59 protein-coding genes and 1 pseudogene (1 of these 60 cut by a window edge) are annotated in these 57,671 nt (G+C 43.5%); 22 read left to right on the forward strand and 38 right to left on the reverse strand.

The window, feature by feature from the left end; translation table 11 throughout:
• Positions 1 to 226: 226 nt before the first annotated feature.
• On the reverse strand, positions 227 to 1,051 hold the full coding sequence (locus MKX30_RS24815; protein WP_068938738.1) for a MerR family transcriptional regulator: 825 nt from the start codon (positions 1,049 to 1,051) through the stop codon (positions 227 to 229).
• Positions 1,052 to 1,182: 131 nt separating this feature from the next.
• On the opposite strand from MKX30_RS24815, the gene MKX30_RS24820 reads away from it, so the two are divergent.
• Positions 1,183 to 2,004 carry an NAD(P)H-binding protein gene (locus tag MKX30_RS24820; protein ID WP_068938737.1) on the forward strand — a complete coding sequence of 274 codons (822 nt, stop codon included), beginning with the start codon at positions 1,183 to 1,185 and terminating at the stop codon, positions 2,002 to 2,004.
• A gap of 160 nt (positions 2,005 to 2,164) precedes the next feature.
• Here MKX30_RS24820 and MKX30_RS24825 read toward each other — a convergent pair.
• From MKX30_RS24825 to MKX30_RS24840, 4 genes and pseudogenes are all read right to left on the reverse strand, one after another.
• Positions 2,165 to 2,254: pseudogene (locus MKX30_RS24825) on the reverse strand (alpha/beta hydrolase); the annotation flags it as partial.
• Positions 2,235 to 3,086, reverse strand: a complete 852-nt coding sequence (gene panB / locus MKX30_RS24830; protein WP_023988508.1) for a 3-methyl-2-oxobutanoate hydroxymethyltransferase — start codon at positions 3,084 to 3,086, stop codon at positions 2,235 to 2,237. The gene panB and the pseudogene MKX30_RS24825, both read right to left, overlap by 20 nt.
• 15 nt (positions 3,087 to 3,101) lie before the next feature.
• Positions 3,102 to 3,878 carry an AraC family transcriptional regulator gene (locus tag MKX30_RS24835; protein ID WP_023988507.1) on the reverse strand — a complete coding sequence of 259 codons (777 nt, stop codon included), beginning with the start codon at positions 3,876 to 3,878 and terminating at the stop codon, positions 3,102 to 3,104.
• A gap of 24 nt (positions 3,879 to 3,902) precedes the next feature.
• A complete protein-coding gene (locus tag MKX30_RS24840; RefSeq protein ID WP_264453807.1) occupies positions 3,903 to 4,478 on the reverse strand; it encodes a LysE family translocator in 576 nt (191 codons plus the stop codon).
• Between the two features lie 309 nt (positions 4,479 to 4,787).
• Here MKX30_RS24840 and MKX30_RS24845 point away from each other — a divergent pair, with 309 nt between their 5' ends.
• The 4 genes from MKX30_RS24845 to MKX30_RS24860 are packed head-to-tail and all read left to right on the forward strand — an operon-like array spanning position 4,788 to position 8,788.
• Complete coding sequence (locus tag MKX30_RS24845) at positions 4,788 to 6,218, forward strand: spore germination protein (RefSeq protein WP_341063778.1); 1,431 nt, start codon at positions 4,788 to 4,790, stop codon at positions 6,216 to 6,218.
• A gap of 14 nt (positions 6,219 to 6,232) precedes the next feature.
• Positions 6,233 to 7,441 carry a Ger(x)C family spore germination protein gene (locus MKX30_RS24850; RefSeq protein WP_341063780.1) on the forward strand — a complete coding sequence of 403 codons (1,209 nt, stop codon included), beginning with the start codon at positions 6,233 to 6,235 and terminating at the stop codon, positions 7,439 to 7,441.
• 6 nt (positions 7,442 to 7,447) lie between these two features.
• Positions 7,448 to 7,675 (forward strand): hypothetical protein, encoded by a 228-nt coding sequence (locus MKX30_RS24855; RefSeq protein ID WP_023988503.1) that lies wholly within the window; start codon positions 7,448 to 7,450, stop codon positions 7,673 to 7,675.
• A 12-nt stretch (positions 7,676 to 7,687) separates the two neighbouring features.
• Positions 7,688 to 8,788, forward strand: coding sequence for a GerAB/ArcD/ProY family transporter (locus MKX30_RS24860; RefSeq protein ID WP_023988502.1), 1,101 nt, complete (start codon positions 7,688 to 7,690; stop codon positions 8,786 to 8,788).
• 107 nt (positions 8,789 to 8,895) lie between these two features.
• Here MKX30_RS24860 and MKX30_RS24865 read toward each other — a convergent pair whose 3' ends face one another.
• Together MKX30_RS24865 and MKX30_RS24870 are read right to left on the reverse strand one after the other, a co-directional pair.
• Positions 8,896 to 9,588 (reverse strand): pseudouridine synthase, encoded by a 693-nt coding sequence (locus MKX30_RS24865; protein ID WP_023988501.1) that lies wholly within the window; start codon positions 9,586 to 9,588, stop codon positions 8,896 to 8,898.
• A 115-nt stretch (positions 9,589 to 9,703) separates the two neighbouring features.
• Entirely contained in the window at positions 9,704 to 9,901 is a 198-nt protein-coding gene (locus MKX30_RS24870; RefSeq protein ID WP_023988500.1) for a DUF3934 family protein, read from the reverse strand.
• Positions 9,902 to 10,119: 218 nt separating this feature from the next.
• On the opposite strand from MKX30_RS24870, the gene MKX30_RS24875 reads away from it, so the two are divergent.
• From MKX30_RS24875 to MKX30_RS24885, 3 genes are all read left to right on the forward strand, one after another.
• Positions 10,120 to 10,620, forward strand: coding sequence for a histidine phosphatase family protein (locus tag MKX30_RS24875; protein WP_028541362.1), 501 nt, complete (start codon positions 10,120 to 10,122; stop codon positions 10,618 to 10,620).
• A 44-nt stretch (positions 10,621 to 10,664) separates the two neighbouring features.
• Positions 10,665 to 12,077, forward strand: coding sequence for a hypothetical protein (locus MKX30_RS24880; RefSeq protein ID WP_053325381.1), 1,413 nt, complete (start codon positions 10,665 to 10,667; stop codon positions 12,075 to 12,077).
• Between the two features lie 217 nt (positions 12,078 to 12,294).
• Entirely contained in the window at positions 12,295 to 12,729 is a 435-nt protein-coding gene (locus MKX30_RS24885) for a VOC family protein (protein ID WP_053325380.1), read from the forward strand.
• 61 nt (positions 12,730 to 12,790) lie between these two features.
• Here MKX30_RS24885 and MKX30_RS24890 read toward each other — a convergent pair whose 3' ends face one another.
• The 4 genes from MKX30_RS24890 to MKX30_RS24905 all read right to left on the reverse strand — a co-directional run bounded on the left by MKX30_RS24890 (position 12,791) and on the right by MKX30_RS24905 (position 16,419).
• Complete coding sequence (locus MKX30_RS24890; protein WP_023988496.1) at positions 12,791 to 13,798, reverse strand: FecCD family ABC transporter permease; 1,008 nt, start codon at positions 13,796 to 13,798, stop codon at positions 12,791 to 12,793.
• Positions 13,795 to 14,820 carry a FecCD family ABC transporter permease gene (locus tag MKX30_RS24895; RefSeq protein WP_025721067.1) on the reverse strand — a complete coding sequence of 342 codons (1,026 nt, stop codon included), beginning with the start codon at positions 14,818 to 14,820 and terminating at the stop codon, positions 13,795 to 13,797. Before MKX30_RS24895 ends, MKX30_RS24890 begins: the two co-directional genes overlap by 4 nt.
• A 33-nt stretch (positions 14,821 to 14,853) precedes the next feature.
• Positions 14,854 to 15,837, reverse strand: coding sequence for an ABC transporter substrate-binding protein (locus MKX30_RS24900; protein ID WP_341063783.1), 984 nt, complete (start codon positions 15,835 to 15,837; stop codon positions 14,854 to 14,856).
• Between the two features lie 132 nt (positions 15,838 to 15,969).
• Positions 15,970 to 16,419, reverse strand: coding sequence for an Imm63 family immunity protein (locus tag MKX30_RS24905; protein ID WP_028541366.1), 450 nt, complete (start codon positions 16,417 to 16,419; stop codon positions 15,970 to 15,972).
• Between the two features lie 178 nt (positions 16,420 to 16,597).
• On the opposite strand from MKX30_RS24905, the gene MKX30_RS24910 reads away from it, so the two are divergent.
• On the forward strand, positions 16,598 to 17,023 hold the full coding sequence (locus MKX30_RS24910) for a hypothetical protein (RefSeq protein ID WP_053325378.1): 426 nt from the start codon (positions 16,598 to 16,600) through the stop codon (positions 17,021 to 17,023).
• Positions 17,024 to 17,072: 49 nt separating this feature from the next.
• Here the strand turns inward: MKX30_RS24910 and MKX30_RS24915 are convergent, their stop codons facing one another.
• The 10 genes from MKX30_RS24915 to MKX30_RS24960 all read right to left on the reverse strand — a co-directional run bounded on the left by MKX30_RS24915 (position 17,073) and on the right by MKX30_RS24960 (position 28,119).
• Positions 17,073 to 17,993: an aminoglycoside phosphotransferase family protein gene (locus MKX30_RS24915; RefSeq protein ID WP_053325377.1), complete on the reverse strand. Its 921-nt coding sequence runs from the start codon at positions 17,991 to 17,993 to the stop codon at positions 17,073 to 17,075.
• Positions 17,994 to 18,183: 190 nt separating this feature from the next.
• Positions 18,184 to 20,205 (reverse strand): NAD(P)/FAD-dependent oxidoreductase, encoded by a 2,022-nt coding sequence (locus tag MKX30_RS24920; RefSeq protein ID WP_023988491.1) that lies wholly within the window; start codon positions 20,203 to 20,205, stop codon positions 18,184 to 18,186.
• A gap of 600 nt (positions 20,206 to 20,805) precedes the next feature.
• On the reverse strand, positions 20,806 to 21,681 hold the full coding sequence (gene aguB, locus MKX30_RS24925; RefSeq protein ID WP_025721082.1) for an N-carbamoylputrescine amidase: 876 nt from the start codon (positions 21,679 to 21,681) through the stop codon (positions 20,806 to 20,808).
• A gap of 29 nt (positions 21,682 to 21,710) precedes the next feature.
• On the reverse strand, positions 21,711 to 22,742 hold the full coding sequence (locus MKX30_RS24930; protein WP_053325376.1) for an agmatine deiminase family protein: 1,032 nt from the start codon (positions 22,740 to 22,742) through the stop codon (positions 21,711 to 21,713).
• Between the two features lie 118 nt (positions 22,743 to 22,860).
• Positions 22,861 to 23,412: a phosphodiesterase gene (yfcE, locus tag MKX30_RS24935; protein ID WP_023988488.1), complete on the reverse strand. Its 552-nt coding sequence runs from the start codon at positions 23,410 to 23,412 to the stop codon at positions 22,861 to 22,863.
• A gap of 154 nt (positions 23,413 to 23,566) precedes the next feature.
• A complete protein-coding gene (locus MKX30_RS24940) occupies positions 23,567 to 24,154 on the reverse strand; it encodes a sugar O-acetyltransferase (protein ID WP_023988487.1) in 588 nt (195 codons plus the stop codon).
• A 99-nt stretch (positions 24,155 to 24,253) separates the two neighbouring features.
• Positions 24,254 to 24,634: a VOC family protein gene (locus tag MKX30_RS24945; protein ID WP_023988486.1), complete on the reverse strand. Its 381-nt coding sequence runs from the start codon at positions 24,632 to 24,634 to the stop codon at positions 24,254 to 24,256.
• A gap of 305 nt (positions 24,635 to 24,939) precedes the next feature.
• Positions 24,940 to 26,355, reverse strand: a complete 1,416-nt coding sequence (locus MKX30_RS24950; protein WP_023988485.1) for a glycoside hydrolase family 1 protein — start codon at positions 26,353 to 26,355, stop codon at positions 24,940 to 24,942.
• Positions 26,356 to 26,566: 211 nt separating this feature from the next.
• Complete coding sequence (locus tag MKX30_RS24955) at positions 26,567 to 27,175, reverse strand: DUF1349 domain-containing protein (protein WP_013310225.1); 609 nt, start codon at positions 27,173 to 27,175, stop codon at positions 26,567 to 26,569.
• Between the two features lie 35 nt (positions 27,176 to 27,210).
• A complete protein-coding gene (locus MKX30_RS24960) occupies positions 27,211 to 28,119 on the reverse strand; it encodes an ROK family protein (protein WP_081327443.1) in 909 nt (302 codons plus the stop codon).
• A 283-nt stretch (positions 28,120 to 28,402) separates the two neighbouring features.
• Here MKX30_RS24960 and MKX30_RS24965 point away from each other — a divergent pair, with 283 nt between their 5' ends.
• The 3 genes from MKX30_RS24965 (at position 28,403) to MKX30_RS24975 (ending at position 30,544) form a co-directional block, all read left to right on the forward strand.
• Positions 28,403 to 28,768 (forward strand): ribosomal protein L7/L12, encoded by a 366-nt coding sequence (locus MKX30_RS24965; RefSeq protein WP_068938727.1) that lies wholly within the window; start codon positions 28,403 to 28,405, stop codon positions 28,766 to 28,768.
• 17 nt (positions 28,769 to 28,785) lie between these two features.
• Complete coding sequence (gene ybaK / locus MKX30_RS24970) at positions 28,786 to 29,265, forward strand: Cys-tRNA(Pro) deacylase (protein WP_069080119.1); 480 nt, start codon at positions 28,786 to 28,788, stop codon at positions 29,263 to 29,265.
• A gap of 88 nt (positions 29,266 to 29,353) precedes the next feature.
• A complete protein-coding gene (locus MKX30_RS24975; protein WP_341063799.1) occupies positions 29,354 to 30,544 on the forward strand; it encodes an oxalate decarboxylase family bicupin in 1,191 nt (396 codons plus the stop codon).
• A gap of 64 nt (positions 30,545 to 30,608) precedes the next feature.
• Here the strand turns inward: MKX30_RS24975 and MKX30_RS24980 are convergent, their stop codons facing one another.
• Both MKX30_RS24980 and MKX30_RS24985 read right to left on the reverse strand, forming a co-directional pair.
• On the reverse strand, positions 30,609 to 30,785 hold the full coding sequence (locus MKX30_RS24980; RefSeq protein ID WP_226887860.1) for a hypothetical protein: 177 nt from the start codon (positions 30,783 to 30,785) through the stop codon (positions 30,609 to 30,611).
• A 93-nt stretch (positions 30,786 to 30,878) separates the two neighbouring features.
• Positions 30,879 to 31,598 carry a YebC/PmpR family DNA-binding transcriptional regulator gene (locus MKX30_RS24985; protein ID WP_013310214.1) on the reverse strand — a complete coding sequence of 240 codons (720 nt, stop codon included), beginning with the start codon at positions 31,596 to 31,598 and terminating at the stop codon, positions 30,879 to 30,881.
• A 218-nt stretch (positions 31,599 to 31,816) separates the two neighbouring features.
• On the opposite strand from MKX30_RS24985, the gene MKX30_RS24990 reads away from it, so the two are divergent.
• Positions 31,817 to 32,581, forward strand: coding sequence for a spermidine synthase (locus MKX30_RS24990; protein WP_028541373.1), 765 nt, complete (start codon positions 31,817 to 31,819; stop codon positions 32,579 to 32,581).
• On the opposite strand, the gene MKX30_RS24995 is transcribed toward MKX30_RS24990, so the two are convergent.
• The 4 genes from MKX30_RS24995 to MKX30_RS25010 form a co-directional block, all read right to left on the reverse strand.
• Positions 32,578 to 34,317 carry a proline--tRNA ligase gene (locus tag MKX30_RS24995; RefSeq protein ID WP_341063784.1) on the reverse strand — a complete coding sequence of 580 codons (1,740 nt, stop codon included), beginning with the start codon at positions 34,315 to 34,317 and terminating at the stop codon, positions 32,578 to 32,580. The two genes, MKX30_RS24990 and MKX30_RS24995, sit on opposite strands and share 4 nt — an antisense overlap.
• A 321-nt stretch (positions 34,318 to 34,638) precedes the next feature.
• Positions 34,639 to 35,334, reverse strand: a complete 696-nt coding sequence (locus tag MKX30_RS25000) for an adenylate kinase (protein WP_028541375.1) — start codon at positions 35,332 to 35,334, stop codon at positions 34,639 to 34,641.
• Between the two features lie 97 nt (positions 35,335 to 35,431).
• Positions 35,432 to 36,475: a carbohydrate kinase family protein gene (locus MKX30_RS25005; protein ID WP_023988477.1), complete on the reverse strand. Its 1,044-nt coding sequence runs from the start codon at positions 36,473 to 36,475 to the stop codon at positions 35,432 to 35,434.
• A gap of 225 nt (positions 36,476 to 36,700) precedes the next feature.
• Entirely contained in the window at positions 36,701 to 37,990 is a 1,290-nt protein-coding gene (locus tag MKX30_RS25010) for a glycoside hydrolase family 27 protein (RefSeq protein WP_209942072.1), read from the reverse strand.
• Positions 37,991 to 38,200: 210 nt separating this feature from the next.
• Here MKX30_RS25010 and trhO point away from each other — a divergent pair, with 210 nt between their 5' ends.
• Both trhO and MKX30_RS25020 read left to right on the forward strand, forming a co-directional pair.
• On the forward strand, positions 38,201 to 39,094 hold the full coding sequence (trhO, locus tag MKX30_RS25015) for an oxygen-dependent tRNA uridine(34) hydroxylase TrhO (protein WP_023988475.1): 894 nt from the start codon (positions 38,201 to 38,203) through the stop codon (positions 39,092 to 39,094).
• Between the two features lie 209 nt (positions 39,095 to 39,303).
• A complete protein-coding gene (locus tag MKX30_RS25020) occupies positions 39,304 to 40,230 on the forward strand; it encodes an AEC family transporter (protein WP_028541378.1) in 927 nt (308 codons plus the stop codon).
• Between the two features lie 17 nt (positions 40,231 to 40,247).
• Here MKX30_RS25020 and MKX30_RS25025 read toward each other — a convergent pair whose 3' ends face one another.
• Positions 40,248 to 41,027, reverse strand: a complete 780-nt coding sequence (locus tag MKX30_RS25025) for an ABC transporter ATP-binding protein (RefSeq protein ID WP_023988473.1) — start codon at positions 41,025 to 41,027, stop codon at positions 40,248 to 40,250.
• Positions 41,028 to 41,221: 194 nt separating this feature from the next.
• Positions 41,222 to 41,770, reverse strand: coding sequence for a CGNR zinc finger domain-containing protein (locus tag MKX30_RS25030; protein WP_023988471.1), 549 nt, complete (start codon positions 41,768 to 41,770; stop codon positions 41,222 to 41,224).
• Positions 41,771 to 41,908: 138 nt separating this feature from the next.
• On the opposite strand from MKX30_RS25030, the gene MKX30_RS25035 reads away from it, so the two are divergent.
• Positions 41,909 to 42,391 (forward strand): DinB family protein, encoded by a 483-nt coding sequence (locus MKX30_RS25035; protein WP_069080112.1) that lies wholly within the window; start codon positions 41,909 to 41,911, stop codon positions 42,389 to 42,391.
• 87 nt (positions 42,392 to 42,478) lie between these two features.
• On the opposite strand, the gene MKX30_RS25040 is transcribed toward MKX30_RS25035, so the two are convergent.
• Positions 42,479 to 43,342 carry a YheC/YheD family protein gene (locus tag MKX30_RS25040; RefSeq protein ID WP_340960024.1) on the reverse strand — a complete coding sequence of 288 codons (864 nt, stop codon included), beginning with the start codon at positions 43,340 to 43,342 and terminating at the stop codon, positions 42,479 to 42,481.
• 208 nt (positions 43,343 to 43,550) lie between these two features.
• On the opposite strand from MKX30_RS25040, the gene MKX30_RS25045 reads away from it, so the two are divergent.
• Positions 43,551 to 44,387, forward strand: a complete 837-nt coding sequence (locus MKX30_RS25045) for a DUF6492 family protein (RefSeq protein ID WP_071558791.1) — start codon at positions 43,551 to 43,553, stop codon at positions 44,385 to 44,387.
• 60 nt (positions 44,388 to 44,447) lie between these two features.
• Complete coding sequence (locus tag MKX30_RS25050; protein ID WP_023988467.1) at positions 44,448 to 45,791, forward strand: sugar phosphate nucleotidyltransferase; 1,344 nt, start codon at positions 44,448 to 44,450, stop codon at positions 45,789 to 45,791.
• A gap of 226 nt (positions 45,792 to 46,017) precedes the next feature.
• Here the strand turns inward: MKX30_RS25050 and MKX30_RS25055 are convergent, their stop codons facing one another.
• Together MKX30_RS25055 and MKX30_RS25060 are read right to left on the reverse strand one after the other, a co-directional pair.
• On the reverse strand, positions 46,018 to 46,761 hold the full coding sequence (locus tag MKX30_RS25055; protein ID WP_068938722.1) for a succinylglutamate desuccinylase/aspartoacylase family protein: 744 nt from the start codon (positions 46,759 to 46,761) through the stop codon (positions 46,018 to 46,020).
• A 5-nt stretch (positions 46,762 to 46,766) separates the two neighbouring features.
• The gene (locus MKX30_RS25060; RefSeq protein WP_023988465.1) at positions 46,767 to 47,801 is read right to left on the reverse strand and encodes a glycosyltransferase family 4 protein; all 1,035 of its coding nucleotides are present in this window, start codon (positions 47,799 to 47,801) and stop codon (positions 46,767 to 46,769) included.
• A 352-nt stretch (positions 47,802 to 48,153) separates the two neighbouring features.
• Here MKX30_RS25060 and MKX30_RS25065 point away from each other — a divergent pair, with 352 nt between their 5' ends.
• Positions 48,154 to 48,627 (forward strand): C40 family peptidase, encoded by a 474-nt coding sequence (locus MKX30_RS25065; protein WP_028541384.1) that lies wholly within the window; start codon positions 48,154 to 48,156, stop codon positions 48,625 to 48,627.
• A gap of 49 nt (positions 48,628 to 48,676) precedes the next feature.
• On the opposite strand, the gene MKX30_RS25070 is transcribed toward MKX30_RS25065, so the two are convergent.
• Both MKX30_RS25070 and MKX30_RS25075 read right to left on the reverse strand, forming a co-directional pair.
• Positions 48,677 to 50,050 (reverse strand): sensor histidine kinase, encoded by a 1,374-nt coding sequence (locus MKX30_RS25070; protein ID WP_069080109.1) that lies wholly within the window; start codon positions 50,048 to 50,050, stop codon positions 48,677 to 48,679.
• Positions 50,050 to 50,760: a response regulator transcription factor gene (locus tag MKX30_RS25075; RefSeq protein WP_075154156.1), complete on the reverse strand. Its 711-nt coding sequence runs from the start codon at positions 50,758 to 50,760 to the stop codon at positions 50,050 to 50,052. Before MKX30_RS25075 ends, MKX30_RS25070 begins: the two co-directional genes overlap by 1 nt.
• A 147-nt stretch (positions 50,761 to 50,907) precedes the next feature.
• On the opposite strand from MKX30_RS25075, the gene MKX30_RS25080 reads away from it, so the two are divergent.
• Positions 50,908 to 51,558: an undecaprenyl-diphosphatase gene (locus MKX30_RS25080; protein WP_341063785.1), complete on the forward strand. Its 651-nt coding sequence runs from the start codon at positions 50,908 to 50,910 to the stop codon at positions 51,556 to 51,558.
• A gap of 42 nt (positions 51,559 to 51,600) precedes the next feature.
• On the opposite strand, the gene MKX30_RS25085 is transcribed toward MKX30_RS25080, so the two are convergent.
• The 3 genes from MKX30_RS25085 to MKX30_RS25095 all read right to left on the reverse strand — a co-directional run bounded on the left by MKX30_RS25085 (position 51,601) and on the right by MKX30_RS25095 (position 53,881).
• The gene (locus MKX30_RS25085; protein ID WP_339202028.1) at positions 51,601 to 52,275 is read right to left on the reverse strand and encodes a phosphatase PAP2 family protein; all 675 of its coding nucleotides are present in this window, start codon (positions 52,273 to 52,275) and stop codon (positions 51,601 to 51,603) included.
• Positions 52,276 to 52,761: 486 nt separating this feature from the next.
• Positions 52,762 to 53,595 carry a membrane protein insertase YidC gene (yidC, locus tag MKX30_RS25090; protein ID WP_023988458.1) on the reverse strand — a complete coding sequence of 278 codons (834 nt, stop codon included), beginning with the start codon at positions 53,593 to 53,595 and terminating at the stop codon, positions 52,762 to 52,764.
• On the reverse strand, positions 53,561 to 53,881 hold the full coding sequence (locus MKX30_RS25095) for a hypothetical protein (protein ID WP_023988457.1): 321 nt from the start codon (positions 53,879 to 53,881) through the stop codon (positions 53,561 to 53,563). The genes yidC and MKX30_RS25095 overlap by 35 nt, the downstream gene beginning before the upstream one ends.
• Positions 53,882 to 54,113: 232 nt before the next feature.
• On the opposite strand from MKX30_RS25095, the gene MKX30_RS25100 reads away from it, so the two are divergent.
• On the forward strand, positions 54,114 to 55,469 hold the full coding sequence (locus tag MKX30_RS25100) for an outer membrane protein assembly factor BamB family protein (protein ID WP_053325366.1): 1,356 nt from the start codon (positions 54,114 to 54,116) through the stop codon (positions 55,467 to 55,469).
• Between the two features lie 43 nt (positions 55,470 to 55,512).
• Here MKX30_RS25100 and nadA read toward each other — a convergent pair whose 3' ends face one another.
• A complete protein-coding gene (gene nadA / locus MKX30_RS25105) occupies positions 55,513 to 56,619 on the reverse strand; it encodes a quinolinate synthase NadA (protein ID WP_053325365.1) in 1,107 nt (368 codons plus the stop codon).
• A gap of 166 nt (positions 56,620 to 56,785) precedes the next feature.
• Between nadA and MKX30_RS25110 the strand changes: the two genes are divergently transcribed.
• Positions 56,786 to 57,671: the 5' portion of an IscS subfamily cysteine desulfurase gene (locus MKX30_RS25110; RefSeq protein ID WP_053325364.1), read on the forward strand. The gene runs 269 nt beyond the window's last position; 886 of the gene's 1,155 nt are visible here — the first part of the coding sequence; it begins with the start codon at positions 56,786 to 56,788; its stop codon lies off the right edge, out of view.

Below are 57,671 nucleotides of genomic sequence, written 5' to 3' on the forward strand. Positions count from 1 at the left end.
TACTAATATTATAGTTCGATATGGTACTATTTTCAACCTGTATTTTTTGAATGTTTGCATTCATTATCTCTTGCGATCTGTAGATCACCCCAATTAATAGTAGTAAGTACGGCTCAACAGACATTAGGCATTCACTACAGCGAGGAAAATGTTTTATTGGGATGCATGGATGTTTAACCAGCAGGAAAGTTTGATTTACCTTGATGGGTCTTCTTTGTTTTCTAATCTACATCTTTAAAATTTGAACAGAGATCTCAATTAAATACTCTTCATAACCTCTAACTGAAAGATCATCTAACAAAACATCCTCATAAAAAAATCCCTGTAATTCTATGCTCTTATCTTTAGCATAACTTATTATTCGATCATAAGTGTCACATACGCTTGAGTATCCCTCTGTATGGTACGCGATTAAATATGTTCCTTTTTCTCGCTTGAAATTTGAATAATTTGATTTTTTACTAACTCTAGTAAAAAGATAATCATAATTGAATGTTTCATTTGTTAAGACTCTTTTAGTATCTCTCATCCAGCCTACTGTATGGGAAGCATCAATACTATAAATGTTCAAGTACTTTTCGTGTTTTATCATAGAATCGTAAATGCTTTTATCATTTGTGTAAGGATCAGCCTCTGTTACTACCAAAAACTCCTCCTTTTTTTCCTCAATAATAATATCAGTTGTAACGATCTCAGTTGCTGCTTGGGTAATTCGTTTCTTCTCTGATATTATATTTTTCATTTTTTGCAGTTGTTTAATTTTAGAATTCAGCATTGCCTCTTCTTTCTCAAGTAGGACAATGAGCTCCTGAGGTGACCTTTTATTTAAATACTCTTTTATCTCTTTTAATGGCATTTCTAATTCTTTAAGTATTGAGATCACTTTAAAAACATCCATTTGATTAATTGAATAATATCTATACCCATTTTCAGCTTTAAATTCAGGAGAAAGAATTCCAAGTCGATCATAGTGAAATAAAGTATCCTTGCTAATACCCATCACTTTTGCAAATTGTCCTGACGTTAAATGAGTGTGAACATTATTCTCCATGAATTCCCTCCTTGACTATGGTGTTACACCACACTTTATTATAACCAAGTAACCTTCAAATAGCAGTAGACCATGAGGAGTATCTAATCGAAAGTAATACCTAAATAATTAATCTTGGGAGGATATAAGGAATGAAAGTTCTAGTTACAGGAGCAACAGGAAGTGTGGGGAGTCATATTGTTGAACAACTAGTTGCAAAAGATATAGAAGTAAAGGCATTGTCAAGGAAGGAAAGCAACTTACCTAAAGGAGCACAAGTAGTTCTAGGGGATCTTGATATTCCCGAAACTATAAAAGCACATCTCCATACTATAGATAGCTTGTTTCTGATCACTCAGAGTGAACAAACGGACGAAAAATTTATAAAAAACAAAAGAATTATTCAGATGGCAAAACAAGCTAATGTTGCAAGAATTGTAGCCCTGTTAGATTTTGAAGGGAACCCAATTGAGGACGTTATTAAAAATAGCGGAATGGAATGGACTTTACTAAAGCCAGTGGAATTTATGAAAAATGCACTTTACAGTGGTTGGACAGAATCAATCCAAAAAGAAGGACTTATTCGTACGGCTTTCCCCGATAGTTTAAGCGCTAGAATTCATGAAGCTGATATCGCTGATGTCGCAGTAAAGGCACTAACAGAAGAAGGCCATGATAAGCGGACATATGATTTGACAGGACCAGAAGCATTGTCTCCAAAAAGTATGATTAAACAAATTTCTGTAGTTATAGATAAATACATTGATCTTGTTGAAATTACAGAAGAACAAGTAAAACAAGATTGGAAAAGCAAAGGCTATGACAATGAATTTATTGAATACTTTATTATAGGGATTGGGAAAAACCCTCCTAAAGGAGCCTATACCGTTCTACCGACAGTAGAACAAGTTACAGGCAAGCCAGCCAGAACATTTACTCAATGGGTTAATGAAAACAAGCATTATTTTGTATAACCCCTTATTTTCTTTTACTAATTACCTAACGGAAAACGTTAGCTGAACGAGGAATGGCAAAGAGTAAAACGATACTACATTAGACTGATGATCCAAGTAATAGAAACAGCGGCAGCCATGGACGGAAAAATAAAGTCCTAGACTGCCGCTGTTTTATTGAACTCAGTAAAACCGCACCTGTAATTTCGTTAGCCAAATTTTTTCCATGTTCATAAGGGATAATCGCATCTTCAGTACCGTGAATCACCAGCCTTACCTCCATAAAGTACTTTCAGTTCCTCTTCCTTCATCGTAAAAGTATGTTTTTCTTCAGGAAACCGTTTATTCTTCACATCAGCAGTATAAGCTTGAATGGACTCCAATATAAACGGATTCAGCGAATGGTATTGTTTTACAAACTTAGGAACACGTTCAACACCATAGCCTAAAATATCATGATATACGAGAACCTGGGCATCCACATCCAATCCAGCACCAATTCCAATCACCGGAATCGAAAGGGCTTTGGTTACTTCTTCTGCAAGTTGTCTTGGAACACATTCCAAAAGAAGAGCAAATGCTCCAGCCGCTTCACATTTCTTAGCATCTTCCAGCAATTTTTTAGCGGCTAATGCATCTTTTCCCTGCACCTTATATCCGCCTAAAACTCCAACAGTTTGCGGAGTCAGTCCCAGGTGGGAGCAGACAGGAATTCCTGCTCTTGTCAGGGCGGCGATATGTTCGACGACTTCATCGGCACCTTCCAGCTTCACCGCATGGGCACCGGCATCTTGAACTAATTCCCCAGCATTGATTAATGTATCTCTAACAGACAAATGATAGGTTAAAAACGGCATATCCGTAATGATAAATGTATCCTTCGCTCCTCGTTTAACAGCTTTCGTGTGGTGAATCATGTCTTCGATTGTAACTGGAATTGTTGAATCGTAACCCAGAACCACCATTCCAAGCGAATCACCAACCAATATGACGTCAACGCCCCCTTGTTCTGCAAGCTTTGCAGAAGGATAGTCATAGGCTGTTAACATGACAATCTTTTCATTGTTTTGCTTCATCTTCAACAAATCTGTAGTTTGTTTCAACGTATTCCCTCCTCCTCAATTTAAATGTGACATATATTCAAATGCTGTTGTTCCATATACACTTTTAAAGTGTTTATTTAAATGGGTTAAATCAACAAAACCACATTCTGCTACTGCTGAATAAATATCTCTATTTTTTTCTATTAACTGCTTTGCACGTTCGATCTTGCAGTTAAGAAAGTATTGGTATGGTGAAATTCCAGTATGAGCATTGAATAATCGGATAAACTGAAATTTCGATAAATTAAGCTCTTTACATATCTCGTCAAGTTTAAGTACATGTTCTAAGTTGGTATGAATCATATCCTTCGCTATTCGAATTAACACGTTCTCTTTCTTATTGTCTGTAGAAAGATTGGTTTGAAAAAGGCTATCCGTCAAGGATAAAAGTAATTCGCTACACAAAGCCTCATCTTTTTCGCTTAAGATAGCCTTAGAAAGACTTAATATTTTTTGTTCAAGGCTATAGTCATACACAATTGGCGTTGAAAACCGTACGATATCCTTGTGCTCAATAATCTCTAAAAGCAATTGTGGCTCAATATATAGCATGACATAATCAAGCCCCACCTTATTATGTGCCATTCCGTCATGCGCCTGTTCTGGATTAAAAAGCATCACACCATTTTGATAGGATAACTGTAAGCTGCCATCCAAGGTATACTCTTGAATTCCACGCAATGTTACGCCTATTGCATACTCCATGTGAGAGTGCTTCTTATACTTAAATTCAGAAAGACTTGCTGATAATGCAGTAATACCTGCTGATTTCTTATAGATAAATTTGTCCATTTCAATCACCCCTAACAAGCTTACCTACATCCATATCATTATGGCCGCATAGGCTAAAAATAAGGCCATCATTATATTAACAGTCTTTTTATGCTTCTGTAAAAACTCCTTGAAGATTGCACCGAAAAGAACCCATGTCACAAATGCTAAAAAACCAATAAGCGTTATAGCGACAATACTTATCGTCACCGCAGGTATTGCGATATAGTGGGGCATAATAAAACTAGGAATTACAGTCATTGTAAATAGTACTACCTTTGGATTTAGAAACTGCATAAAGAAGCCTGACATAAAGGTAGCTGATTGGTTTACGGTTGGATTGGATGTATCCATTTTGTAAACTTGATAGGCGAGATAGAACATATAACAGCTTCCGATTATCTGCATAACAATTAAAATTTTCGGTATGATCGTTATAAGCATTGTATTCAATATAGCAGAAATAACAAGTAATAAACCAAAAGCTAGAGTTGCTCCATACGTATATTTCATTGCTTTTTTTGCCCCAAAATTATGGACTGTAGATAGTATAACGATATTAGTTGGACCTGGTGTAAAAGTGGCAATAAAGCAGTAAATTAAAACAGATGTAATATTCATGAGGAAAACTCCTTTAACGTATTCTCATGAAATAATACATCTTAAGATAAATGGCATATAGTATATTATTGCAGGTATTGTACCCTTCGTAGTCACCCTTCTGCTACGCTGTTTGCTATATCAAAATTTCCTTTATCCAAGAGTTGCATCGTCAGTTCCTTGTTGTCCGTAGCTGTCTTCAAAAATTACTTAGCCCGAATCCTCTACCGTTAAAGATGTTTTTAACCTTACCGACAACAAACATAATCATGGATTATTGTGGTATTATTTCGGATTATTGTTAATACTACGTATCTGAGGAGGGTGAAAATGAAGTTACATACCAAATTTTCAAGACAATTATGCCAGAATATCGATCTCATTTGTGACTTCATGGGAAACAGTTCGGATTTTATTGTTCGTGAGATCACGACTGGCCATAAACACGCCGCTCTTTTTTATTTGGATGGAATGACTGACATGCAAAAGGTACAGGACAACGTGATCCGTCCGTTGCATGATCGTGTTTCCTCTGACGAGATCACTTTACCGTTATTGAAAAACGCAATTTTGGACATTGGTGAAGCAAGCTTTACTCAAAACTTTGAAGATGCCTTGGAACAGATCCTCTCAGGTGGTCTTCTCCTACTACTGAACGATACGGATGAAGGATTGGTCATTTCTTTGCCTGGATGGGAAGAACGCAGCATTACGGACTCGAAGACGCAGCCTGTGGTCAGAGGTCCGCAAGAGTCGTTTACAGAAACTTTACGTACGAATACGACTATGGTTCGTCGAAGGGTGAAGGATACAAGAGTACGTCTAACTACCATAAAAGTTGGCGAAAAAACCAAGACCGATATATCGGTCATGTATTTACATGAGGTGGCTGACCTAAAAAAGGTGCAGGACATGATATCCAAGTTAAAGAACATGCATGTAGAAGGCGTGCTTGAAAGCGAATATTTGGAAGAATGTCTCCATGAAGATAAGCAACTCACGATATTTCCGCTCTTTTATAATTCTGATCGCCCAGACTCTATTGCAGCAGGAATTATGGAGGGGAAAATTGCGATATTTGTGGATGGATCTCCCTTCGCCATCCTTGCACCTGCGGTGTTTGCAGATTTCCTTCAATCCGCAGAAGATTATTATCAATCCTTTATTTACAGTAGTATCATTCGAATATTAAGGTACATCTGTCTAGCAATCTGTATGTTGGCTCCGGCCATTTATGTCGCATTAACGACATTCCATCAGGATATGATTCCAACAGTTTTGTTATTAAGCTTATCCGCGCAACGTGAAGGAGTACCGTTTCCAGCATTTATTGAGGCGATGATCATGGAAGTGGTTTTTGAAATTCTGAGGGAGGCAGGTCTTCGTATGCCACGGACGGTCGGTCAAGCCGTTTCTATTGTTGGGTCAATAGTGATCGGCCAGGCAGCTGTAGAAGCAAACATCGTTTCGGCTGTTATGGTCATTGTTGTTGCAATAACTGCCATTTCGAGCTTTGTCATTCCCTCGTACACCTTTGCTATTCCAATCCGGATATTACGTTTCGCTTTCATAGGCATAGCCGCTATGTTTGGTGTGTACGGATTGACTGTTGGTATCCTCATGCTCTTTGTGCATCTGAATGGGCTTCATTCGTTCGGTGTACCGTATTTGAGCCCCTTTGCCAATTACAAATCGTCGGAGCAGAGGGACGCCATATTACGTTTTCCATATAGAACTAAAAAAAAACATCGCAAAAACTAAAGGAGTAGACCATCATGAACTCGTATCGATCCACCATTTTATTACTGTTAATGTGCACCTGGCTAATGGTGTTTCTTACGGGTTGCTGGAACAATAAGGAATTGAGTGCAATTTCCGTCGTGATGGCTATGGGTATTGATGCAGTGGATGACCAATATGAAGTCAGTCTACAAGTGGTTGACCCATCGCAAATGTCTCGGAATTCCCCCATGGAACGGACGCCAACGATCGTTTTTTCCAAACGCGCCGATACCATATTTGAAGCTATTCGAAAATTAACAACGGAATCCTCCCGAAAATTGTATATGTCCCACTTAAAATTTGTAATTTTCGATGAAAAAACAGCAAAAAAAGGAATCAAGGAGCCGCTGGACTTTCTATTCCGTGATCATGAAGTTCGGCCTGATTTCTATTTAGCGGTTGTCAGAGAAAACTCGGCAAAGGAGGCCGTTACTTTTGTAGCTCCAACCGAGATCTTGCCTGCAATGGATATGTATAAGGCATTAAGGCTTTCTGAAAAAGCATGGGCTCCAACTTCCGCCGTCAATGTAAAAGATCTTTTGCAGAAATTTACGGAGGATGGCATTGAACCGGTTCTCACCGGTATTCGACTGACAAACCTAGAAAAAGGTCTAACTATTGATAATGTGACAAAGTCGCCCCAACATGTTAAATATTTTTTCACTGGAATTGGTGTTTTCAAGGGCGACCGACTTATCGATTGGATGGATGATTCACAAAGTAAAGCCTTTACCTATATATCCAACCGTGTTTCCAGCACCGTAGCTTCCATCGATTGTCCGTATTCCAATGGAAAATTTGTTGTTGAAGTAATCCGTTCCAAAGTAAAAATGCGTCCAGAAATAATAGACCATGAGCCGCACATTTCTCTTATTGTGGATACAGAATCCAATGTCGGAACGGTCTCGTGCAAGGCCAACCTTAAGAATGAAGAGACATTTAGAGATCTTCAAAAATCAGCTAAAGAGCATCTGGAACAGTCTTTGAAGGAAGGCATTCGAAATGCACAACACATCGGTTCCGATATATTCGGGTTTGGAGAAGCTTTTCACCGCAAGTTCCCGCGTGAATGGCATAGCTGGAAAGAGGATTGGTCACAAAAATTCCAAACGCTTAAAGTGGATATTCAGCTCAATTATCGTTTGATCCGGTTCGGAGAAATCACCAGTCCAATCGATATGGGACTACACAATCAGGAGTGAATACATATGCTTTATGTGATTCTCGTAAGTTCCATTTTAACATCGCTGTATGAGTTTAAAAAATTCAAGAAGAAACAATATGTGCGTGAAATTGTATTCAGCTCGGTATTGTTGACTATAGGCGTTATATTGATTATCCTACGGATCGCCAACATTGAATTGCCGACTCCACTGACGGGCATTCGAATCCTATTCCAACCAGTAAGCCGGTTACTTATAGAAATGTTATCTTAAGGGGGCATTGGAATGAATTCCAACTTGACCGTTAGACAAGCTATTATGTGGTTTACATTATATCAAATAGGAAGCGCATATCTGGTGCTCCCAGCGGCAATTACTGCTGCCGCTAAACAAGATGCCTGGCTCTCCATCCCAGTCTCCTTAGGTTTCCATCTGTTATTGATACCTTTATATGCCTCCATCGCTAGGCAAATACAGGGGAAATCTTTCGTAGAGCATCTCCGTTGCCTCTTCGGTCCCTTGGGCGGGACGATTAGCATCGTTTTCATTTTTTTCTTTCCCTTTCTTGTGTTCATCATGACGCTTCGAAATCTAGGCGACTTTATCACAATAGATATTATGCCGGAAACTCCCTCCGACGCGATATATTTCATCATGCTTATAGTCATTTATTTCGCCGTTCGATCAGGCCCTGCTGTAATTGGCCGTTGTGCGGAAATCCTGTTTTTTTTCCTTCTGGTTCTATATCTTTTGGTCAGGATTACCCTTCTTCCTGAGACCAACATAAATAATGTGCTCCCTATTTTTGAGTATGGTTTGAACCCTATCGTTCTCGCTTCGTTCAATTTGTTTGCCTTTCCCTACCTTGAAGCAATTCTGTATCTTTTTTTTGCACAGTACATTCCCGATCCAAAGAAGTGGAGAAAGACAGTGATTACATGTGCTTTGATTAGCGGCGGCATGTATTTTTTCATGGTTCTACAAATAATCGCCGTGATGAGTGAAGGTGTTGTATCTAATTTGACGTTTCCTACTTATTTTATTAGCCGAACAATCAGTAACGGGGAGTTTCTTCAACGGTTTGAAATTGTCGTTGCAGTGTTCTGGTTTGTTACCATTTTTTTCCGACTCGCACTGCTTTTATATGTTTCAGCGCAAGGGCTTGCAGATGCTTTTCGTCTTCGAAGTGCTAACTCTCTCTTAGTTCCTCTGATCCTAATCGCAATGGCAATGGTTCATTCTATTTGGCCAAATATGCAATTTTTAATCAAGTTTTTTTCAGTATGGCCTTTTTACGCCATGATTTTCGGTATCGTGTTTCCTATTGTGCTATGGCTGGTGGGTAAGGTAGGCGGCTCGTTGAAATTCCGTAAAAAGTATCACTAAAGTTGCATTGACCGTATGAACATACTGTCCAATTCCAGCCTCTCCACCACGTCCAAAGGACATGGAAAACGCCTATTGGGCTAGGGGACTTGCTCTTGTTGTAATCATTATTGCAATTTAGCAAGAAGTAACTCCAGTTCCTCCCTCTCCAGATGTCTCCATTGCCCACGTTCCAGATGATCCAAGGTAATATTCATAATTCGAATACGTTCCAACTTTAGCACCCTGTAGCCCAAGGCCTTGCACATTCTGCGAATTTGCAAGTTCAGACCCTGCGTCAAAATAATGCGGAACTCGTATTCGCTCGTACGATCAACCTTGCACGGTTTAGTAATGACGTTCAATATTTCAACGCCACGAGACATGGCCTGCGTAAACTCGTTTGTAACAGGTTTGTCTACAGTCACTATATATTCCTTCTCATGACCATGCTCGGAACGCATCATTTGATTGACAATGCTTCCATCGTTGGTTAATAGAATGAGTCCCTCTGACGCTTTATCCAGCCTGCCAATGGCAAAGATACGTGAAGGATAATTGACATAACTAATAATATTGCCAGCCACTTGCTCCGCTGCGGTACAAACAATGCCTATAGGCTTATTCAGAGCCAAATATACAGGTTCAATGGAATTAAGCGGAATAGCTTTTCCATCAATCAGCACGATATCCTGTGGCTCTACTTCTGCGCCCGCTTCACAAACATTTCCATTAATCGTAATTCGTCCTGCTGCAATCAACCTATTGGTTTCCCGACGTGAGCAAAATCCTGTCTCACTTATGTACTTGTTAATTCTCACGATTCACCTGCTTCTGATTATAATATGCGAGTATAAGTAAAATAATTAAAAAAACACCTGATTGTTCTTGCTTAATCAGATGTTCGCCGTTTACGACAACTTATACTTTCCCGGCTTATTTGCTACTGCTGCCGCCGCTTTTATTCCTTGTTGGTTTGGCAGTGCCGCCTTTTGTACCACCTGCCGCTTTGCTTCCCGGTGCGCTTGTAGAAGCGCTTTTTGTCCTTACTGGCTTCGCAGTTTTGTTCCAGCGTGTCCAGCCCTTACTACCTGTACCTCTGCCGGTCCCGCCGCCCTTGCTTTTTCCACCCATATGATCACTCCATTACTAGTCGTTCAGATTTAACTAAGCTATCATACCATTACTTTGATCATAATGCCCATTTGTTTTAAAAAATTGAAGCATAAACTGTGCCAAATAAAGGAGCACATAATCATGTGAAAGCTCACACATGTTATTGTAGGCCGCAAAAAAAGCTTTCTTTTCCCCCACTTAAATGGCTAATTTTCTCTAGAAAAGAAGGATACAGGATGAATAATGACGTAAGCCTGTTTGTGGTTCGTCACGGTATTGGGACTGGTAATGAGCCGGATGCTCCGCTCAGAGTTCCAGAGGGCTTCGAGCAAGCCAAGCAGTTGGCGGATTTTCTACTGCATATGGATGGCTTGCATGTAGACCGTTTGATTTCCAGTCCGTATAAACGAGCTTGGCAGACAGCGGAAATCATTGAAGAACGATTAAACATCAAACTTGATCCACCTGAAGATCGTCTTAGAGAACGAGGGGTGCCCGAAGTTACGGCTGAAGAGTCTGAAAAAATGGTTAACACCCGGGTCACTGCCTTAACGGAAGAATTGCTGGAGAGCGGTCGACACACCTTTCTGTTAGTCACCCATCGCTTGATCATAACACTCCTGCTGCATCATTATGCTCCAGATTTTATTCTGGAGGAAATCACGAATCCGGATCTCTATCTTTTAACTTTTAGTGATGGAAAATGTCAGGCGAAGCATTTGTGGAGTACAGAGTAAACTGTTGTAGTTTAATTCAAAAAAAACTGGGAGGTCATCTAATTATGCAAGGAATGCTCGAAAGAAATCGCATCACCGCTGTTACCAAACCCGACGTATCCAACATGTCTGTTTGTATCGAAAATGTGAAAAAGGCGGTTCTCTCCAATCTACAGGGGCCGGCAGCCCCTACGGATTATCACCAATTGATGGGAAGACTCCATGCGGCAAAAGCCAAACTGCCGAAAATATATCAGGAAACGGTCGCGATTCCGTTTATTAAGGAATTGGACAAGCTTGGGCAACAGGGCTTCACTGAAATTTTGATTCAGGACCCAAGTAGAACTAGAGCTGCCGGACTCATGCTGGATATCGCTCAGAGCATTCTGCAAAACGGAGAAGGCTACAATGCACTTGCGACCGATGCTTTTCAGGAGATTGTGAGTGACCTGTATGACGGTTTTCTTAGCGCAGAAGATCGTGAAGGAATAAAAGAACCGGATCTCAGTATTATTCCAGCACTTGTTAAATGGGGAGAGCCGGAAAATGGCCCGTACACATGGCCCGCTGATGCCACAGCAGTATTTAAAGTGCAAGCAGCGATTGTCAGTCTTCCTCCTGCGCATGCGACAAATGGACTGCTGGCTTGGTCCAGTATCCCTCATGAAGTATGTGGTCATGACATTTTGCATGCTGATCTGGGTCTAATTCAAGAGTTGGCCAATGTCGTTAGAAACAGATTAAACAGCGAAAACATCGGACAAGGACTACCGGACTACTGGGCTTCCCGCATCGATGAAACCGCCTCGGATGTATTGGGTGTCCTTAATCTGGGACCAGCAGCTGCCATTGGCTTAATCGGTTATTTCCGGGGTATGAATGCCGCCTTTTCGGGAAGAGCTCAACTTCGAAATGAAGGACCTACCCGTGATCCACATGCTGCAGATATTTTACGGGGATATTTGGGTGCCTACGCCACTGCACTTTTGGAATTCGACCAAGCTGGAGCATGGGCAGAAGTCATTGAATCGGAAGTCGACAAGGATCTATCAAATATTAAGCTTAACGGCAGAGCCATCGACGCTAATACAGCAAAACGTTCTGCACGAATTGTAGCTGAAGCCATTATGAAGACTAAACTTGCAAGCCTTGAAAATCACAGTCTGGATGAAATCCAAAACTGGAGAAACGAGGATGAGAGCGTCGCCGCACTTTTACGTACCTTGCTGCAAACCACCGGTTCTCTTACCGACGAGCACCGCTCTGGCTTCTACGCCGCGCATGTGGTAGCTGCTGCTGTTACTGAGGGACTTTCCCGGGAAGCGGATCTGCAGGTTATATTTAATCGGATGCTGTCCCTGTTAAAGCTGATGCACGATACCAATCCTGCTTGGGGACCACTTTTCGTACAGCATCCCGGCGATATTTCACGTCATCTGCTCTATCACCCTGCCACTCCAAACCTGATTTCCCTCTAAACAAGCCATAATCAGAACCCGCAAAATAGTTTGCTTAAGGACAAGCAGCCTTTTTGCGGGTTAGTTTAATTCTAATCCCTAAAAAAGACGCTAACATCCCCCTCAACGGCTACACGTTAGAAAGTCCATGAACACTTGGTATTTTTGCTTCTGCACAGGCTAATAATGATAGGTGAGAATTTGCAAGTAAAAAATCAGCCATAAAGGAGTGAAACACATGTCTGTTGATGTTTATCTTAACTTTAATGGAAACTGTCGCGAAGCAGCGGAGTATTACGCAGAGGCATTTGGGACTGAGAAACCACATATCATGACGTTCGGTGAAGCACCACCCAATCCCGATTATCCTCTACCAGAAGAAGCCAAAAATTTGGTCATGCACACGCGGCTTCAAATTGATGGTAGTAATGTCATGTTTTCAGACGTTTTTCCTGGTATGCCTTTCGTAGCCGGAAACAACATCAGCCTCGCCATCGTCAATAAGGACGAAGAGAAAATTCGATCGTACTTTCATAAGTTAAAAGAAGGGGGGACCGTAAACATGGAGCTTCAAGAAACATTCTGGAGCAAATGCTACGGTAGCCTTAAAGATAAGTTTGGAATTGAATGGCAATTGAGTTATGACAATGAAGAATCGCCCAAAGAACTATAAAAAAGACGTTAACCCAGCCATATTTTGCATGGACATGGGTTAGCGTCTTTTCATTATGCATTTAACTGGCTTTCGACAGCAAGTAAAGGAAATAAGGGGTAACCAGTATGGTGATAATAATTCCGGTTGGAATATCAGCTCCAAAACTAATCGTCCGAGTAAGTGTGTCAGCAATCAAAATGACGAGTGCACCAACTAATGCCGTCGTAGGTAGCAATAGCTTATGATTGGGTCCTACTAGCTTGCGTGCTAGATGGGGACTGACCATGCCTACAAAAAAGAAATTTCCGCCAAGTGCCACGCTACCAGAAGCGAGCGCAACGGCAGCAATCGTCAAGCCGATAAACTCCCTTTTAATTGCTACGCCGAGCCCCGATGCTGTCTGATTCCCCAAATTCAACGTATTGAGTGTGTTCGACCTGTAAAAAACGTAAAAGCAAATGATAAGCACCCACGGGAGAAGCACCATAATATAGCTCCAGTCGTCCCCCCACAGGTCTCCAGCCTGCCATCTCAGAGCAAAGTCATACTGTTGCTTGTCTAGCCGGAGTGTCAACATCAGAGATAATGCGCTGTAGCCACTGCCCATAGCGACACCGGTTAAAATTAAGCCTGTAGGCGAGATGTCTCTTCCCCGCCTGAAAGCAAACATAAAAATCAAAAATGCTGCCGTAAGGCCGCCTGCAAAAGCCAGTCCTGGAAGAAGAATAGGCGATAGCAATCCTTCACTAGCGAACAACGTAATATACATAAGTACAAATAACCCTGAGCCTGAGCTGATGCCGAGCGTCCCCGGGCTGGCCATGTCGTTTTTGAGCAAGCTTTGCATAATACAGCCTGATATCCCCATGCCAATACCTACCAATATAGAAAGCACAATACGTGGCAGTCGAAAGTCAAACACGATCAGGTTCTGTTTGCTCGTTCCTTCGCCAATGATGACCTTGAAAACTTCGAGTGGAGAAAGGTTCATTTTCCCAACATTCATACTGAGTACAGCCACTAGCAGCGTCAGCACTACTAACAGTAAAATAATGCTAATCCCCCTGGTATTACGGGACAGTTTCAACTAAACTCCCTCCTCTGCTTGCGCACAAGGTAGAGAAAATAGGGTACGCCCACCAAGGCAAAAATAATGCCAAGAGGTGTTTCGTGAGGGCGATTGATCAGTCGTCCGAGTAAATCTGCCGCCAACAGAAAGACTGCTCCATACAAAGCTGAGGCCGGGATAATATACCGATAATCCGTTCCGACCAGATGGCGCATAATGTGTGGCACGATCAAACCAACGAAGCCAACAGGGCCGACCACAATAACCGATAACCCTGTTAAAATTAATACAATTAAGGTTGAAAACAGCTTAATCCTATTCGCACGAATACCCAAGCCTGATGCCACATCCTCCCCGAAGCTCAAAATCGTAATCGAGGGAGAAAGCGCGATGGCACAGACCAAACCCACTACAAACAGTGGCGCAATAAAAGCTAATTCGCCCCACTTGGCACTGGCTGTACCACCAGCAGACCAGTAATCAAGGGCTTGGCCAATCTCATACTTAATAGCGATAAACGTACTAAACGCACCAAAAAGCATGGAGATGGACATTCCTGCTAACACCAGTCGCTGAGGCGTCATTCCTCGCTTGCCTATAGATGCGATGTAATACGTAATGCCTGTAGTGATTGCTGCACCTAGGCAAGAATACAGCATAGTTTCTCCGTAGGTGCGACCAGGCAAAAAGGCCATACATAACGCAATAGCAAATGTCGAGCCTGAACTTATGCCAATGAGTCCCGAATCCGCTAGTGGATTACGAGTGGTTCCCTGCATAATTGCCCCACACACAGCCAAGCTGCACCCTACTATGATATCTGCCACGGTGCGTGGAAAACGCAAGGTGTGAATAATCTGATGTTCCGTAATGTTGGGATCAAACTGAAATATAGCCCCCCACGCCAGCTTCAAGCTCATTTCCGCAGCACCAAAGGTAATAGATGCTGCGGTAACCACCAGGAGCAGGAACACGCCCATGATCATATAGCCTATAAAATGAAATATTCCTTTTTTATTTGGTTCTTTGTGAGTAGACATCGATTACACCCTTAGTTGGTCAATTATGCAACGTTACTTAGTCTGTTCCAGCAATTTGCTAATAATATAATCTAGCTGCCCCGTCATACTAGCAACGTCCGAATAATAAAACAGTCCTGCATATTTCGCTGGAATTTCGATGATATGTCCGTTTTTAACGGCTGGAATACTGCTCCAGATTTTTGTCTTCGCATATTCGGATTCCTTGCCTTCCTGCTTAAACCAAAGGACATAATCTCCAAAGTATTCAGCAGCTACCTCGTAGGATAAAGAACCTCGACGCTCTCCGGAGCTTTTAACCAATGTGTTGAGCTTTTCCGGTTTGTGAAGTCCAAGATAATTGTAAAGCAACGTTCCTCCACGTGAGCCTGTTTCATAATAAATTCCATAGGAGCCACTGCCCCAGTCCTCGAAAATGCTAAACGTTTTGTCCTTGAATATGTCGGAATTTAGTTTTTCTTTGGCCTGACTCAGCTTGCTTTCAAACAGTGAAATCACTTTGTCTGCTTCTGCTTCATGTCCTGTGGCCTGACCAAGAAATTTCAAACGTTCTAGGGAGGTCATTTTATCCTCAGGTATCACAAGAACAGGCGCAATTTTAGAGAGCTTATCATAATCCTTTGTATCATATGTAATGATGAGATCAGGATCATACTTCATAATTTCCTCAGTTTCCCACTTTTCGATATTGGAGATGTCGTTAAACTTATCGTAAAAAGGCATCGTTTCTTGTTTCCACCCCATGACTGCGGCCGGCTTAATCCCTAGTGTAAATACATCGCCAACATACCAGTTCACGACTACCCGTTGAGGATTAGCGGGCACCTTCACATCTCCTTTTACCGTAGAGACTGTACGCGTATCAGAATCACTGCTTACCTCTTCCTTCGTGGGCGACGCGGGTTTAGCAGATGAATCAGAGGAACTGCCAGCATTCCCACAACCTGAAATAACAAAAATCACTACGAATAGTGCACATAAAATCATGTGAAATTTCTTGTTCATCATATGATGCATGTTGTAAATCTCCTTTGAAATATAGTAAGTGCAAAACATACTTAAAATTAGTGATATTGATAATCATTATCACTAATATAAAAGTGTAAATTTTATATTAGTGATTGTCAACTGTTTCTTTATTTTTTTGTTTTACTTTAATGGGTTCTCCAGTGCTCCCCTTCTATTCGCTTCATGCCATTCCTGATAGATTCCTCCAATTTCATAAAATGCTTTGTTCATTGCAGTTGTCAGCTCCTTCGTGATTTCCTTGGTATATTTTAAATGAGTATTTATGTTATCCACTTTATATTTGCGAAGCAAATTTAGATGAGCAATGATGTGAATTGTATCTTCGATGATCCAATAAATCACATCCTCTTCCTCTTTCGTAAGCTTGTTCAGCATCTGTATGCCTCTTTCATACATCTGGAGCGTATAACCCCGCTTGCCCACTTGCACATACGGGCTCAGATCATCATAAAAATCCGTACGGAAAGGTCGTCTTACATATTGCTCATACTGGTCTTCATATATTGAAGTTTGTTCAAGCTGTTTAATAGTCATATCTATGAGTTCTTGTTCGCTATATATTTTTTTCATCAGATTTTCCCTTCCCTTTCTCTACTAAATAAATTCAAGTCATAATCATGTTAGATCACAAGTGATGCAATAAGAAGTCAAATTCTTTTTTTACCAACCATTAACAATTCTGTTTGATGCAAACGATAATTAGAATAGAGGGAATTCCCTCAATATATCCAACTGAAGGAGACAGCGAATGAATAGAGTATGGACGAAAGCATCGGCTATTCTATTGGTAGTGGTATCCCTGATGTTCAATGGAACGTACGCGCTCGCAGCTTCAGCAACATCAACGTATATCGTTACGTTTCAACAAGCAACCTTGGTATCCAACGATCACGTAGGCAACGAATGGGCCATTGCTGCCCAGGTAGCTGGTCAATCCATTAGTGAAGGTAACAGCGTGAAGGTCAAATCGAATGGTAGCATAAAGCTGTATGCGTATGCCGAGGAACAAGACAAAATTCCTGATGAAGGCGAAGCCACCAAGAATGTAAAGGTCTCCTCGGTTTCTACCAAAGGTTCTACCGTTAAGTTAAGAGTGACGGTTACTGAAAACCGTGGACGTTATTCAGGTCATCAAGCCGTTTGGGAATTTACGTATAAGATTAAGAAACAATAATAGAATGCTAAAAAAAGACCGTCACTCCCAGGAGCGGCGGTCTTCGCTTTTACAAGTCGCTGTAACTGGGCACGTACCATTTCGGTATATAGGTTTGAAAGTAATTATACGCCTCCAAAACCTCTTCAGCTCGTTGCACCATATCGTCTACCTCTTCTTTGCCAAATGGAATGGCCCAGTGAATCGATGAAAGCTGATTGCTTGCAATATACAGAGCCATTAATCTAAAAAATAAATCAGGTACATGGTTATTAAAATAACTGTGGATACGGCCCGAAGCGAATAAAGGACTTAATGCTGCACACCAGGTAATTCTATTGAATTCCTCCCAAGGATCACCATAATCCATTCTATTAAAATCAATGATACCCAGTTCACCAGATGGGTTAACCACCATATTGCCTACATGATAATCTCCATGCTGAAAAGTCTGGGGACGATTTTCTAATAGATGGCGGTTTTTCTCAATAAAGCTTATGGCTTGATCTGCTCCCTTTAGGGGAATACCGCATGACTTATAGTTTGTAATATATCTGTTGATTTTGGCATTATAATGTTCAGCCCATGGGACTCGATCTTGCTCCGCATGAATCTCATGCATTTTTTTTAGTGCATCTCCTGCCTGAACTCCGAGTTGATACTGTTGTGCTGCGGTTAACGTGGGGATAATCTCTTCAGCATCTTTCCCTTCGATCCAGGTGAACAGAGAATACACAGATTGACCATCATGACAAATCCCAAATTCAAGCGGCCGGGACATGAACAGATTCTCCACGTGATTCAACTTTGTTACAGCTTCAAACTCGCATTTCTTTTTATCATAATGAACCATATCCGACATTCTTAGCAGCAAGTCCCTACCGTCAGTGGTTTGAATATAATATTTTTTGTCACTAGACCAGCCTTTATGAATCTCTTCCACGCTGCTCCACATGCTGGCACCCGGTATTTCACTAAAGAGTCGATTCACGCTCATCCCCCCACGTTAAGATAGCCTTACTTACTATATTTGCTTTCCATAGTTTACCTTTGAAATGACAGAGGAATCAATCTTCTTCCAGGAAAAACTCAAATAAAAAAGGCTGAAAAGACAAGTCGTCTCTTCAACCTCAATATTCACTGGGTTGCCATCGTGAACACCCATCACTTGTATTGTCAAATTAGTAAGAATAAGAAAACTCATGTTTAAATTCGTCTACCCGTTGAATGGTTTTCAAAATATTGCGACCTTCACGTGTGCCATCAATAATACGACGAGCTTGTTTACTATCCCCGATATTAATAACTTCTACTTGATGTTCTTTACCATATTCGAGCAAGCTGTCCATCAGCGGACTGTATGAACGCATACCCAAGCATACGAATCCAAGGTCAAAAGGAATCTCAAACTCCTGTTCTCCATGCTTTACTTTGAAGCGGTCGCTACACACTTCTGTCAAAGCTGTTTCCGTATGGACGTTCACTTCCTGCTCCTCTACCATTTTCATCATGGAAATGCGAGTAATCATATCCAGGTCTTTACCCAGTAGCGGCATCATCTCAATGATGGAAACCTCTTCTGCTCCACGCTCTGCGTAATATTCGACGACATCCAGTCCCACAGCTCCGCCACCAACTACAGCAATGCGTTTACCTTCAAACTCCTGGAATTTCTCCATGTTGTGCAAAAGATCAAAGATGGAGAACACTTTTGTGCCCGGTTTGCCCAGTTGTTCATGCAAACCTGCAATTGGCGGAAGAAGTGGTGTGGACCCCGTCGCATTGACAATAATATCAGGATTCAGGGCACTAATCATCGCCAAATCGGCTCGGGTCCCTGTTACAATGTTCAGATTGGTTAACTGTTTGGTGCGTTGAATCAGATAATCAGGGAAATCATTGATACGTGTTTTGTCTGGCAAGCGGGCAATATCACGAGCCAAGCCGCCCAACTCTGGTTTCTCCTCAAAGAGGGTTACTTTGCAGCCTACTTCGGCTGCCGTACATGCTGCTTCCATGCCGGCAGTGCCCCCACCAATAACAACAACCTGAACATTGTTTTTAACACGTTGTTTCCGGTATTCAGCTTCCTTGAACAGATCCGGATTTACCGTACAGCAAATCGGTTTACTTTTGGAGATACGATGATCGGCACAACCAATGTTGCAAGAGATACATTTTCTAAGCAAATGTTCGTAGCCGTTTTGCACTTTAAGCACCCAGTTCGGTTCTGCAATCAACCCTCTACCCATAGCCAGAAGATCAGCGTCACCTCTCTCCAAAATATCCTGCGCAGCCTGTGGGCTCCGAATATTACCTGAGGTCATCGTGACCTTCCCGAATTTTTCTTTTACCGCTTTAGCCATATATGAGCGCCAACCATCCGGCAGGTTCATCCCGTCAATCTGGAACTGGATGGAATCATTCAGAGCAGCAGAAACGTTCAGAATATCTACCTCATCATTAAGATACTCCAATAACTCGAGTGTATCTTCCAGTGTGTTCCCACCTTCTGTGAACTCTTCCGCGCTAAAACGTAAGCAAATAGGGAAAAATGGGCCGACCACTGAACGAATTTCATCAATGACTAATCTGGCAAAACGAGTACGGTTTTCTGCGCTTCCGCCAAATTCATCCGTGCGTTTATTATACATCGGTGAAAGAAACTGACTCAGCAAGTAGGAGTGTCCCGCATGAATTTCAACACAGTCAAATCCTGCTCGTTGCGCTCTTCCCGCTGCTTCTCCGTATTTGCGCACAATGGCGTAAATTTCTTCTTTTTGCAGAGGTCTTGGAATAGCTCCGCCCTTTTTAGAAGGAATATTCGAAGAAGATACAGGCTGAACTCCGTTCAGTCGTCCCGCATAAGCCGAAGCACCCGCATGGTTAATTTGTACAGAAACACAGGCTCCATAAGAATGCAGGGCTTCTGTTAATCTAAACAGTCCGGGAATAAACTGGTCGTTATCCATACGCAACTGGGTTGTTCCGTTTGTACCCATCGGGAAATCCAGACAAACATTTTCTACTGTTATCAAGCCGGTACCACCTTTGGCCCGTTGCACGTAATAGTCAATATGATCCTGAACAAAGCTTCCGTCCATGGCAGCAAAGTTAGTTCCCATCGGGGGCATAACAATCCGATTTTTCAAGGTCATGCGTCGTATGGTTAGAGGTTCAAAGATAGCAGGATAGTGGTTCATTGTTCTTCCTCCTTGCGAGTTTACAAATTTCATGTTCAAGCTTCCATTAAAGCATTCTCATATGTGATTTTTTTCACTTTTGGGAATATCGAGATGTTATTGAGTACGATCATTCCTTATGACTTGATTTTATATCATCTAATCCATAAATTCTAATGCTATTTTATGTATCAAATCATAGTTTCAGTCTATAGATTAACTGGATTTAGACATAAAAAAGGAACAATCCTATGAGAAATGTTCCTTTAGTGTGAAAAATCATGCTTATATTCCGGACCATCTACCGATCCGTTCTTTTGAAACCGTTGGGTACACGCTCCAAAATCCCTTCCCTAACATATCTGTCCAGCAGCCCACACATTGTGGCATATCCATTTTTTCTGAATAAAGGTACGTAGGCTGTGGCTTTAGGAGAGATTGGAAGTTGTGAACTGTGCGAGCGATTGGTCTATACCCTTACGCCTCATTGCTGTTTTCCTTCCTCCTCTCCATCACTAGAAGTATTCCATTCAGAAACCAAAAATCCCCTGCCCGAAAAGCCGGGTGAGAGTCCAATGAAAGGAAACACCTCAGCTTGACGTCAAGGGAGACTTGTCTAGATTATACTTTTAAATCACCATCATAGGTGGCAATCATATTGTACAGTTCAGGACGACGGTCACGGAAAATGCCCCATTCAATCCGTCCTACTTCCAGCTCATCCAGGTCAAATTCAGCAGTAAGTACTTCCTCATCAGTACGACCCGCTTCTGCGATCTTGTTACCTTGATGCCCGGCAATAAAGGATGAACCGTAGAATGTAATACTGGAGTCCTCGTCTGTTTCAGTTCCGATCCGATTGGAAGCAATGACTGGGATCAGATTGGAAGCAGCATGACCCAGCATGCAAGTCTGCCAGTGATCTTTGGAATCAATGGCAGAATCCTGCGGTTCCGAGCCAATAGCTGTCGGATAGAACAAAAGTTCTGCGCCCATAAGCGCCATACAGCGGGCCGCCTCAGGGTACCATTGATCCCAGCACACGCCTACCCCAATTTTGGCATAACGTGTATTCCATACTTTAAAACCGGTATCGCCCGGATTAAAATAAAACTTTTCCTCATACCCAGGACCGTCTGGGATATGACTTTTGCGGTATTTACCCAACACTTCACCGTCTGCGTCAATGACAGCAAGACTGTTGTAGCGCGCGTAGTTTTTCTTTTCATAAAAACTGATGGGCAGTACAACCTGTAATTCTTTGGCGATCTTCTTAAAATGGTTAACCGCCTTGTTGTGCTCCAGCTCAGTTGCATATGAATAATAATCAGACTTTTCCTTCTGACAGAAATATGGAGTCTCGAACAACTCCTGCAGCAAAATAATTTGTGCGCCCTGCGCAGCCGCTTCACGTACTAGCTTCTCTGCTTTGCTTATATTTTCTTCGATATTGGTAGAGCAGCTCATTTGAGTCGCTGCCACTTTTACTTTTCTCACTTTAGTCCTCCTTTTAGATGTTGTATCGTTCAACGCTTTAAAGCAGGCATCTGCTGGGTCGTACAGTGTACGTTACCGCCTTCACGGATGACCGCCATACCGTCTACAGTCCGAATGGTGCGATCTGGAAATACATTTGCCAGCACTTGCTCAGCTGCAAGATCGCTCTCAGCGGCAGTGCCGCCAAACACTGGCAAAATGATACCGCCATTCACAAAGTAGAAGTTAATATAGCTCAGTGTCAATCGGCTGTCTTCATAATCCACACGCGGCGGCTGACCGATCCGAATCACTTCCAGCTTACGGCCTTGGGCATCCGTTGCTTGCTCCAGAATACGCAGATTTTCCTGCGTGATTTCGTAATTTTCATCCTCAGGATCATCACATACTTGCATAATGACCTTGCCAGGAGCTGCAAAGCAAGCAATATTGTCCACATGGCCATCTGTTTCGTCGCCACTAAGACCACGTTTTAGCCAAATTATTTTCTCTACACCTGTATACTCACATACATACCGTTCAATTTCTTCTCTGTTTAATTCCGGATTTCGGTTGGAATTGAGCAAACACTCTTCGGTTGTAATCAGTGTGCCTTCGCCATCTACGTGCAGTGAGCCGCCTTCCATCACAAGCGGTGCATCAAACCGTGGAACTCCAAGTTTGTCCAAAATTTGCGGCGCAACCTGATCATCCAGGTCCCATGGAGCGTATTTACCACCCCAGGCGTTAAACTTCCAGTTTACACCTGCCAGCTGACCATGCTCGTCTGTGAGAAAAGTAGGGCCATTGTCACGCAGCCACGCATCGCTGTGTTCAATCGGCAGCAGTTCTACACGTTCCCCAAGTTCAAGCGCCTTAACGCTCTCCAGATCATCCGGATTTACGACCACAGTAACTGGTTCAAATTCCGCCATGGCGCGTACAATTCCGGCATAGCCCTTGCATACATCAGCATGCATATTCGGGTAAACCATTGAAGATTTTACAGGCCAAGAAATATACGTGCGTTCATGTGGCGCCCATTCAGGCGGCATCTTATAATGTGAATCCTTAATTTGCATGTAATGAAGCTCTCTTTCTTTTTCATAATGTAGACTCCGCTCCTATCATACAATAATATGATCTTTGTCTCAATCGAAGCGGAAAAGTTTTAATAATTTACAATCACATTTGAGTAAATTACTTTGAAAACGTGATTGCTTTCACCGTATTCCCATCAAAATCCTTCACAGTGAAATGTGCTCCCTCCAGCACACCGTAAGAGGATGGATAGTTATCTTTTGGCAGCGAGATCGAACCGGGGTTCAGTATAAAGACCCCATTTTCCACATCCGCTACCGGAATATGAGTATGTCCCTGGATGAACACATCTCCCGCTTCCAGTGGTGGTAAATTTCCGATACTAAAGCCATGTCCGTGCGTGACATAGATTCTCCGTCCTTCATGGTACAGCCAAGCATAATCACCCATCATAGGAAACTCAAGTAGCATCTGATCCACCTCTGCATCGCAATTCCCGCGCACAGAAACCGCAATGTGGGACTTGTACTTATTCAGCAGAGCGGCCACTTCTGCCGGATTATACCCTTCTGGTAACGGATTACGTGGTCCGTGGTACATATAATCTCCGAGCAAGACAAGACGATCGGCTTTCTCCTCCCTGAACTTTTCCAGTGCCAATTGCAACCAGTGCAGCGAGCCGTGAATATCTGAAATAAACATCAATTTCATGATTGTTCTTTCCTTTCTGAATAGGCTAAAAAACATTCCACTTAAGTACATTATTGCATTATTCCCTGAACAAATCTGTGCAAAAATTTTCTCTCGTTTGATAATACTCTTTTAAGAAAATAAACTACAGTTCCGAGTGAGCTGTAGTTTATTATTAGTTCCTTTTGTACTTGGTCTTATCATCTTCGGTGATTTTACGGATTACCGTGCAAGGGTTTCCAGCAGCAATCACACCAGAAGGGATATCTTTGGTAACAACACTTCCTGCACCGATAATGGAGTTATCGCCTATAGTAACACCAGGCAGAACGCTGACATTACCACCGATCCACACATTATTGCCGACTGTAATTGGAAATGCAATCTCCAATCCCTCATTACGTTGTTCTACATCAAGAGCATGACCCGCAGTATAAAATCCGCAGTTAGGAGCAACAAACACATGATCACCAAAAACGATTTTTGCCCCATCAAGCAAAACTAGATTATGGTTACTATAGAAATTTTCACCGATTTCAATGTTATAGCCATAGTCACATACGAAAGGTTGCTCAATCAAGAATCTATCAGTTGTTTTCCCAAGTAAAGTTTTGATGAGTGTTTCTCGTTCTTCGATATTTCTAGGATGGAGCTGATTATATTCGTGGCAGAGAACTTTAGCGTGTAAACGTTCTTCAATTAACTCTTCATCATAATTAGCATTGTATAGGAGTCCTAGTTGTGATCTTTCTTTTTCTGTCATGTCCATCCTCGCTTTGCTTATTTAGATACAGAATTCAGATTTCTTTTAAAGCTTCATTGTAGGATTCCACATGCTCACTCTTCAGAACTGGAAAGCTACTCACATTGAAATTTCCACCAAATTACCTTCTGGATCTTTAATTACGCTTTCATAATAGCCGTCACCTGTCAATCTTGGCTGACCCACAACTTCATATCCTGCATGCATGAGCTGCTCTGTCTTTTCATTCACCCGTGCTTTACTTCCAACGGAAAATGCCACATGAGCCCAGCCCGTAATATTTATCTGTGGTGAATGATCTACTCCCGTTTTACGCATAACCTCTAACCTTGCTCCATCCTCAAAGGTGATAAAATAGGACTCAAATCCTTTTGTAGCGTTATAATATTTATCGTTAGATTTTCCATCAAAATATTGCTCGTAAAAGCTTTTCATCTTTTCTAAGTCTCTCACCCAGATCGCTACATGCTCAATCTTCATTATTTTCCTCCTTCTGCAGCCCTCATCATTAATTTATACTGGACTCAATTTTTAACATCGTTATTATTAACGTTTTAATAAGTCTCAATATATCTCAGTAATTAATTTTTGTCCAATCTATTTATCATCAATTACCAATAAATAACGCTTACGAATCATTCATGAAAGCTCTTTCGTCCTCAGCTTGTAACCCGGTTGCTAATACCCCTAAAAAATTAGCGACCGCTTCGTAAAAGAGAAGAAGCGGTCGCTATCTATAAGCCTTCATTGTAAATTTAATACTTAATCACTGGTTTATTTATAAATTAACGTTTCAAGCTTTCACCGTTCGTAGCAATAACTTCTTTGTACCAATGGAACGATTTCTTCGGATATCTTTCAAGTGTACCGCTGCCATCATCATGACGGTCTACGTAAATGTAGCCATAACGTTTTTTAAGCTGAGCGGTCGATGCGCTGACAAGGTCAATACATCCCCAAGACGTGTAGCCCAAAACCTCTACTCCGTCCTCAATAGCTTCTCCAACTTGAACCAAATGATCATTCAGGTAGTTGATTCGGTAGTCATCTTCAACCGTTTTTTCGCCTTTTTCATTCGTGATCAGTTCATCAACGGCGCCCAGGCCATTTTCAACGATGAACAGTGGTTTTTGGAAGCGATCATAGAATGTATTCAGGACATAACGCAGACCTTGCGGATCAATTTGCCAGCCCCACTCACTTGCCTCGAGATGCGGATTGCTGACACCACCAAGGATGTTACCTTTACCTTTGACTTTTTTAGCTTCGTCAGCTGTCTCACAAGTACTCATATAATAGCTGAACGAGATAAAATCAACGGTATGCTTCAAATCTTCGGCATCACCTGGTTCAAAGTGAATAGAAATTCCGTTTTCTTTAAAGAAACGTTTCATGTAACCTGGGTATTGACCTCTTGCGTGAATATCGGCAAATGCCATGTTTCTGTGATCAAATTCCATCGCAGCGATCACATCGTCCGGATTAGGTGTCAGCGGATAAGTAGGCATGCTCAGCACCATACAGCCAATTTTGAAATCAGGGTTGATCTGATGACCGATTTTTACTGCTCTTGCACTCGCTACAAGCTCATGGTGAATAGCTTGATAAAGATCTTGCTCACTAAGTTGATCTTTTGGTGTGCTAATTCCTCCACTCATGAATGGTGCTTCAAGAATGGAGTTGATTTCATTGAAAGTCAACCAGTATTTAACTTTATTTTTGTAGCGATTAAATACAGTTGTAGCATAGCGCTCATAAAAATCAACAAGCTTACGGTTTACCCAACCATCGTATTCTCTGGACAAATGTAAAGGTGTTTCATAGTGAGATAATGTAACGAGTGGCTCAATTCCATATTTGTGAAGTTCATCAAACAAATCATCATAAAATTGCAAGCCTTTTTCGTTAGGCTCCAGTTCGTCACCTTTAGGGAAAATACGTGACCATGCGATAGAAGTACGGAATACTTTGAAGCCCATTTCCGCAAAAAGTTTGATATCTTCTTTATAATGATGATAAAAATCAATACCGATCAATTTCATGTTATCTTCTGTTGGTACATCCGTAACGGGCCCCCAGCCACCACGAGGAGTTACATCCTGAATGGACCAGCCTTTTCCATCTTCTTGATAAGCGCCTTCGAGCTGATTAGCAGCAACTGCTCCGCCCCACAGGAAATCTTTTGGAAACTGTGTACTCATATTTTCTCCGCCTTTGCTGATGTTTTTCATTAACTAGGATAGAAATACGTTACCTCTATGCTAATGTGTTATAAAGTACTTCTAATTGAATCTTAAGGTTTGTAACGCGTTTCATGTCAAGTATTATTTTAAAAACTTCCAGAGCTTATAATTGTATTATCTCCAATAATTACTCCCATATTTATAACTCTTCTATTATTGAGTAAAATGGCTATTCTTCAAATGGCGGATCTACATGAATATCTCTATCTGGTTCAGTGCTTACCCAGCGAGTAAAGATAACCTGAAAGCCGGCTCGAGTCGGCGCGCAGGCAAAAGGACCCGCCTGTTGTCCCGTTTCATAAGGAAAACGTGCTACACGTACGGTGCGCCAGCTTTGATTTTCGGTTCGGGCTCTAATGATAACTGCATCCTGTAGCTGTGAAGCACGAATCGTCACATTTTTCCCTACCCAATCAGGTACAGGAGCTAATGACCAATCGGAATAGCCATCCGTGACTACGACTGCCAGTTGAGGAATTCCATCATTTAATTCGATTCCGGCTTTAATCCACTTTTGCTGTCCTTGATACAGCATTATACCTGCCTGATCGTAGAGCTCCGTAAATGAGCCTAATTGAAACGTGACTTCGATGGCAGAGCCTTCTTCCCAGTCTGTAAGCAGGGAATGTCCGCTACTGCGTTCAAATCCATACAAAGTTTTTTCCCAGTAGTCGCTTCCTTCTCTGGTTTCAACTTTAAGGAACTGATCTTCTTCTATGGATGATACAGGGTGATTAGTCCATGTCCCTGTAGTCCATGCAATCGATTTTTGAGTCATTAATCTCATCCTCTCATTCTTTATTGAACGATGCCCTATTTCCTTTTCTCCACCAATTGCAAATTGTACGTCAGACTTTCAAGGGTCACCGAAATCAACCCACGCATGTATTCATCATGTGTATCGTTTTTCACAAAAATCTCGGGCATATGTTCTTTGGGTACATCTTTTAGACAGCCGTTATAAATATCGTCCAACAGATTCGGCTTGGATAACTCTCCAGTCAAAGCGATAGATACAGGATCTATAATCGCAATAATGGAAGTTATCGTTTTGATCGCCAAAGGAACAAATCCCTCTGTGCTATTTAACTGTTTAAGCTGTTCCTCTCTTGTTAAATCAAAGGGTAAGAAGGAAACCTCCCCAGCAAATTTGGTATTTCCTTTTAACAAATGTCCATCGACAATAAAACCCGCGCCGGGGAAATTGTCTTTGGGAAACGTAACAATAGCAAAGGTTTTATCCTCATCATAATTCTGCATGTTATAAAATCCGTAGACTGTCAAATGCATATCATTTTCAATGGTAACTTCTAATCCGTATTTATCTTGAAGCCGTGGACCTACAGGGACTCCTATGAGCAGGTCGAGATCACAAACATCGATAATCCCTTGATGAACAACCCCGGGGATGCCAATCCCAATGGCTTTGACGTTTCCATAGTTATTAATCAGCTCTCCAATTTGGGTTTCTATGACCTCATAATCAATATGAGGCACATTGGAAGTATTCTCGATGATGATATCACCAAGCAAATTGGCAACAGCATAAGTAAGAGAATGTATACCGCCTTCCGTTTTCACATTTAAACAGATAATATAAGAATAGTCAGCGTTATATTTGTAACGTCTAGCCGGACGTCCGCCATTCGACTCTTCCAATTCCGTCTCTAATACTTCCCCGGTTTGAAGAAGCTCATTCAGAATATTTCCGCAAGTTGCCACACTAAGACCTGTGATACTGGCTATGGATGACTTGGTTGCATATTCCTTGGATTTCAGTGTGTTTTTAACTAACTCTACATTAATTTGTTTAACCCGAATGGTATTATTGGAGACTGGTTGTATTTGAATACACTCCTTTTCCAGTATTTATTAAAAGGTTTATAATAAGTTGTAATATAACGCTCTGCCTGCAAAAAGTCAATTTGTACACATTTTCCTCTTCTCTTCGATCATCATGCTATACTAGAAATAAGAATCAAATTTTTAGTGCGGCATCTTTGCGATGAAACTAAGTGAAATTGGGGGGATTCTGTTGTCAGCTATTGAGTATATAGCAATAATCGCGTTGCTCCTCTCCGTCATACTTTTAATTAAGGTCTACAGCCTTCAATCTCGGCTTAATGACTTGAAATCCGACGTGGAGCGTCTTGAAAATCGTTCAGGAATACAAGGCGCATCGCTGTCAGGTACCATCGCTGCCACTCCTCCACATATTCTAGATGCAGGAGCTTCAGAAGATATCAATGAAAGGTTGCTCCTGCTAATTAGGGAAGGTAAAAAGATTCAAGCCATAAAAGAGCTGAGAACCGCTAAGGATCTTTCCCTTAAGGATGCAAAGGATTATGTGGATCACTTGGAAAAACTCTAAAGAAAGGAAGAAATAAGATGAGTGCCAGCAAAACAAACGCCATGCGCATATTGGACGGGCAACATATACAATACAATATTTTGAGTTATGATCATCAAGACGGAAAAATAGACGGGATGAATGTGGCTGAGAAAATCGAGAGAGCCCCGGAAATGGTTTTCAAAACTTTGGTTGCACATGGCAAACAAAATCTGTTTATTTTTGTGATTCCTGTACATAAAGAGCTTGATCTCAAAAAAGCAGCCAAATCCGCGGGAGAGAAAAAAATTGAAATGCTTCCAGTTAAGGATTTGCAAAAGTATACGGGATATATTCGCGGTGGCTGCTCCCCCATAGGAATGAAAAAGCTCTACCCCACTTTTATCGACCAGCCTGCATTGGAACTGGAAGCCATCGTTGTGAGCGGTGGGAAAATTGGGACCCAACTGGAGTTGAGTCCACACGATTTAGCTCTAATCATTCAGGCACAGTTTACAGATCTGACGCATACAGCATAAAACTCACCACATGATCATAAAATCTTTATGCGTATTTTCTCTTATCCCATACTTCATCAAGCTTCAACCTGGAGAGGAAGATCTAATGATGCATAATGATTGCCCGAAAAATGCAAGAATCCCCCAACCCATCAGAAGTGATGGTGCTGGGGGTATCGACAAGGGTCCACGTGATGTGATGAGGGATCTACAGAATCCTGATATGCTGGTTCCCCCCGTAACGGACAATGGTCTCATTCCGAATATGAGATTTTCTTTTTCTGATGCTCATATGCAGCTTAATCATGGTGGGTGGTCAAGAGAAGTAACAGTAAGGGAATTACCTATTGCTACAACCCTTGCCGGGGTGAATATGAGTTTAACACCGGGTGGTGTACGTGAGCTTCACTGGCATCAGCAGGCGGAATGGTCATATATGCTGTTGGGAAGTGCTCGCATTACGGCAGTTGACCAAAATGGACGTAATTTTATTGCTGATGTGGGTCCCGGGGATCTCTGGTATTTTCCTCCTGGCATTCCGCACTCTATACAGGGGCTTGAGGATGGGTGCGAATTTTTGCTGGTTTTTGATGATGACAGTTTCTCCGATCTGAACACCCTATCCATCTCGGATTGGTTCGCACATACTCCCAAAGACGTACTTTCTGCAAATTTTGGTGTACCAGAAGCTGATTTTGCAGCGATTCCTCAAGATCAAGTATACATCTATCAGGATTCCGTTCCCGGTTCAATCCAAAGCCAAGCTGTTCCCTCTCCTTACGGGACATTGCCCCAATCCTTCAAGCATGAATTACTAGCCCAGCCCCCAATCAAAACGCCGGGCGGAAGCGTACGAATCGTTGACTCCTCCAATTTTCCGATTTCCAAAACCATTGCAGCCGCCCTTGTTGAGATTGAGCCCGGAGCCATGCGAGAAATGCACTGGCACCCCAATAATGACGAATGGCAATACTATCTTACAGGGCAAGGACGGATGACTGTCTTTGGTGGTAATGGCGCGGCCCGCACATTTGATTTTAGAGCCGGAGATGTCGGATATGTGCCTTTTGCTTATGGTCATTATATTCAAAATACTGGCTCTAGCTCACTATGGTTTCTTGAAATGTTTAAGAGTGACCGTTTTGCGGATGTTTCACTAAATCAATGGATGGCTCTTACCCCCACAGAACTGATTCAGAGTAATTTACATGTAGGTACTGATGTGATCTCTAATTTACGAAAGGTAAAATGGCCCGTCGTCAAATATCCTGGTTATTCTTATGACCCTAAAAAGAAATAACCGGGAACGGTATCACGCTCGCCACTAGATCAGTGAACCTTCTTTTTGAATATGACGGGTTGATTCAATTGCCCCCTTCATTATTACTTCCATTTTCACGTATCCTTCTATCCAATCCCGCCAACATATCTGCATACTCTTCAGGCATTCCAGCGTGAACCATTCCCACTTCCAACTCTTCATCAGACAACGAGATATGCTGAATCGGTTGGCCTGTTACTTTCCCGATAATCTCAGCCACTCCGCCAAAGATTAGCGACTGAGGTCCGGTGATGACTATACAAAAAAAACACCGTATCGGAATACGGTGTTTTTATAAACTAATTAACAAAGACTATTCCTCAGAGTCTACATTGTGGTAAACCTGCTGAACATCCTCCAAATCTTCTAATGCATCAATCAATTTATCGAATTGAACCTGTGCATCTTCTGGAAGAGAAATATCATTTTGGGCAAGCATAGTGAGCTCCGCAACGGTAAACTCAGTCACTCCTGCTTGTTTGAAAGCTTCCTGCACAGCATGGAATTGATCGGGCTCTGCATAGACGATGACGGCTTCATCTTCTTCAATGATGTCACGTACCTCTACATCTGCCTCCATCAGCAGCTCCAGCACTTCATCTGCGGTTTTACCCACCAGACCAATAACTGCTGTTGAATCAAACATGTAGGCTACAGATCCGCTCACGCCTAAGCTACCGCCATTTTTAGTAAAAGCAGAACGCACATCTGATGCTGTACGGTTAACGTTATTGGTCAGTGCATCTACAATGACCATGGAACCGTTCGGTCCAAAACCTTCATAACGAAGCTCTACGTAGTTTTCATCGCCAGCACCTTTTGCTTTTTCAATAGCACGGTCAATGATCGCTTTGGGTACATTGTACGTTTTTGCACGTTCTAAAACGACTCTTAATACCCGATTGGATTCAGGATCAGGTTCGCCCTGTTTGGCTGCCACATAAATTTCCACGCCAAATTTAGCATATATACGACTCGTATTAGCATCCTTGGATGCCTTCTTTTCTTTAATGTTATTCCACTTACGTCCCATAATATCCCGCTCTCTTCCTGTATGAATATACACAACGAACTTCATTATATCCTTGTATATTATATCTCCTAAAGGACATACGAACAAGTTCAAACAACTCCGTTATGGAAAAATAAACAATTCTACCTAATTAGGGATGCTTGGAAATGTGAACTTTCAATTCTCCTCATCTATGGACAATCCCCCTATCAATCTCTAAGATGAGGAGGAAGTCTGACTTGAAGGAGATCATTCACTTGGATGTCTTGTACAAAAAGTTGAGCCATAATCATGAAATCACAGTATACGAAACCACTGAGCTGTATGGTGAAAAGGGATTATTTCGAGTAATGCAGTTTTCAAATACAGCCGTCCAAGGCGCGGTGGACTTGAATCATCCGCAACGCATTGTGTTCGAATATCCGAGAGCAATCATCCATCTCATGGAGCTGAACGATCCGTCATTTGAAGATGTATTTGTTATTGGGCATGGTATAGGTACAATAGCGGGTCATTTTACAGATAAACGCTTTAAGATTGCCGAGCTGGATGCACAAGTCGTAGAGTTCAGCCGAACATTCTTTGGATACGATCAGGATAATGTGACTGTTGGCGATGGACGACGCATTCTGGAGAAGGAAGCGCCGGATGCTTATGACTATATTATTTTGGACGCCTTCACGGAGCAGGGTACACCCTTGCATTTAATATCCTGGGAATTTTTCAAGATGACCAAAGAAAAGCTGGATTCCGAAGGCTCCCTGATCATGAATTTAATGGGCAAAAGTGAACACGACCACCTGATCAATGCCATTCACACAACGTTGCGTGAAGAATTCGCCTATGTCACAACTTTCTCGCTCCCCTCGGAAGGCGCTGCCGACATTCAAAATATCATTATGATTGGTCGGGACAAGCCCATCCGGTTTCAGGCACGTCAGATGGCGGACTTTCATGAGATTACACTTGGAGAAGGTCATATTCTACGGGATACAGATGCTTAGTGTAGTTCCAATATTCGTCTCTCTACATCTTCGATATGAATCGTCTCTTTGTTGCAGCTTTTTCGTTCCACTAACTCTACTTTCCCGTGTTCGGCATCTTTACCAACGACGATGCGCACGGGAATACCTACTAAATCGGAGTCTTTGAATTTAACCCCGGGCCGTTCCTCCCGATCATCCAGCAGCACCTCCACGCCACGATCCTGCAGCTGGTTGTATAATTTCTCGGCTATTTGCATCTGAAGCCTGTCTTTCACAGAAATCGGAATAATATGAACTTGAAATGGGGCCAGCGCATAAGGCCATATCATTCCGTTCTGATCGTGATTTTGCTCTACAATGGCGGAAAGGATCCGGGATACGCCAATGCCATAGCAGCCCATAATCATCGCTTGCTCAGTTCCGGAAGCATCCAGAAAAGTCGCACCCAGCTTCTCACTATATTTGGTGCCTAGTTTAAATACGTGTCCGATCTCAATCCCACGATGAAGTTTCAATTCCCCTTCGTCACATCGAGGACATCTATCCCCTTCTATGGCATTCCGCAAGTCAGCCACATGCCGAAGATCTATATCGCGCACTGGATTCACATGTCGATAATGATAATCCAGCTCGTTGGCGCCTGCGATACCGCTGGACATTTGGACAACGGCGTAATCTACCCACATAGGGATCGTCAATCCGCATGGGCCTATGAACCCCGAGGGGGTTCCAGTCGCCTTTGACACGGTGTCTGCACTTGCTATTTCGAATTTTTCACTACCTAAAATATGTTTAACTTTCACTTCGTTGACCTCATGATCACCCCTGACAACTACAGCAACAGGTTGATCGTCAGCCATATAAATCAGTGTTTTTATGATTTCTTCAGGTTCTATGTGAAGCGATTCAACCAGTTGATCTATTGTACGCAGACCTGGAGTATGGAATTTTTCCATTTTAGCTGTATCGAAAGAAGGATGGCTGACATGTTCATTTTCATCTGAGACTGGGGCTATTTCTATTTCCCCCGTCGACCGCGCCACGGCTTTTTCAAGATTAGCTGCATATTCACAGCAGGTACATGCTACAATTGTGTCCTCTCCAATATCAGCTAGAGCCATAAATTCATGGGTTTCACCTTCGCCACCAATGGCACCCGCATCTGCTTCTACAGCACGAAAATTTAGACCACAGCGGGTGAAAATACGATGATATGCCTGGAACATGGTCCAATAGGTATGATCTAGTCCTTCCCAATGTGCATCAAACGAATAGGCATCCTTCATTAAGAATTCTCTGCTGCGAAGCAGGCCAAATCGAGGACGTCGTTCATCCCGAAATTTGGTTTGAATTTGATACAGGGTTACAGGCAATTTGCGATAAGAATTCACTTCATTTCGTATTAAAGACGTAATGACCTCTTCATGTGTAGGCCCCAAAGCAAACTCCCGATCATGCCGATCTTGCAAACGCATCAGCTCAGGACCGTAAACATCGTATCTCCCTGATTCTTGCCACAGCTCCGTTGGCTGCAATACAGGCATCAGCAGTTCCCCAGCCCCTACGCGATCCATTTCATCCCGTACGATTTGCTCTACTTTTCTGAGCACCCGTCTGCCCAGTGGCATGTAGGTGTACATTCCAGCCGCCAGTTGGCGGATAAATCCTCCCCGCAGCATAAGCTGATGACTGATCACTTCGGCCTCTGCGGGTGCTTCACGCAAGGTTGTCAGTAATAATTGGCTTTGGCGCATGTGTAGCTACCTCCTTGTATGGACGATAAAATGTACGCAAAAAGACACATCCGTCAGGGACGAATGTGTCGTGGTACCACCCTTAATTTGACCGTAACCATACACGGAACGGTCCTTCATCAGATAACGGCGTCTAGCCGGTAACGGTTTATCTTACAAACCGCTACAGCTCGCAAGGCAGGTAAACGTTCATTCGCGGCGAGAAACCTTTCAGCCCATGAGTTTCTTCTCTGTACAGCGGGTATTGAACCTTTGATCCTTGGTCTACACTATTCCTATATATTACAATTTTCACCACTTTACACGAAACGTAAGTTCTAGTCAAGGAGATAATCGTCTATCTGGAGCTGTCCAGGGACATGAACGATATTTAGATTTCAAAATAATCAAATTCCGTTGGTTACCATATTGCATAATGAGCGGCCAGATTTTAGGACGAATACGCCTGCGAAAACCCAGAACAAAGCGGACAAAGCGAGGCGAAATATCCCAAATACGAACTGCTTCCTCCTTTACTCCTTTAGGTAGCTCCTTGGAAAACAGAAAACGGTTGAGCGAACGTGTGATAACGCCTGTTATTGCTTCAAGCGTACTAACATCCATTACAATGATCGTATCGGCGCGCTGGAGTCGCTCGGTAAAATAACGCTCATGATAATTCCCTTCGATGATCCACTCTTCCCTTTGGAGCACTTCACCCAGCTGTTTGAGAAATTGTTTATCAGTGCTCCGCTTCCACTCCGGGCCCCAATACAAATCATCCAAAGAGATATACGGCAATTGAGTCCACATGGAAAGACGTTTGGCCAAAAAAGTCTTACCGCTTCCCGGCGAGCCGATCACGATAATACGTTTAGCGTGCTGCACAGCACGAAACTCGTTATCCTGTCCTGCATGTAAGGGCCGCATGGAATAGATCAATCGATAGAGTAAACCTACTACCAAAGAACCTCCCTTTAAAAGCAAATAAAGGAGGCACAGTGGCAGAAAAACAATTACGTATTTCACACTGTCCATCAGACAACATGCTCCTTTTACAAATTCAATAATTGAGGCCATTACGTACGTGAAGCTCCAAATACGCGTTGTTGTAGGGTAGAGTTCTCTTGATTACTTATGTATCTTTCTTTTTAAAATACACGCCCTTGAAAAACACAAAATTTTGCGAATGTGTGCCATACAGCTCCTGAAACCTAGAATGGAGTTTATTCATAGAAAGGGTCTCTGAAACCGTCCGATCCGTTTGCAGGGTCAAGTCGACACAGCTAATTCCAAATTGGCACACTTGCTCCATAGGATAACCTTGGGTAATACCATAAATCATCCCGGCAATAAAAGCATCATCTGCGCCTGTGACATCAATGACCTCTTGAACAGGATGCATAGGAATTTGTCCATGAGTTCCATCCTGAGAGGCGTACAAAACACGATCAGCACCGCAGATAAAAATGACATTTTGAACCCCAAGTTTGTGAAAAATCCGGGTGGCATCCAACATATGCTGATCATCTGTAAGTTCTAGCCCCAAATAGGCTTCAGCCTCCACCGGTTTACATACCAGCCATTCCACCCCATGCAAATTTCGGGGAAGCTTTCTCATCTTGGAGGCTGATACCGAAGAAACGACAATCGGAACCCGATGCTCATGGCAGACATGTATGGTGGCCGCAATTACGTTCATAGAGAAATTAGTGTCCAGCAGAACCAGTCGGGACGAGGCGATTAAAGGAGCATTTTCAAAAATTACTGAAGGACGAATCTGATCATAAATCTCCATTTCTGCTGTCGCTACAATCAGTTCACCACGCTCGTTCAGCAAGGCAGTATAAACTCCAGTTGACGGTTCACCTTTGACTTGCAGAGGAACCACGTGCATGTAACGGCTGGACTGCTCGATAATAAATTCACCTTCCGCATCGTCTCCAACCGCAGTTAGCAGGCTGACCCGCTGGCTCAACCTCCCTAAATTTTCAGCTACATTTCGTGCTACCCCACCGCAAGATTGCAGCCTTGTACTGCTCGGATTGGAGGTATGAAGCTGAAATGTACCTTTAATCATGATTTTACGATCCAGATTGGCCCCCCCGATACATAATATTGGTTTGCTAGAGGGCCAAGGCTCGTCCTGTTCATTTTTGTGGATTTTTTTTAATTTCATCATTTGACTCCTTTCTCGAGTCTATTCGTTAGAATGATTTAAATTTGTACAGAAATAGGCACTATATAAAATTAACACGTTCCAAATGTCATATTCCCAAGAATAATGTCGAGTTCGTTAAAATATCCTAAAGTTACACATGCAAAAAAACACCCTATCGTAAAGATGCCTTCCACTTTTACGATAAGGTGCTTGGGTTGGAACTGCGCATAGTTCTTCCTTACATTATTTCAAAATAAATAGCGCTGCTCCGTGAGGAGGTAAATCTGCGGACAGTTCTTGTGCTAAAACACCTAAATCTACATGGTTCCATAAATCTCTGGCATTTGGATGCCCTTCAATACCAAGGTCTTTTAAGGATACACGCACCTTTGAAGCTTCATCTCCAGCATTAAACAAAGCTACATATACATGACCTTCCTCGTTATGTGAAGTCCAAACGATATGTTCATCCTTTCTATACACCTGCCGCGCATTCAAACCGTTGTGATGAGCATTTAACACTTCTTCATTAGTTAGCAAGGAAAGGGTCCATGCATCATTATCCCGCAGTTCCCCCCCGAACATCAGTGGAGATCGGAAAATGCTCCACAAGGTCATCATCGTTAGCTGCTCATCCTTCGTAAAGCGTGTCCATCGGTCATGGCTGCCGGAATCTACCGAATCTACCGAACGAATACCCAGATGACCCAGTGGTAGCATGTCGCAATCCGGCCAGTGACCTGGACCTACATGTTCCGCCCATTTTTCGCAGCGCTCAAACATACCATACAGTAAAGGCCATACATCCCAGAAGTCATCCGTCATACGCCACATATTCGCGTTTGCGATTAAATCGGATGCCTGCTCCAGCGGTGCCGGACCAGGCGATAGACTCAACACCATCGGACGTCCGCATTGGGCGATAGCTCGCCTAATCAATTCAATTTCCGCCAAATGAATACCATAGAGACGTGATGCAGCAATGTCATCTACTTTGACAAAATCCACACCCCATTCCGCATACAGGTCAAACAATGAATTATAGTATTCCTGTGCGCCCTCCTTGGATGCATCTACCCCATACATATCTGTGTTCCAAGGACAAATAGAGTTGGGGTGCGCAATTTGTCTCGCCGTGGCTGTAGTTCCCAAAATCGGGGTATCCTGGTGCACCGCCTGACGGGAGATGCCTCTCATAATATGTATACCAAATTTCAATCCCAGTCCGTGTACATATTCCGCAAGAGCTTGGAAGCCTCGTCCATCTGCTGCCGAAGGAAAACGATTCACCGCTGGAATAAGACGTGAAAATGAATCCATTTCCAATGGGACAAACGGGCGATACTGTGAAGATACTGCTCCTGACTCATACCACTGAATATCTACAACGACATATTCCCAACCATATTCCTTCAGGTGCTCCGCCATATATTGAGCATTTCCCCGTACTTCCTCTTCCCGTACTGCTGCACCGTAGCAATCCCAGCTATTCCACCCCATAGGTGGTGTATGCGCTGTCAAATGATGTTTCATTTCATTCATCCTCTCATCTAGAAGAACTCATCCTGCTACTAAAAATCTCCTCATCACTACGTTACTATTATAATGTAAACCCTTACTTTTGTCGCTCGTCATCTTTTCCATTTCCACTTTTTATACATTTAAGTTGACTAACTTAAAGAATGTGGTACATTTAAAATTGCTTGTTAAAAAACTTTGACTTGAATCAGAGGGTGATTTTACGTGTGTGAACATGCTTATCGAATTTTGTTGTTTTACAAATATGTCAACATTGAAGATCCTGCCACCTTTACGGCAGAGCATCTGGCTTACTGCAAGGAGCTGGGCGTCAAGGGAAGAATCTTGATTGCTGCGGAAGGAATCAACGGAACACTGTCTGGTACAGTAGAGCAAACGGAGCAATATATGCGTGATTTGCGCGCCAATCCGAAATTCCACGATATCGTTATTAAAATAGATGAGTCTGACGGTCATGCGTTCAAGAAAATATTTGTACGCCATCGTCAGGAGCTTGTTACGCTGCGTCATGAAGATGAGCTGGACCCTAATGAAATTAGCGGTAAGCGTCTGTCACCAAAGGAGTTTTATGAACAGCTTCAAGATGAAGATGTAGTTGTTCTGGACGGACGTAATGACTATGAATATGACATCGGTCATTTCCGCGGGGCTATTCGCCCCGAAGTCGAATCGTTCCGTGAATTTCCACAATGGATTCGCGACAATATGACTCAGTTCAAAGACAAGAAAATCCTGACGTACTGCACCGGAGGTATCCGTTGCGAAAAGTTGTCCGGTCTTTTGATCAAAGAAGGATTTAACGATGTAGGCCAGTTGGATGGCGGCATTGTGACTTACAGTAAGGACCCGGAAGTACAAGGACGTTTGTTTGACGGTAAATGCTACGTATTTGACGAACGAATCTCGATTCCGATCAATCATACGGATGAGGACGTCATTGTCGGCAAGTGCTTCCATTGTGAAACGCCGAGCGATCATTATATCAATTGCCCGGTGTGCAATCTCCAGCATATCGTATGTCCGGATTGCGAAGAACAGCATCAGCACTATTGCTCTGACGATTGCCGAATCAAAGCGGAAACCGTGGCTACTGCATAAATTAGCAGCATCATTGGTTCATTATAACAAGAGGGATGCCCTATTAGCCGTTCAACATGGCTGTGGGCATCCCTTTTGTTGTTTTCACAATAAGTGTCGAAAGCTTCATAGTATGTACCTATGACCTTGATTGTATTTTCATCTTGGACGGACTCGAAAGTAGCGTCTTATAATGGAAAATGTCATTACAGAAAGGATGGGTGGAATTCATGATTCAAATCGTACTTTCAACTCTATTATCCGTTATCGTTCCGCTGTCCATTCCAGTGATCGCCGGATTTTTACTCGGCAAATTTATGAAGCTGGAAACGAAACCGCTCTCGACTTTGTATTTATATTTTTTAAGCCCCGCAATGATTCTGGACACGCTACTCAAAGCACAGCTTTCCTGGCATGATGTGGCGCAGACTGCCGCTTTTTCAATACTGAACCTGCTGCTGTTGTGGGGAATTGCACAATTAGCGGGGAAAATCTTTAGACTGAGCACTCCGGAAACGGCTGGACTTACCTTAATCTCTACGCTGACCAATAGTGCAAATTATGGCCTGCCCCTTATTTTACTTGCCTTTGGGCAGCTCGGTCTGGATAAAGCCTCCGTGTATGTCGTCATCCAGATGATTATGGTCAATACCATTGGCGTTTACTTTGCAGCCCGCTCTGAATTTTCTGTTCAAAGTGCTGTTAAGTCGGTGTTTTCACTTCCTGCGATCTATGCAGCTCTACTCGCCATGGGACTGCGGCTGCTGGACTGGCATCTTCCCTTAGGGATTCAGTCAGGCGTCTCGATGATTGCTGCCGCCTATTCTCCGGTCGTGCTGGCGATCCTTGGCACCCAGATGGCTTATGTGAGAATATTCAAGCTGGAGTCGTCTATTAAAAAAGCCAGCTACGCCGGACTAACAATTCGGCTTCTGCTCTCGCCGCTTGCGGCTTGTCTTGCTATGCTGATACTCGGAATTTCAGGCCTTTTGTTCTCCGTTCTTTTCATTTTGGCCTCGATGCCGGTTGCTGTGAATGCTGTCATTTTAGCAGAAAAATTTAATGCATCGCCAAAACTGGTTTCCACCTGCATCCTGTGGAGCACGCTTGCCTCATTCCTGATATTGCCTATTCTGATTATGTTGGTAGCAGGTTAGCGAGCAAAAAAGACTCTCTACACCATAGAGAGCCATGCGCGATTCTGTCTCCATTCTACTTGCACAGGCGTTTCAAAAAAAGCACTAAGCGTTTCACTGCTTAGAATATCAGTCGTTTTACCTTTGGCAAATACCGTGCCCCGGCGGATTAGAATCGTATGCGTGTACATCGGTAGAATTTCTTCGATATGATGTGTAACATACAGTAAATTCGGCGAAGCCGGCGACTCCGATAACTGGCGAACGCTATCCAGCAATGCTTCCCGGGAGAAAAAGTCCAAACCATTACACGCCTCGTCCAAAATCAGTAGCTTGGGCGAGGCCATTAATGCACGGGCGATAAGCACTTTTTGCTTTTCTCCCTGTGAGCATCCCTGATACAACCGATCCACCAGATGAGCACACCCCAGTTGCGTCATAAGCTGAACGGCCTGTTCATAATCTGTATCCGTCGTCTGATCATAAAGTCCAATGGAGGCAAATTTGCCACTAATGACAACATCCTGCGTACGCTGACTCCCATTAATTCTTTCCTGTAAAGAGGAACTGACCCAACCGATAGATTTGCGCAGTTCCCTCAGATCCACATCTCCAAAGGTATGGCCCAATACACCGACACTACCTGTGGTTGGCCATATGTAACCGTTAATCATATTGAGCATCGTTGTTTTACCTGACCCATTCAAGCCGAGTACAGCCCAGTGCTCTCCCTCAGCTACCTGCCAATTGATTTGGTCCAGTATGGTGCGGTTATCTCTCTTCCAGCTTACATTGTTAAGTTCAATGACAGAATTCATGGCATACATCCTTTCTATTCGTCGTATCATCAGATGTTTATACGCATAGTAAAGATCATCGTTAGTACGTCTAGCTTCTCTTTCATGTAAGCATAGCATAGGGTCACTGGTTGTTCAATTTTAAATAACCCACTCCATTGTTCATATAGGAGTGGGCTCAACATGTACTGCTCATGTAAATTCTCTCGCTTCATCTACTGTTTCTTACGTTCGCGAAATCGACGTACCTTCATCAAATTACCGCACATCTTATCGTCGCAAAATCGCTTTGACCGATTTCGGGTATCATCGTAAAACACCCATCGGCAATCGGTGTTATCGCAAATACGAATTCTGGAGCCGCCGCTATTGACGAATGCCTGGGCAAAATCGGCTACCACCTCTGCCAGCACTTTTTTCCAACCATTTGCCACAGGTTCCAGCACAATGTTGAAATGCTCATCCTGTTGCTTTAATAAGCGAGTGACCGGCCCCCCTTCTATCATCTTCCGGTTAATCGTATCCACCAGATCAGATGTCATTTGTCCTCCGGAAGTCAGGTGCTCAGCGAAGCTACGCAATTCCCGCCGGAGAATTTGCATTTCTTCGATATCTTCTGCACTGGCTGGGACCGGAGCGGAAAATTGCCACTGTATGAGAAAGTCATTTTGCCATTCCGGCTTCAACAAACGATCTTCTGAACGCCCGCTACCTCTCCAGTCATGCCATTCGCTGTTTACAAAATCAGTCCAAAGTGTATTCAAAAGAGTTCCCCCTACCGCCTGTAACCACTAAAATCATTTTAACTGGTTGCAAATCTTATTTTGTCATGCTACATTATTAATTGTAACGATTTATTCTACATTTAGCTAGTTACATCCCTACAAAAGGAGTTGGGTTAGGTGAGCCGAGATCGAGTAAATATGCTGGTATTGCAAAGAGAAAATTCATGGGATAAGGAAGAATGGATTGTTCCTCTTGCCGCAGCACTTCACGGTGTGAATACACAGGAAGCCACTTGGACACCACCAGGTGGAGGAAACACGATTTGGCAAACGGTTCGTCACATTAATTATTACAATGAGCGTATTTTGAGACGTTTAACTGACCGACCTGTAAGCTCAACTGGAATAAGCAACGATGAGACATTCGGTCCGCCAGGGGATGCTGAAGACCATGAAGGATGGCAGGAGACGCTGAAAGAAGCAGAAGCTCTTGTAAACCAACTGCTTGTCGCCATTACTGCTCTGAATGATGCTGATCTGGATAAGCCTCTCGGCTCCGACACTCTCGGTGCTGAATTATCGCGGTGGACGCTGCACGATGCATATCATAGTGGACAAATCGTACTTATACGTAAACAACTGGGTACTTGGCGCGTTTAAAAATAAATATCCTAATTAAAAAGGATGAATTATGAAATATTCATCCTTTTTTCTGTATTAGCTGCTCGCAATGAAGCAATCTACTGGTCAAGATATTTTTTCTTTTTTTGAATCTTTAATTACATTCTTATTTTTATCTTTACTCTTATCTTTATTCTTGTCTTTATTTGTATCTTTGCTTGGGACGGAGACTTTCCTTTTTTCATTAGCCAGTCGCCAATAGCTTAACACTTTACGGTACATGGACTTATCTGTTAATTGGTTAAAAATATATGGGTCCGGCTTCGTATTCACCTCAATGATCCACGGGATAAAGCGATGATCCAGTCCAATGTCCACACCAATTTGCCGGAAATTCGGATATGTTTTTTGCAGTTGTTTGGCGATGGTAAGACCCAGTTCATTTAGTTTCTTGACCAGCTCCGCCTGTTTGCTTTGCGATAAATGGGATTTTAGTAACTGCTCCAAGGCCATCGGCTTACCACCACTATGATAGTTAGTCACGATTTTACGGGGATGACCAAGACGTCCAATAATTCCGGTAGACTCCCATAGCCCTTTTTCATTCCGCTGCACCATGACCCGAATATCAAAATAACGCATTTGATGGCGTAGTAAATGGATTCCCTTTTGAATGAGATAACTTTTCTTCCCCGTATGTTTCGATAGGTTGGTATATAGTGCATCCAAATGTTTAAATTCATGACGCGTTTCCTCATATTGATAGGCGAAACGCTGGCCGGCCTCCTGCTCTACTCTCATTACACCTTTACCAAAGGTACCTCGCTCGGGTTTTACATAGACCATACCGTATTTCTCCAGCATTGACTTCAAATTTGCTTTGTTATATTTGCGAGTTTCTGGTACATAAGGTTTGATGCTGCCATGCTGGAGCAACAATTGGGTTTTATGCCATTTGCTGCGCAACGCCTGCGCTTGTGAAGAATTCACTTGCCCCTCTCCTCTCTACTCTCAGGTAGAACGCTCCTGTTAAAAAAGATCAATCTATCGTATGCGCTAACTCCCCATTCGAAGCTTCATCAGCCCTGTCCTGCATAGAAATGGACGTTTGACCTTGCCCGGTCGAAAGCGCCTGTCCAAGCATACGATATTGTGAGACGCTGGGAGCATATATTTGCACATATAGGGAGTGAATAACATGTCAGCGCAATCGGATGGGCCACGGAAGGGTTCCCTTACAATCGATGTTCTGATTCCCGCAATTGATAAAGATATTGCCACACTACCGCTGGTGATTGATAGTCTGCGCCGTCATGTGCAGCACCGAATTGGAAATATTTATATCGTTTCACCGCAAAGCACCGGGATTCGCCGTCTGTGCGTAAACAAGAAATGTACATTTATAGACGAAAAAACGGTGCTGCCCATCACCAAAAAACATATTCATTACGGGACAACGCGCTGGGACCGCTCAGGCTGGCTGTATCAACAATTGCTCAAAATGAATGGCGACAAAATCAGTAAAGCCTCTTTTTTTCTCGTCATTGACGCGGACACGATTTTGATTCGTCCACATACGTTCCGTAAAGACGGAAAAACGATTTTTTACTACCGCAGCTGGAGCCAGCCTGAGTATTTTCGCACCCATCACAAGTTGATGGGCGTTAAAGCGCCCTCACCAAAGTCCTTTGTTACTCACTATATGCTTTTTGAAAAAGCGCGGCTTACCCAGCTCAAGCAAGTTATCGAGGCCCGACATGGAAAACCTTGGTACAACGCAATTATCCACAGTATAGACCGGACAAAACAGTTTGGGTTTTCCGAATATGAAACGTATGCCAACTATTTATACAGCAATCAGCCCTCTCGGATGATTTTGCGCAAGTCATTGAATAAAGCGCTTCATAGTCGGGCTTCTTCCCTGTCGCAAAAACAATTGGATGTCTTGGCCAAGAGCTATCGCTCCTTATCTTTTCATCAACGCAAGGTGTACCAGCTTGCTCCAAAAACAAAGATTGAATCATCGCTAAAATAGTTCTTAAAATCCTGCAAAATGATGCAGTACAATGGATCTGCATTGAAGGAGGAAACGTCCGTGCGCATCGTATTGTTATGCGGTGGTGCCGGAAAACGGCTATGGCCACTATCCAACGAAATCCGGTCGAAGCTGTTTCTCCGGTTGTTGTCCGCTCCTGACGGGCGAAAGGAATCTATGCTCAGCCGGGTGTACCGTCAGCTCACCTTAGCCGGGCTGGATTCCTCAGCCCTGCTTCTGGCTCATCGGAGTCAGGTAAATCTAGCCTTTCGCCATACAGAAGGTCGTCTGCCCGTTCTAGGCGAGCCTGCCAAACGGGGAACCTTCACCGCAGCTGCACTGGCGGCTGCTTATTTTCACACCAGAGGCACGGGGCTGGATGAAGTTCTCTGCATTGCTCCAGCGGACATGTATGCAGGGGAGGATTTCTTCCATAGCATAGCAGCGCTCTCCGGCTTATTGCTTGAGAGCGGAGCCGATCTGGCTATGCTTGGGACAAGGCCTACTCATCCCTCCGACCAATACGGCTATGTCGTTCCGGGTCTGCAAATGATACGGGAAGGGAAAACTTCTTATGCGCAAGTTGCCCGCTTCACAGAAAAGCCGGATCTCTCCGGGGCACAACAGCTTATTCATCAGGGCGCGCTGTGGAACTGTGGTGTTTACGCTTTTACATTACGGTATATGCTGTCCTGTATGGAGCGAAGTTATTTGCCGCTGAACGATAAAGCATTATGCGCAATGTATGATAGCCTCCCGGTTCGCAGTTTTGATGAGGAGATTGCAGAGCGTGCCGAACATGCCATCGTCCTGCCCTACGATGGCGAATGGCACGACATCGGCAACTGGCAGGCCCTAACAGAGCAGCTAAGCAGCCAAGTGATCGGGCGTGGACAGATTAGTGGTCAGACTCTTGGTACGCACATCGTCAATGAGCTGCCCTATCCAATTCATGTCATTGGCGTGGAAGATATTATTGCTGCTGCGAGTCCCGACGGCATTCTCATTGCGTCCAAGAGCCATGCCCACGTAATCAAGGAGCAGCTAGGTAAACTTCAACTTCACCCCATGCATGGTGAAACCTCTTGGGGCAGTTACCGGGTGCTGGACGAGTTTGATCATCGGAGTCTGAACGATATACTGGCCATACGGCTGACGGTACTGCCAGATCACCGCTTGAATGGCCGTATTCACGGCAGTGGACTTAAAGTATGGACGATTGTGTCCGGTCGTGGAGAGGTCATGCTGAACGGAGAACGTTTTGCTGCCGCAAGCGGTTCTGTATTTAGCATTCCGGTTGATACGTATCACACGATCCGTGCCGATCTGGATACACCACTGGAGCTGATTGAGGTACGTCTGGGGAACAGCTTGGTGAATGCCTTCTATAAATCCGAGGCCTGACAACACATAGATCAGGATTTTGCAAAATTCGATTCCAGTCGCTCCAAAGTGCAATATATATACGAACTAGAGCATTTCGATCTATATATTGTTCATTGGAAGTCGCTTATTGGATTTTTTGCAAAATCCTCAGATATAACATAGCACGCTACGGATTCTGAACGGAGGTCGCACATAATAAATCGCTCCTGAGCAAGGTGAAAAAATCCTTGCTCCAGAAGCGATTTTATTTTGTGATGCCATATTTTCTTGAGATAATAGTTCTAACCTTGGCAGATAAATATACCTCGTTGCCTTTGACTATTCCGGCTTCTTTTAAAAAATGCCGGACGATCTCTAACTGATAGTGTATGCGTACTTTCTTGGGCAGGCTCCAACCCGTTTCCACGGTAACCGCACGTGCACCTAAAATACGGGCTGCAGCAGTGCGGGAGGAACCTGGGAGCTCATGCAGCCGAATGTTGAAATGTCGGTCGCTCACCAGGATGGAGCGATTCATTCGCTTAATAATCCGGCGAACCGCAGGAACCACCGAATTGGCTTTGTTGGTGATTAGCGTTTGACCAAGCACCTTGGCATCCTTTTGTGACAATCCGTTAGCCTCATGCAAGTCGAGATACCATTCCGGTTGATGCTTTTGTGTTAATTTGAATAGAGCAGCGGAAAGTGGTTGTGTTGCCAGCTGCTTTTTTTTGCGCGGAAAGGTTCGATTAAGATCAGGTATTCCTCTAATCCGTTTGCGGTAAGCCTCTTGATTTACAATCGGTACAATTATAAGCTTACCCTGGCTAAATCGCAGTTTTTGCTGATTCAAAAGCTTTACCAGTTTCTCAGCAGCTCGTATGCTTGCTATTTCTTTACCATGTATTCCCGCCACCACCATCACACACGGACCTTTCTGTGCCCCTGTGGCTATATAATAAGGAGTTGCCCAAGAGCCCTTTCCGAGCATATACCGTTTAACCTGCATTCCCCTCACCTCCGTGTAGGCTGTCGTTGTCCTCTCTTTTGTTCTCTCCGACGGATGATTTCACGGTATAGTCTTAAGTAGTTACTGGTCATCTGTTTGTTGGTAAATCTTTGAGTCACATACAAACGCAGCTTCGCTGGTGACGGGTAGTTTTTTTGCTGTGCTTTTCGTGCCATTTGGCTAACCGATTTGCAAATCAACTGTGGAAAGCCCGAGAGCACCTCGGGAACGGAGCCGTTTTTTAATGCCAGCACCGGTGTTCCACAAGCCATGGCCTCAACCATAACGAGTCCAAATGGCTCTTCCCACAGTGTCGGAAACAACAGACACTCTGCATGTTTCAGCAATTTCTGTTTCTGATCGCCTCCAACTGCCCCCACATAGCGTATATTCGGATTACGCTGAATTCGTTTCTGAATCTCTTTGCGGAAAAATTCTGGAGCTTTGATAGGACCTGCAATAAGCAGTTTTTTTCCTGTTCGTTCTGCAACCTGAATGGCCTGCAATACACCTTTATTTCGTATAATTCTGCCCATGAACAGCAAGTAGCCACGCTTCTCACTGCTGAACTCGTATTCATGTGTGTTAATGCCGTTATAGATATAAAATCCTTTGCCCCTGCCCATCAGCTGACGTGCTCGTTTACTGACATATACCGGGTTTTTACCGTGTCTCTTCACTGGAAGATGAACGGTGCATACTGATGGACAAGGCAGCTTCCTACGCCCTACAGCAGAACGAAAGGTATGATCATGAATGATATGTGTGTCGGAAGGCATATGCCGGAGTACATATTGGGGGATCTGACTATGTTTCAAACCCTTGGGATAGGTAATCAACCGCGCACTGCTCCTGCTCCCAAGAGCGGCAAAAAGAGATACATGATGCCCTCGTCTCACCAATTCCTCAGTTAATTCATGCACGACCTTTTCCGTTCCGCCCTTGTTGGAGGGTACCGGCTGTGCATCTGGATAGTTGGAAATGACCTGAACAATGGTTAGACGCCGTTTTTTGAGTGCTTTATTCTGCTTTGAAGCCATACGAATTCCCCTTCCTGACCGGAAATCGGTGTGATCCTTACAATGTCAACGGGAATCAGAGCATACTCCCGTACAAGTTATAAATTGTAGTATATAGGTATGTATATTTTGCGTGATTGCTTGTGCCAATCGTCTGCAAGTCGCTTTTTGTCATACGAGCCTATCTATAAGTGGAGTCTATACAATTTGTCAAGCCAAAATTAAGGAGAAAATTCTCATCGTTTTCTAATAAATGAGGACAAAGCGTTGGGGTAACAGGTTTGTAACCATGAGTGGTAAATTCCGGATATTTTATTTGTGTTATTGTCATTTCAGGACATCAACACAATACGAATAACGGAGGAATTTATATATGAAACATACTTCTAAAAAATTGTGGATGGGTATTTGCTTTACTATGACTTTGGCATTGAGCGCAGGGAGCTTCGTCGTTGGACCAGCCACCACTCATGCTGCTTCGGCAAGTAAAGCTGATCGGATTATTTCTAAAGGCTCCCAGTTTATGGGCGTGCGTTATGAGCATGGAGCCCCAGCTGGCAATACAAGCTCTTTTGACTGCTCTTCATTCACTCAATATGTATTTGCACAAAATGGCATTAAGCTACCACGTTCGTCTAGACAGCAATCAACTGTTGGCACTTTCGTACCGCGTAGTCAGCTGAAAAAAGGCGATTTGGTCTTTTTCTATGCACCAATTCATCATGTAGCCATTTACATGGGGAACGGCAAAATTCTGCATACGTATGGTAAAGGCGGCGTAACGGTTACAGATCTAAATTCCGGATGGTGGAGTCGCAATTACACAACAGCACGTCGTGTCCTTTAGAATAAATTTCAGATGATAAAAAGGGCTGTCCCGCTAGTAGATGTATCTACTAGCGGGACAGCCTTTCCTGTTGTCTTTGGGGCAGCGTGACGTTGACTACCGTTCCTTCTCCTTCTACGCTCTCCATGCGTATCGTACCCTGATGGGCATCTGTAATTGCCTTGGCAATTGGCAACCCCAGCCCGGTTCCTCCGGTTTTACGATGCCTAGAGCTATCTACCCGATAAAATCGTTCAAAGACCCGCTTGATCTCGCCCTCAGGTATTCCGATCCCATAATCCTTAACCTGGATATAGACATCCTTTTCATCTGTAGATAACCCTATTTCGATCTCATCCGAGCTGTATTTTAATGCATTATCCAGCAGGATCACTAGCAACTGCTTTATTTTTGTCAGATTGGCATCCAGCCAAATTTCGTTCTCTTCTGTTAAAATAGAAATTTGACGATCATGTACAGGCTTGAGATGCGCTACCACCTGTTGACAACAACCGATCATTTCTATCCGCTCATGCGGCTCAGGATCTTTCTGCTGTGAGGAGGCAAGAGTCAGCAACTGCTGTGTCATCGTACGCATTCGCTGAGTTTCTTCATAGATCGATTCAATGGATTCCTTACGAATGTCCTCGTCACGCGTGCCCCACCGCCGCAGCATGTTGGCATAGCCCTCAATAATCATAAGAGTGGTGTTCAGCTCATGTGAGGCATCTGAAACAAACTGCTGCTGGCTCTGAAAGCTTTCTTCTAATCTCTCCATCATTCGGTTAAAAGTGGCGGTCATTTGGGACAATTCATCTTGATTATGACTGCCAGCGGGGATTTTTTTAAATTTCAAGCTTCTTTCAATTTCCTGCATCGTTTGAATACTACTGGAAATCGGCAGCAATATGGCATTCGCCAAAATCGTGCTTCCTACCAAGCTTAGCAACATAGCCCCTACAGTCGATGTGATGAGAATCGTATTTAAAATATCGAGATTGGTTTCGAGTGCATCCCATTTTTCCACGATTTCCAGCGTCCCCTTCTGATTGCCCTCCAGAGAAAGCACAGGCAGATGGATAACCAGAATTTTATGACCCTGTACATCTGTCAGTTGAGAGCTTTGAGAAGTGTTAAAACGTATATCGCCCAGCTTAAAGCGGGACTGGCGACTTACTTCATACAAAAGTCGGGATTGCTGATCAAATACCCTCAAAATGGTATCTCCAGAAAGCTCATCTTTCAGTTTGGGGCCCCATGCATTCTTCAGAATCATCGTGGGTCCGGTTTCGGCAATGATTTCAGTCCACTTATTTTGCAGCACTTCTCTTTCATTTCGCGTAGCGATTTTGACGAACAATAGGTGAACTGTAACATCCACAAACAGGAGTATCGACATCACTAAAATAGAACTGAGCAGGGTGATTTTGGTCCGAAGCTTCACTAGTCTTCCTCCCGGATGAAGTACCCAACACCGCGCACGGTTTTTATCAATTTCTTTTTGTATCCATGATCAATTTTTTTGCGAACATACCGGATATACACATCTACGACATTCGTATCACCGACAAAATCAAATCCCCACACGTCCTGAATCATTTGATCCCGCTGCAATACCTGATTTTTGTGCTCCATCAGATAAAGAAGCAGATCATATTCTTTTGGCGTCAGTTCGATTCGGTTTCCTTCCCGCACTACTGACCTGGTTTTGCGTTCCAACACCAAACTATCCACTTGGAGCCTAGACGGCGGCTTGTCCTCTTCTTGTAAAGCGGTAGCTGTTGGCTCCATTTGATGCCTCATACTGGCCCGCATCCGCGCTAATAACTCCTCGATCTCAAAAGGCTTCGTAATGTAATCATTGGCACCTTCATCCAGACCTGAAACCTTATCAGGAGTCGTGTTACGTGCAGTGACCATAATTACTGGTGTATGATTGTCCACTTTTCGAATCTGCTTCAGTACCTCGACCCCGTTCATCTCCGGCAGCATTACATCCAAAATGATGATATCCCATGTACGTGCTAGAGCTTTTTCCAATCCTTCTCTGCCCGTCTGTGCGATTTCAACTGCATATCCTTCATGGGATAACTCCAACTGAAGCAATCTGGATATCTTCTCTTCATCATCAATGACCAGCACCGACTTTTCCATCGCAAAACCACCTATTTTCTATAGAAAAAACAAATGAGTAATGGAAATGACATTCATTTTTTATTTGATTTTAAGCTTTTATCCGTGTAGTCGCTCTATAATATAACTTTGTTATTCAATTTTTTGATGTTAAGGAGTAATTTATTCATGTTAATTAATGTAGATTATGCTTTATTTCACTGGATCAATGAACTGGCTAATTCCCTCGCCTTTTTGAATGGAACCATGCGTTTCTTGGCGCAATATGCACCGTATTTATTCGGAGTGGCTTTGCTGATTTACTGGTTCACTTTTAAAATGCCGCATCGGATGATGGTTTTAGAAGCCGTTATAACGGTTTGTATCGGTTTTGTAATTAGTTGGGGCCTTGGACATTTGTTTTACAGAGATCGACCTTTTGTCGGACATTCAGTCATTCAGCTTGTTCACCATGATCCTAATGCTTCATTCCCAAGTAACCATGCACTTGGAGCGTTTGCTCTGGCTTCCATTTTATGGCTTCATCATCAAAAATTCCGTGTTCTCTGGGTTATCTTGGCTGTACTCATCGCAGTATCCCGCGTGTGGACCGGAGTGCATTATCCCTCGGATATTTTGGCAGGTGCGCTTATTGGTGCAGGTTGTGCCGTCGGCGTTCATCAATTCATTCGAAGCCGGAAGCTTCCTGGCATCTTCATGCAGGCGGCTATTATATTTTATGGAAAATGGGAGCAGAAGCTGGGGCTCAAGCCTGGTGAACAGGCCAGAACTAAGATGACTGAACACACTTCCTCTGTCCAAATGAAAAGCAGACGCTAAAGCGTCTGCTTTTTTATATGCTTCATTTATTTATGCTACCTATTATGCTGTCGATTTGGAGCGAAGTGGCAGCATTCGTCGTTCTTCGTACCGCTGATAAAACCAAATACAAGCCGCCATCCAGCAGCCACTCATAAAATAGCCACCCACAACGTCGCTCGGATAATGTACGCCCAAATAAATGCGGCTCGTTCCGATTGCTACAATCAGCAGACTGCTGAGCACAATAAGAAGGATACGCCCCAGCCTAGAAGGAACATGCTTCCACACTAAAAATGTCAGCGCAGCGTACATGCTGAAAGCTGTCATGGAATGTCCGCTCGGAAAGCTGTATCCATTCTCTTCAATAATACGGTTAATCTCCGGTCTCGCACGCTGAAAAAGCAATTTCAGTATCGTATTCAGCATTACCGATCCCAACACAGCAGCCGCCAAAAAAAGCAGTTCTCTGCGGTGTCCCAATACTCTATAAAGCACGAACATGGCAATTAAAATGATGATCACAACTGGAATCCCGCTGCCGATCATGGTGAAAAATTTCATTAGACGGGTCATGGCGGGCGACTCCAGCTGTCGAATAGCCGTAATAATTTTCTGGTCAAAATACCGTATTTGATGGTCGCTCACCCATAATGCGATTAAGCCAAAACCGAGCGCACATACTATACATGTGAGCAGTGCTAAGGAAATGGGCAGCTTTGTTGGTGTTTTCTTCATTTTCTATAGTTCCTCCATAACATTCATTGCGTGATAAAACAAAGTCCAGCATTAGCTTTCGTATATATCTTACTTTACCCATTTTTCTGTTATCATTTCATTCAAAGACTAGGTGCATCCTCCACATGCCGAAACCCATTTTTTTGGAAAAGGTGGGATCGGGCGCCCATGAGGTATCCCTGTTGGTATATAGCCCGGTGCTTTTTGCACGCTTCTCATGCAATAGCATCCGTCCTCCTTTATTTGATGATCATATCATTCTATGGACGTGGTTGGAGTTCTCATATAGCCTCTCCCAACTTTAAGAATCATTTTATAATATAAGGATTTCATATTGACTACAAAATCACAAGCGGAATGTAGCGAAAAAGCAGCATCAAAAAAGGACGCCATTCTAAGCCTTATAAACGGCTCGAATGACATCCTATGATTACACGTGGCATACTACAAGCGCAAATCTTAAGTTAAACAAATATCATCTTCTATTTAGGTTGGTGTGACTTCTCCAAGTTTAACCTTACTCTCTGCTTCCTCTATTGGATAGCGTCTGCGGAACCACAGCGACTGAAGCAGCAAAAAGGTGCCGCTTACTGTCCAATATAATGGCATGGCAGAAGGGGCATTAAAGGAAAAGACCGCCATCATAATCGGTGAAAGATAGCCCATGATCGCAAATTGCTTGCGCTGGTCAGGCGTCATCTGAAGCTGAGAAAGCTTGGCCTGTGCCAAGTATACAACTGCGACGACGATTGCCAAAATCCAGTCCGGCTGTCCGAGCCGGAACCATAGGAAGGAGTGAGACGCCAGCTCCGGGGTTAAGCGGATTGCAGTGTACATACCGCTCAAGATCGGGAGCTGAATGAGAATAGGCAGACAACCGATATTAAGCGGATTGAATTGATGCTCTTTGTAAAGCGACATCATTTCCTGCTGCATACTCTGCTGGCTGGTGGTATCTTTCTTGTTTTCATACTTCTTCTTAATTCGGTCCAAGTCAGGCTGCATGGCGCTCATCTTACGCTTCATCCCCTGCTGGGCACGCGTTTGACGCATCATAAGAGGCAGTAAGGCCAGCCGGACAATGAATGTCAAAGTCATAATCGCCAGCCCAAAGCTTCCACCAAACCATTGCGCCAATTGCTGAATAAGCCAAGAAAGCGGGAACACCACGTAATGATTAAAAAATCCGGGTGTCTGTGCATTTATCTCCGCAGCATTCGCACCACAACCAGACAGCAGCATAACCACCGCCAACGCTACCATTAATCCTAATATCCGTTCTTTTTTACCCCAAAAGGTGAATCCCTTGAATCGTTTCATATGTTCCTCCTCGTTGATTGGCTGTGCCATCGTTCAACGAGGGAGAACAATCGGATGCATCTTCATCCGGCGCTTCCTTACGCCGGATATGTCGGGCCAGCCGGACAGGCATGTCCTGTCCACGGGCAGACATCGGCATCTGTGGAGAAGCATGCGACCTTACGGGCCCGCCTTCGACCCAGCATTCGGGTACATTGCCGTGCAAATGAGCGAGATATGCATAAGTCACTGTGCACAGCAAGCCGATTGTAAATAAATAAGGGAGTAGGTCCTGGAGCTCAAACAAGGGATTCACCTCCTTCGGTTTGTTGCTACAATTATAGCACGAAAACCGGACAAGCGACTAATCTTTAATTAGAGATACAGGTTGGACACAAGCAACTGAATTTAAGTATTTATGCTCAAAACAACCAAAATGTAAATACAACATGAAACTTTTGGGTTTATTTACAGTCTAATCAAAGGTGACTTTCTATAAAGCCTTACTCCCCTATTAACCATTAAAGGAGCCAGCGCGTATGAGAAAAACGATACACAGCACATTGTTTACAGGATTGGCGTTAGCCAGCATTGGGCTGCCCTTAATCAGCGATGGATTCACTGAAAAGGCAAGTGCAGAGCAATCTGCAGTCTCCATGAGTAACGCCGCTTATAGCACCACAATCCAGGCACCTGTGATCAAACCTTCCTGGTCTTTTCCCGTTATCCCAATCGATAGAAACCGATATCCAGATCAGGCGGTAGCAATAGCGGAAAACGGTAAGGTATTCGCGGTTGACTCGAACCATAGACTGGTTGCCCTTGAGGCCAGTTCGGGTCGGAAATTGTGGCAATATGGTGATCAACTTACCCCTGTTTTAACGTACAACAAAGGTATCATCTACGGAATGACACGAAGCGGTTCTATCTATGCCGTTACAGAAGCTGGCAAGAAAGTGTGGTCCACTCCGCTTGGATTTACTGAAGCATATGGTATTCAGCGCATTGGTCCAACTATATATATTATGCAATCGGTGCAAACGGCTGCCATTGATGCTGTCAGTGGCAAGGTGAAGTGGAAAATCAGTGAGGATAAGAACTCATACAGTGGTTTGGGCGAAATAATGGAAACTGACGGTGTGCTTATCCGCAACTATAATGTACAGGGCAGCCTGACCTTTGAACAGATTAATGCCTATGACGCTAAAACCGGCAAAAAGCTTTGGGACAGCTTCAGAAGTTCTTTTCCACTGGCCGTTAAAGACGGGATTGTCTACTCTGTTGCCAATACGTTTATGATTGATGATGACCCGGTAAACCATAAAGTTACGATCGCACAGTACGACCTCAAGACAGGTAAATCCAAAGGAGACCGTCAGTATCGCTGGACCGAGCCTGAAAATAAAGACGGTGTCTACCGATCTGGAGGTGTATATGGTTCTGCTTTTTTGTACGGTAAAGACCTTTATGTCTTTCAGGGAGAGACACTAGCTTCCTATGATTTTTGGAACTACAAGCCAGACAGCAAACCTGCTCGCAAGTGGGCGCAAAATGGCTATGATCAACTTGTTCCTTTATTGTCTATTCATGAAGGTCGCATGTTCTACCAAGATTTTAGTACATCCAGACTGACTGCTATGAAGCTGTCCTCAGGTCAATTCATTCATTACGACGGCGATAATCCGACCGTTCAAGCTGACGTATTCGGTAAAGGAGTCTATGTCGGGCAATCAGATGGCGTATTTCATGGCTATGATTTGATGAGCTTAAAGCCCGTGTTTGCTGTCAACACAGGCTCACGCTCCTTCGGTCCAACGCTCAAATCCGGTGGAATGATATTTATTCAAAGCGGAAACCGTCTGCTTGGCGTCAAGCTCCCTGCTTCTTTAAAATAAGACCAAAGATTTTAAGCAGCATTCTCGCTGGAACAGCAAAAGGTTAACGGATAGCAAGCATACGATTCAATGCTAGTACAGCATCCTGTCTGATCTGAGCATCCACACGAATCACACCCACAGGCTCACCCCGATCAAACTGCTCCATTGCCCACAGCAAATGGGGAAGATCGATCCGGTTCATGGTCAGACAGGGACACATATCGGGATTGAGCGATTCAATCTGCTGTTCAGGGTACTGCTGTTTGATTCGTTGCACGAGATTCATTTCTGTGCCAACAGCCCATTGGGTTCCCGGCTCTGCCGCGCGAATGGTATCGATGATGAATTTTGTGGAGCCCGCGCAATCTGCGAGCTGTACGACCTCATAAGAGCATTCGGGGTGCACGATGACCCGGATGTTCTTATCACGCTCGCGGACATTGCGAATGTGATCTACTGTAAACTTTTCATGAACAGAGCAGTGCCCTTTCCATAAAATAATTTTTACGGTTGCCGGGTCCTGTTCAGTCTCCAGCTGATCGGTCATGGGATTCCACACGGCCATTTCAGCCAGCGGAATTCCAAGATCGTAAGCTGTATTGCGACCTAAATGCTGATCCGGCAAAAACAAAATACGTTCCTTTTGCTTCAGCGCCCATTCCAGCACTTGTTTGGCATTCGAAGAGGTCACGGTAGCCCCGCCATGTCGTCCTACAAAGGCTTTGATCTCTGCTGTGGAATTTACATACGTTAACGGTATGATCGTATCTCCTACCCATTCCTGTAAATGCTTCCATGCTCGTTCTGTCTGCTCCACATTCGCCATATCTGCCATCGAGCAGCCTGCACGCATATCCGGCAGGACAACAGTCTGTCGATCAGTAGTCAGCATATCCGCTGTCTCCGCCATAAAATGTACCCCACAAAATACAATAAACTCCGCTTCCTGATTTTGTGCAGCCATTTGAGCAAGCTGTAGAGAATCTCCTGTTATATCAGCAAACTGAATAACCTCGTCCTTCTGATAGTGATGGCCTGGTATAAGCAGCTTGGGTCCCCATTTTTGTTTCAGCTCGGCCACTCGCTGCTCCATGTCAGCAACCGTCAGTGTCTTATAATGCTCTGGCATAAGCCCTCGATTTCCTTGTAAAACGTTAAGCATAGACATTAGAATCCCTCCATATCGATACGGCTGATCGTTCCCGCTCTCACGAACAGATAACCGCTTTGTGTACATACATATTTACAAGTGTCTTGACACTTATATTTACACATGCCTACAATAATCTCAAGAGTTTTTGAATGGAATTATTTTTGAGCAGGGAGGAATTGCTGTGATTTATCTGGACTATGCCGCTTCCACACCTATGTGTGACGAAGCTCTAAATATGTATAACGTATTAAATAAGGAAATGTTCGGAAATGCCAGCAGCCTCCATGATGCGGGCGGTCAAGCAGCCTACGCGCTGGATTACAGCAGGCAACGGATGGCGAATATAATTGGCGGGCAAAAGGAAGGCATCTATTTTACAACCGGGGGAACAGAATCTAATATGTTGATTGTGCAATCGATCCTGAGCGGGTTGCCGCCGCATAAAAAGCATTGGATCATGAGCGCTTTGGAACATCACTCGATGTACAACCTTGCTACTTTGCTGGAACGTCAGGGCTATGAACTGACCATTGTGCAACCGGATCGGGAAGGACGAATGACTCGCGAAGCTCTTTTACCTCACCTGAGAGAAAACACCGGACTTGTATCTGTACAACACGCCAATTCGGAAACGGGACTGGTTCAGGACCTTGCTGCCATATCTCCCCTGCTACACGAACGGGGTATTTTGCTGCACAGTGATGCGGTACAGACATTTGGGAATATTCTCTTAGATGTAGAAGCCATGGGAGTAGATGCACTCTCTGTATCGAGCCATAAAGTGTATGGCCCCAAAGGTGTCGGTGCTGCATATCTCAAACCCGGAACCCCGTGGCGTCCCGTGTACCCTGATACGCTACATGAAAACGGATTTCGTCCTGGAACGGTTAATGTTCCCGGGATTGCAGCCTTTGTCGCGGCGGCAGAAATGATGACCGAACAGATGGAGTCGCATCAGGAGCGATATGCTACCCTGAGAAGACACTTTATTAGGAAAATTCAGGAAAGATCCATTCCGTTACGTTGGGTCGTACAGGAAAGCGAGAATAAAGCAGTGCTTCATCATA

This window comes from Paenibacillus sp. FSL P2-0173, assembly GCF_038008045.1.
Taxonomy (GTDB): domain Bacteria; phylum Bacillota; class Bacilli; order Paenibacillales; family Paenibacillaceae; genus Paenibacillus; species Paenibacillus polymyxa_B.

Excerpts from the sequence above, each read along its gene's own strand:
- MKX30_RS24815 (WP_068938738.1), bottom strand. The coding sequence starts at position 1,051 with ATGGAGAATAATGTTCACACTCATTTAACGTCAGGACAATTTGCAAAA.
- MKX30_RS24820 (WP_068938737.1), top strand. The coding sequence starts at position 1,183 with ATGAAAGTTCTAGTTACAGGAGCAACAGGAAGTGTGGGGAGTCATATT.
- MKX30_RS24835 (WP_023988507.1), bottom strand. The coding sequence starts at position 3,878 with ATGGACAAATTTATCTATAAGAAATCAGCAGGTATTACTGCATTATCA.
- MKX30_RS24840 (WP_264453807.1), bottom strand. The coding sequence starts at position 4,478 with ATGAATATTACATCTGTTTTAATTTACTGCTTTATTGCCACTTTTACA.
- MKX30_RS24845 (WP_341063778.1), top strand. The coding sequence starts at position 4,788 with ATGAAGTTACATACCAAATTTTCAAGACAATTATGCCAGAATATCGAT.
- MKX30_RS24850 (WP_341063780.1), top strand. The coding sequence starts at position 6,233 with ATGAACTCGTATCGATCCACCATTTTATTACTGTTAATGTGCACCTGG.
- MKX30_RS24855 (WP_023988503.1), top strand. The coding sequence starts at position 7,448 with ATGCTTTATGTGATTCTCGTAAGTTCCATTTTAACATCGCTGTATGAG.
- MKX30_RS24860 (WP_023988502.1), top strand. The coding sequence starts at position 7,688 with ATGAATTCCAACTTGACCGTTAGACAAGCTATTATGTGGTTTACATTA.
- MKX30_RS24870 (WP_023988500.1), bottom strand. The coding sequence starts at position 9,901 with ATGGGTGGAAAAAGCAAGGGCGGCGGGACCGGCAGAGGTACAGGTAGT.
- MKX30_RS24875 (WP_028541362.1), top strand. The coding sequence starts at position 10,120 with ATGAATAATGACGTAAGCCTGTTTGTGGTTCGTCACGGTATTGGGACT.
- MKX30_RS24880 (WP_053325381.1), top strand. The coding sequence starts at position 10,665 with ATGCAAGGAATGCTCGAAAGAAATCGCATCACCGCTGTTACCAAACCC.
- MKX30_RS24885 (WP_053325380.1), top strand. The coding sequence starts at position 12,295 with ATGTCTGTTGATGTTTATCTTAACTTTAATGGAAACTGTCGCGAAGCA.
- MKX30_RS24895 (WP_025721067.1), bottom strand. The coding sequence starts at position 14,820 with ATGTCTACTCACAAAGAACCAAATAAAAAAGGAATATTTCATTTTATA.
- MKX30_RS24900 (WP_341063783.1), bottom strand. The coding sequence starts at position 15,837 with ATGCATCATATGATGAACAAGAAATTTCACATGATTTTATGTGCACTA.
- MKX30_RS24905 (WP_028541366.1), bottom strand. The coding sequence starts at position 16,419 with ATGAAAAAAATATATAGCGAACAAGAACTCATAGATATGACTATTAAA.
- MKX30_RS24910 (WP_053325378.1), top strand. The coding sequence starts at position 16,598 with ATGAATAGAGTATGGACGAAAGCATCGGCTATTCTATTGGTAGTGGTA.
- MKX30_RS24920 (WP_023988491.1), bottom strand. The coding sequence starts at position 20,205 with ATGAACCACTATCCTGCTATCTTTGAACCTCTAACCATACGACGCATG.
- MKX30_RS24930 (WP_053325376.1), bottom strand. The coding sequence starts at position 22,742 with ATGCAAATTAAGGATTCACATTATAAGATGCCGCCTGAATGGGCGCCA.
- yfcE (WP_023988488.1), bottom strand. The coding sequence starts at position 23,412 with ATGAAATTGATGTTTATTTCAGATATTCACGGCTCGCTGCACTGGTTG.
- MKX30_RS24940 (WP_023988487.1), bottom strand. The coding sequence starts at position 24,154 with ATGACAGAAAAAGAAAGATCACAACTAGGACTCCTATACAATGCTAAT.
- MKX30_RS24945 (WP_023988486.1), bottom strand. The coding sequence starts at position 24,634 with ATGAAGATTGAGCATGTAGCGATCTGGGTGAGAGACTTAGAAAAGATG.
- MKX30_RS24950 (WP_023988485.1), bottom strand. The coding sequence starts at position 26,355 with ATGAGTACACAGTTTCCAAAAGATTTCCTGTGGGGCGGAGCAGTTGCT.
- MKX30_RS24955 (WP_013310225.1), bottom strand. The coding sequence starts at position 27,175 with ATGACTCAAAAATCGATTGCATGGACTACAGGGACATGGACTAATCAC.
- MKX30_RS24965 (WP_068938727.1), top strand. The coding sequence starts at position 28,403 with ATGAAACTAAGTGAAATTGGGGGGATTCTGTTGTCAGCTATTGAGTAT.
- ybaK (WP_069080119.1), top strand. The coding sequence starts at position 28,786 with ATGAGTGCCAGCAAAACAAACGCCATGCGCATATTGGACGGGCAACAT.
- MKX30_RS24975 (WP_341063799.1), top strand. The coding sequence starts at position 29,354 with ATGCATAATGATTGCCCGAAAAATGCAAGAATCCCCCAACCCATCAGA.
- MKX30_RS24985 (WP_013310214.1), bottom strand. The coding sequence starts at position 31,598 with ATGGGACGTAAGTGGAATAACATTAAAGAAAAGAAGGCATCCAAGGAT.
- MKX30_RS24995 (WP_341063784.1), bottom strand. The coding sequence starts at position 34,317 with ATGCGCCAAAGCCAATTATTACTGACAACCTTGCGTGAAGCACCCGCA.
- MKX30_RS25000 (WP_028541375.1), bottom strand. The coding sequence starts at position 35,334 with ATGGACAGTGTGAAATACGTAATTGTTTTTCTGCCACTGTGCCTCCTT.
- MKX30_RS25005 (WP_023988477.1), bottom strand. The coding sequence starts at position 36,475 with ATGAAATTAAAAAAAATCCACAAAAATGAACAGGACGAGCCTTGGCCC.
- MKX30_RS25010 (WP_209942072.1), bottom strand. The coding sequence starts at position 37,990 with ATGAAACATCATTTGACAGCGCATACACCACCTATGGGGTGGAATAGC.
- MKX30_RS25020 (WP_028541378.1), top strand. The coding sequence starts at position 39,304 with ATGATTCAAATCGTACTTTCAACTCTATTATCCGTTATCGTTCCGCTG.
- MKX30_RS25025 (WP_023988473.1), bottom strand. The coding sequence starts at position 41,027 with ATGAATTCTGTCATTGAACTTAACAATGTAAGCTGGAAGAGAGATAAC.
- MKX30_RS25045 (WP_071558791.1), top strand. The coding sequence starts at position 43,551 with ATGTCAGCGCAATCGGATGGGCCACGGAAGGGTTCCCTTACAATCGAT.
- MKX30_RS25055 (WP_068938722.1), bottom strand. The coding sequence starts at position 46,761 with ATGCAGGTTAAACGGTATATGCTCGGAAAGGGCTCTTGGGCAACTCCT.
- MKX30_RS25060 (WP_023988465.1), bottom strand. The coding sequence starts at position 47,801 with ATGGCTTCAAAGCAGAATAAAGCACTCAAAAAACGGCGTCTAACCATT.
- MKX30_RS25065 (WP_028541384.1), top strand. The coding sequence starts at position 48,154 with ATGAAACATACTTCTAAAAAATTGTGGATGGGTATTTGCTTTACTATG.
- MKX30_RS25075 (WP_075154156.1), bottom strand. The coding sequence starts at position 50,760 with ATGGAAAAGTCGGTGCTGGTCATTGATGATGAAGAGAAGATATCCAGA.
- MKX30_RS25080 (WP_341063785.1), top strand. The coding sequence starts at position 50,908 with ATGTTAATTAATGTAGATTATGCTTTATTTCACTGGATCAATGAACTG.
- MKX30_RS25085 (WP_339202028.1), bottom strand. The coding sequence starts at position 52,275 with ATGAAGAAAACACCAACAAAGCTGCCCATTTCCTTAGCACTGCTCACA.
- yidC (WP_023988458.1), bottom strand. The coding sequence starts at position 53,595 with ATGAAACGATTCAAGGGATTCACCTTTTGGGGTAAAAAAGAACGGATA.
- MKX30_RS25100 (WP_053325366.1), top strand. The coding sequence starts at position 54,114 with ATGAGAAAAACGATACACAGCACATTGTTTACAGGATTGGCGTTAGCC.
- nadA (WP_053325365.1), bottom strand. The coding sequence starts at position 56,619 with ATGTCTATGCTTAACGTTTTACAAGGAAATCGAGGGCTTATGCCAGAG.